Below are 55404 nucleotides of genomic sequence, written 5' to 3'. Positions count from 1 at the left end.
AGCATTTCGAGAACAATATCCCAACTATAAAATTCTGCTCACGTTTTTCTCCCCTTCCGGTTATGAAGTACGAAAAAACTACGCTGGAGCCGATTACGTTCTGTATTTGCCAGCCGATACGCCGGCCAACGCTCGGGAGTTCGTCCGGTTGGTAAAGCCCGAAATGGTTTTTTTCATCAAGTACGAATTCTGGTACAATTACCTTCACGAACTGCGCAAACGTAACATTCCTATCATTTCGTTCTCTACTATCTTTCGGCCAAATCAGCTTTTTTTTCGGGAGCTAGGCCCGATTTCTCAATTCTACAAAAGCCTGCTGGGTTATTTCGATCACATTCTGGTGCAGAATCAGGAATCGGTCGATTTACTGGCTTCTATTGGCATGACCAACGTAACACTAGCTGGCGATACCCGCTTCGACCGGGTCGCGCACGTAGCGTCGACCAAAAAAGATATTCCGATTGCGCAGGCGTTCAAAAGTGAAACACCACTACTGGTCGTCGGCAGCGCATGGCAGGCCGACATGGCAATTTTACTGCCTTTCATCAATCAGTTCGATAAACCGCTAAAAGTTATCATCGCTCCCCACGAAATCCACGACGATGAAATTGAACGCTGGCGGTCGCAACTGACAAAAACATCGATTCGTTTTTCGCAGACCAACGTAGCAGACGCTCAAACCGCCGACGTACTATTTATTGATAATATTGGCATGCTTTCGTCGCTTTATCAGTACGGCGAATTTGCCCATATTGGCGGTGCTTTCGGCAAAGGGCTGCATAACATTCTGGAAGCCGCTACGTTCGGTATGCCGCTGTTTTTCGGCCCGAATTACACCAAATTTCAGGAAGCTGTGGATTTGATCAAGGAAGGAGCTGCGTTTCCAGTTCGTGATACGTCAGAATTCCAGACCGCTTTTGTAAAGCAGTACGAAAACCCGTCAGAAGCCACTCTTATCAGTCGACACTACGTCCTGCGGAACATTGGCGCGACGGAGAAGGTTATGGATGTGGTAAAAAAAATAATGAGCGAAAGAATGAAAGAGCGAAAGAGCGAATAAACCACGCACTAGCTATTTTTCTTCGCTCTTTCACTCTTTCATTCTTTCACTCTTTGGATTACACTGGTTTAGTTATACGCTCTACGGGTTCCTGGTACGATGTTCGTGACACGGACGGTCATGTGTATCAGGCTCGGTTGCCGGGCAAATTCAAAATGAAAGGTATGAAAGTTACCAACCCGATTGCTGTTGGGGATAAGGTGGCTTTCGAGGTCGAAGATGAAGCCGAAAATACAGCGGTCATCAACGATATTGCCCCGCGCGAGAATTACATTATTCGGCAGTCGGTGCATAAAACGGCGCACGGTCATATTCTGGCGGCTAACCTCGACCAGGCTGTGCTACTCGCTACGTTGACACTCCCCCGTACTTCCCTGGGTTTTATCGACCGGTTTCTGGTATCGGCAGAGTCATTCCGGATTCCAACGGCGGTTGTCTTCAATAAGACCGACATCCTGAACGAGGAAGGGCTGGCCTTTCAGCAGGAAATCATGGACATGTACGAACGTATCGGTTATACGTGCCTGGCTACGTCGGCTACCGAAGGTGAAGGCGTCGATACGTTCCGGCAACTGCTTGACCATAAAGTCACGTTGTTGTCGGGGCATTCGGGCGTAGGAAAATCGTCTTTGGTGAATGCAATCTCACCGAATCTTAACCTACGTACCAATGAGGTATCGACCTTCGCCAACAAAGGCGTTCATACCACTACGTTCGCCGAGATGTTTGAGTTAGCTCCCAATACGTTCATTATCGATACGCCAGGGATAAAAGAGTTGGGATTAATTGATACGGAGAGAGAAGAAATTAGTCATTACTTCCCCGAAATGCGCGACCGGCTGAACGAATGCCGTTTTCACAACTGCCTGCATATCAACGAGCCTGGCTGCGCCATTAAAGACGCCGTTGCCGAAGGTGACATTGCCGAAAGCCGGTATATGAGTTACCTGAGTATGATGGACGGCAGCGACAACCGTAGGTGAAGTATGATATAGGATGTATGATGTATTTGGGCACTACATACATTATACATCCCATATCATACTTCTAAATCGCTCCTTCTTCGATCAGGATGTTTGCTACGTTCAACGTTACATTGTCGAGCACAGGAACGGTAGCATCCCAGTTTAAAGTAAGCCAGTCTTCGCCTTTTGTAGCGACAATTACTTTTCGGGATTGGGTAGTGATCCAGATGACGCGCTCCATGCCGAAATCGAGCATGGCCTGCGTTTTCTGATGGATGTAATCCTGCTCCCAGGCAGGGAATGCTTCAAGGTCTATTTTAATATCAACCTCCGCAACGACCTTTGGCGCTACGTCGAAGAATTTCCCTTAACTGTTACGTCCTCTTTTGCATAGCTGGCGATATCATTTGATAAATTACCGCCTAATTGTAGGTGTAAAGATGGTTCGTTGGTTACTACCCAATAAACTTTTCGGTTGATCTGATTATAGAGATAACCGTGTAATGCTGATACAATAATGGCCTGTAGGTCACTGCAACCCATGATTTCGCCGGGAGTTTTTCGTTTCGCTACTACCTCCTTATAGCCCTTTCTGTAGAGAGAGCATCCATTGAGCGTTTTGTAAATTAAGTAGGAAGGTATTTGCTGCGAGGCTGCAAGTTCCGGGGTTGCTGCTTCTGATTCCATAGCTTTATGGTTTCTGCAATACTACGAATTTCTATGATTTGTTTACTAAAAAAATATTTCTCAACTCGTCATAGCTGCCAGCAAATCAGCCTGAGTGATAATGTGTACCTGTTCTTTCTCGTCGCGGACGAGCAGGGCTTTGTTGTCGCGGTCGATGAGCGATGAGAGGGCGTCGATAGTATTATCCAAGCCAACAAACTTGAAGGGTTTATCCATTACGTCACTGACGGAATGTTCTTTTATGGTAGGGTCTTCAATCAGTTTATTTAGAATAGTTGAATCGGTCAGGCTGCCGACAATGTGCCCTCCTGCGTCGGTAACCGGAATCTGCGAAATGCCGTATCTATTCAGAATATGAATCGCCTGACTGACTGATACGTCAGAACCCACCGTTGTTAGCGATGAATGTCGACTATTGCCATTGCTGTCTTTATGATGAATGATGTCGCGAGCCGTTTTAAAGGCGCGATCTTCCAGAAAGCCGTGGTCTTTCATCCACGTATCGTTGTAGATTTTGGCGAGGTAACGCGTGCCGTGGTCGGGTAGTAAGATTACCATTACGTCGCTGTCTGTCAGGTGCTCACGTGCCCACTCCAGCGCACCATGAACCGCCGTACCACACGACCAACCCACAAATAAACCCTCCTCGCGCGACAACCGACGAGCCATAATGGCGGCATCTTTATCGGTCACTTTCACAAAGTGATCAATTAAACTGAAATCGACGTTCTGTGGCAGAATGTCTTCGCCGATGCCCTCGGTCATGTATGGGTAAATTTCGCCTTCATCGAAAATGCCCGTTTCCTTGTATTTCTTGAACACCGACCCATACGTATCGAGTCCGATTGACACTACGTTCGGATTCTGTTCTTTCAGGAATTTCGACGTACCGCAGATGGTTCCACCCGTACCTACCCCAGCCGCGAAGTGCGTGATTTTGCCGTCGGTATCGCGCCAGATTTCGGGACCGGTGGTCTCGTAGTGGGCGGCTGTATTGGACAGGTTATCGTACTGATTTGGATACAGCGAATTTGGAATATCGCGGTTGAGTTTTTTAGCGACAGAATAGTACGAACGAGGATCGTCGGGCGCTACGTTGGTTGGGCACACAACCACTTCAGCTCCAACTGCCCGCAGAATGTCAATCTTTTCTTTCGACTGCTTGTCGGCCATTGTGAAAATGCATTTATAGCCTTTCCCGACGGCTGCCAATGCCAGCCCCATTCCAGTATTCCCACTTGTGCCTTCGATAATTGTACCACCAGGTTTGATAATGCCCTTCGCTTCGGCGTCTTCAATCATCCGAATCGCGATTCGATCTTTCACAGAATTACCTGGGTTGAAGTATTCAACTTTTGCCAGAATCGTTCCGGGGACGCCCTTCGCTACTTTATTTAATTTAACAAGGGGGGTATTGCCTATTGTGTCGATGATGGAATTGTAGACATTCATAATTGCTACGTTGGTTAGGGTTCACCTATGGTTCTGTACCAGAATTAACGTCTGAATCAGTGGCTTCGTTTGATTCACTACTACGTTTCGCCCAAAAGAGAAAGGTTTTAGACAATACGTTAGCTAATAACCAGCTTACCAGTAGCCTTTTAGGCAAACAACAGCTGTTTTGGGGCAACGTAGCAATAGAGCCTAAAACACTTTAGTACCGAATTTACACCATTCATAAAGGTTTTCTGACAGTCTGTACCAATCTCAATTCACAACCGATTTTTACCGCCATACCTTTGACACGTTCAAACAAACAACTACCAACAACAAATACATAACACTCATGAAAACGTTTGCCCAATCCCTCATCGCTGCCTTACTGTTAAGCACTACTACGTTTGCCGCTCCGGCTAACCCAACCGTAAATCCGACCGCTACGACTAGTTCGTACAAAGCGGCCGTTTTTCCATCGGCAACTCCTTCCAAACTGAACGTATTTGTGGAGCGGGAACCCGGTAAAGCACTGGTTGTTCTGCTGAAAAGCAAAAGTGGCGATCTGCTGGCGAAACAATCGATCAGCAAAAAACAAGGCAACTTCCATTTCAAATTCGATATGGCTGAGCTGGAAGATGGTGCCTACCAAGTTGAAATCGTTTCAGGCAATGACGTATCGGTGCATCCAGTTACGTTATCGACCAAGCCGACCCAGATATCAGCCCGCACCATTACGTTGAACTAAACAATAGCGACTTTCAACGGGAAAAGCCACGGCTGTGAAGTCGTGGCTTTTGAATATTATGTGACCAGAAATTCTTTGATTTGATTGTGAAAGTGTTTGAAGCTTTGGAATTTTTTAGAGAGTTTTTCACAATCGCTTTTAGTATAGCTAACTAACAGGTCATTACAATCCATATTAGAGCTTTCCCAATAAGTTTCCTTAATGTTACAGTGAAACAAAAAAAACTGCAAGCGCCTAATTTTAAAGACACCTGCAGTTTGTATTGTACCAGGAGCGGGAATCGAACTTCTACTTTTCAAGTCCAATATAAACCGAAAAAGTACCCTCATCTATACTTAAATGGTCTTTTCTCTGGAATATAGAAGTAGTAGAAGGTAAATAAAAGTAAAAATTGTTACAGTAATGTTACAGTAAAAGGCTTCTCTTGACTATATTTAATGCAGACAAGAGAACGCCATGAGCCAGCCCAAACCTGATAACGCGCCTGCCAGTGGACGCGCTAAGACCAACACCATATCCTTTACTGTTGAGCTGGGCAACAAGCCTAAAAAAGATGGGCGATATGCCTTGTATCTGCGTATAACCGAGAACCGTCAACACCGCCGAGTTTACATCGGTTTTGATATCCCCCTGAAGGATTGGAACCCTAATAAGAAAGAAGTAAGACGTTCCTATGTACTGCACGAGGTAATCAATAAAAAGATAGATGCTATCAAATCGGACGCGATTCGCCTGAAAGCTGATACTAAAAATGTTACCTCACTGGTAATCGCCGAAAACCTTAAAGGTCGCTCCTCTGCCTACTTTTTTCAGTACGCATACGAGTATCTATCCAATAAGCCTTACAATACTCAGCGCAACGTCCGATCCGAAATTAATAAGCTTCTAGAATACGTCGACAACAAAGAACTTTTCTTCTCAGATATTACGGTTAAGCTGCTAACCGATTACGAGCAATGGTTGCGTACCAAAAAGGGGAACACAACCAATACTATAGGGACAGGCTTCTCTAAAATCAGGGCCGTATTCAATCAGGCCGTGAAAGAGGGATTAGTACCAATCCAGGACAATCCGTTTCTATTAATCAAATTAAAAGAGGGCAAGCCGGACCGAGTACGATTAACAGAGGGAGAACTAGAAACCTTTCGTAATGTATCCTTACCCGAGGGATCTTTGCTGTGGCATACCCGCAACTACTGGCTATGTGCATTCTATATGGCCGGAATGCGATTTAGTGATATATGCTGTTTGCAATGGAAAAACATTAACGACAATCGGCTCTCTTACGTCATGTGGAAAACAAAGGCCACCGTCACAAAGAGTCACTCTATACAGCTACCCAAGCAGGCCGAGGAAATCATAAGGCACTACCAACCAGAGAAGATCGACCCGGAGGGCTTTGTGTTCCCAATTATGAGCGCCAAACGGACTTATGACGCAGACGTTGATATACTAAAGGAAGTCAGCCGGAAAAATGCGCTCATCAATAGGTATCTCAAGAAAATATGTTTTTTGGCTGGTATCCCTAGAGAACTCTCTTTTCACTCAGCTAGGCACACCTTTGCCGATTTAGGCCGTAAAAAGATTAATGACGTTTACGCAATTTCTAAGCTCCTCAGGCACTCAAAAATTAACATCACCGAAAAGTATTTATCTGAGTTCGATACTGACACAACAGACAAAGCACTCGAATCAATCTTTGGGTAAATCTACTATTTGAGTATGGCGACTATCATCTTCCAAGCCGAGGATATTCATTATGAGGAAAATTACTACCCTCTTTTCATTGAAACTTATAATCCGGACAGAACTAATAAAGAAAGAGAAGCCGGTTGGGAGTTTGAGCTTGATGATTCTATCGTTAGGCAGATTGTTGACCTATGTCAGGATTACCATACGGATCGCTTTATGAGAGAGGCTTTCTGTATCGTCCGCCATATGCAAGAAGATATAGCAAAAAACAAAATTCGTATATCAAAAAGCGCATGGGAGTCGGGCTTGGGAGAATCTATAAATAATCTGGAAAGATGGCTAGAGTCAGCCCAATTTGAAAAAATATTTAGTGATAGCAATCTAGACTACTTTAAGGTCAAACAAAAAGACAGTCAGGTTCTCATAAAATATGAAGGTGTATTGCTGGACTTCATTCGGCAGGCGGTTCTAGAGAAAGCGGAGAGAGAAAAAGAATACTTAAATAAACTTCGGTTAGATACCCATAGGGTAGTATGGCAAGCAAAAGATCATCTCAAACCACAAGAGACTAAGCGAGGTGAAAAGCACTTTGCTTATTACATAGCTTGGTTTTTTCGGGATCAGCTCGATAACCAAAGGCTAAATAAAAAGTATGTTAATAAAGAACGAATCGATGAATTCGGGGCTGAACTCATGAAGATTGCTGGATTTGAATTTATCTGCGATACATCAGATATGTCCTCAGTTCTTCATGAACGCAAAATGACCTTTCGTTCGTGGAGAACCGAATACAAAAAGTTTTTAGAAAAACACAACCTAATACCTTGATAAACAATTAGTATAGGCTCGCCAAAAAAGTATCTTTTTTCTATACTACTCTTAAAACTCCCACCTACCCAACTTCGACTCAACAAACAAAGCACGTCGAAGAAAATGGAAGCAGTTTGCATTCTACCAGAGAGCGATTACCGCAACATTCAATCCTCAATTTCTAACATTGAATCTGCTCAAGCTAAGCTGACTGCAGATTCAAATCGGGAGTATCTCTACACCGACGAGGAGTTCTGTCAGATTATGAAAGTCAGCAAAAAGACCGCCCAAATCTGGCGGGCGAAGGGCGTTGTTGGCTACGTTCAGATCGGCTCAGTGTTGCGCTACCGCAAGGAACACATAGCGGCTTTGTGTGAAAAATTCGGCGTTAAGGCAACCCTTAACTAGCCTCTCCCTTATCCCACTTCACACAAAACAAAACCGCCCTCGGTCCCCAAAACCAAAGGCGGCTAAAGCACTGATACTATGACGACTGCGCAGGCTAAAGGTACATCTATTCCGCCAATTTCCAATATGACAGATAAGGAGTTGGCATCGTCGGGTGATTTCGTTTTTGACGAAACGGAGCATGGAGATGCTTCTATTATTTTCATCCGAAAGGATGAAGTAACTATTGATCTTTGGACGTTCGAGAAAGATTCAAAAACCCAGGAGTGGGTGCTTTCGGGACTTTACCGAACCGGTATACTGGAATATCTACAAGGGCTACTTTTCGCCAAACGGTACCGACCGGATAACTTCTCTACGTCTTTAATCCGGGGTGATTCAATTATTGAGCCGGTTATTGACACCAACATGCGGGACTGTCTCAAAGCCTATATTGAGTCAAAACCCTACCCGCTGAGCGTTGACTACATCACAGCAACCTATGAGGGCAGACTGGAGATATACAACCGCCAGCAACACCTAACCGTTAACCCCAAAAACCTGGAGGGGCTTCATACCCACGCCAGGCCGTTGCTTCGCGATACTGAGACAGCCTGCTACATTCCTTACAAAAATGGCATTATAGCAGTTAAGGCCGGAAGTGTCAAGATACTTCCTTATGACTTTCTGCAGGATCGTTGTGTTTGGAAATCGCAAGTCATTAACCGAGTATTCGACCCCAGTGCTAACGGAGAGGAGTGTCATTTTGCCCTCTTCCTGCTCAACATTACCAATAGAGAACCTGACCGATTGAGATCCTTTCGAACAGCCATCGGCTACCTCATTCACCACTACGGCAACCCAGCCGAAGGACAGGCGGTCATCTGCTATGATGAGGAAATAACCGATGCACGAAAGCCTGAAGGCGGTACGGGCAAAGGGTTGTTTGGTAATGCCATTCGGCAGATACGTCCGGTTGCTGTAATCGATGGAAAGAAATTCGATCAGAACGACCGCTTTTGCTTTCAGCAGGTCAATGAAGATACGGCTATTGTGTGGATTGATGATCCGGTAGTAAACCACCCTAAGGCCGAACGGAGATTTACCCTGGAACGCTTTTTTAGTCTACTAACTGAAGGCTGGAGCATCGAGCGCAAGCACGAAAAGGCTTTCCGGATTCCCGCGAAGGAGGGGCCGAAATTGCTCATTTCCTCAAACGTGGTGATGCCTAATGAGGGGTCGAGCAATATTCGTCGGCAATTCATTATTGAGTTTGGTAATCACTACAAACGCCAGATAAAACGAGGAAATGAGAAGCCCATTCAGGCTGAACACGGATGTATTTTCTTCTCGGATGATTGGGATGCTGAAGAATGGCAACGCTTCGACCAATACATGATTGGTTGCGTTGAGGAGTACCTGCGCGATGGGCTACAACCCTACACGCTTCGTAGCGCCGATCAGAACAGATTGCGGCAGGTTGCGGGTGAAGAGTTCTACGAATGGGTGACGACCTATCAGAATACAGGTTTGGTACCGGATCAGGAGTATAATCGAGATGAGTTGTTTCGGGAATATAAGGCGTTTGCTGGTTTGCCGGACAATCAGACTGTTACTCGGGCTTTTACCAATAACATCACCCAGTACGCCAAAGGGCTGGAAATACGAACGCGGAGCCAATACCCGCAATATCACCTTTACGCTGAAACCTCAATAATCGTGCATTTAGCATTTAACATTTCACCTGTTGGGGGGTGTATATGTGCGCGAGTACATACATACCCCTAAACAGTAGGAAGCTTAAATGCTAAATGCAGTAAACAACACTTTACCTGTATGGCACCCTCACTGCTTGACTTGCCTATCAGCTTCTTTGAGTTCGACCACAAACGCCACTCCTTCGGCAACGTACCAACCCAAAAGACCACTTTGCGCCGAATGGCAACCACCCGCTACTATCAGCCACAAGTTGAGGCAATATGTGCTGAGGTAGAGAAAGCAAAACAGGATGAGCTAAAAAAATACCTCTCTGCTTTTACGCCTGTAGCTCTGTTAAGAGACCGCAAAGCCAGCTCCACCATTGAGGAAAAGATTATTCACCAATGGTCGATGCTGATGGGAGATGTCGATATCAAAGACAACCCGGGCGTTGATATGGCTGAGTTAAAAAAACTCATTGCCAATTTACCCTATGTATTGCTTTGTGCCTATTCGGTACGTCGGGGACTTTGGTTCGTTGTCCGCCTGCCTGACCATCAAACACCCGAAACCCTGAAGGCTCATTTTCGCTATTTGCAGAAGCTATTCACTGAGCGATTTGGCATAACCCTTGACAGCACAAAGGGTTGTAATGCAACCGATTTACGCTTTGCTTCCTTCGACGAGGCACCTTACCTTAATGATGAGGCATCGGTGATGAAGGGTACCTATACGCCACCAGCACCTAAACGTGGACCAATTCACTACGGTGGGAGTTCAGACGACAACCAGCAAAACCTACTAAAACGGCTTATTCGGTTTGTTGATCGGGCGGGCGAGGGGCAGCGCCACGAAACATTGCTCAAAGCGGCAAAGCTGGCCGGGGGGTATATTGCTGCTGACCGAATGGACGAAGATACTGCTGTACTTGCTTTAGAGACAGCCGCCAGCGAATGGCCACAGTTTTCCAAATCTCAGAAAACCATCCGTGATGGTATCCGCTACGGTTTGACTTCGCCCGTGCATCCTGAAGTTAATCCAAACCCACCCCAGGCGTGGAAAAGGGAAGTTAGAAAAGGACGACCTCAGCCTGTTAGTGTATCCGCACAGCCCTTCAACGATGAGTCTGCTTCGGAGTGGAAACCATTTCAGTATACAACCAGACGTATAGAGGCTGAGGTTATCGCTGAGGAGCCGACTTTTCTTAGTGTGGTAAGAAAAGTCTCAGACAGCCCAGAGCCGCTGATTGTAAAAACCATTGCTGAGCAGCTAGACAATCCCGGTTCTATCCTTCGGCCGGATGAGTCGCAACTTGAGCGGGAGTTTCCTGTAGGTGCCGATATACCTTTCACCGAAGATTACCCGCCCGAAATAGACGAGCCCAGCCCACCCGGAGCGGTGCCCCAAATCAAAGAAATCAAACCTAAAAACGGTGATTATTCCGTCTGGCAGCGTAGCCCCGAAAGCCCGTTTTATAAACTCGGGCTTGCATCCTTACCAACCAAACAGCAATCATGAACACCCGCACATTACCCCGACTCACTCAGCAATTTGAGCATACCACACTCAACACGGCTCAGATCACCGCTTACCTGATTGGCATTCCCCGCTACCTGGAGGCAGGCGTCTATCAGGGCGTCAGTGAGAAAGCCTGTCACTATCTGGCTTATGCGGATGGCGTGGAGTTCTGGCTTCGGCGCTATCTGGCCGGTAAGCCTGCTACCCTGCACAACGTATTTCGGGAGATTCGCGCTTTTCTGGCCCATGACGAAACAGCCGCCCGCCACATGATTCTTTTTGTGCTCAATGCGGTAGCCGATACGATGCTACAAAATGAGTGGTATGAATTGATGAAGCCCTACAACATTGCCCGTAAACGCATACAGAAAACCTTTAACATCTAATCCAATGGTACGCACTCACTTCGATAGTCAGTACGAATACTTTGTTGATTTCTTCCAGGGCAAGCCCGTCAAGATGATGCGGGACAGAAAAACCGGAGAGCTTCTCTTTGATGCCGAAAGTGTAGCGCCTATTCTGGGCTTTGCCTCAGCCGAGGAGATGTTTAGTAATGACGCCGTATTAGACCTGCTCAATGAGCAGATTACAAAGGGGCAAGGTAGACCGATACGCCGGATGTAATCCCTCGCTTACCTCTTGGTGCGTTTACAATAGTTAACATTTCGGGGGTAGTTTCCGGAGTTTCGGACTCCACAACGCGCAAGCCCTCCAGATACCCCGCTTTTTCAAATCTACTGTGTATCTACTGTGATTTAGCAGCGAAAGGATAGTTGCACTAGAGAGAGTGAAAACCTTACAAAACCTTACATTTTATTGGCTTTTCTGTAGTAGCATCCGCGCTCGGTCGATGTACAGAGCCTGAGAAAACCTGAGTTTTTGGCAAGCCGAAGTGCTGCTTACCAATTGGTGACTTTACTATACTTTACCTTTCGAGGGCAAATGTTATGCTTTGTTATGGTTTCGAGGGGTAGAATGATGACATTTCAGGGGTAAAAACTTGTCAAAACTTGTCATTTTGCCCTCCTGGAACCTAACAAAACCTAACATTTCGAGGCTTTTATTCGCCGGTTTACATTGGTTTACTTTTGGGTTACTTTTATCCCTACTTTACCCTTACTTTTCGTAGCGGATCCCTGTAGTGGATTTATGCCCAAAAGCCTCAATACTGAGCCTGTAGGCACGTTTTTAGGCAGTAGTACCGGCACTACCTCAAAACAAAAGGTAAACCGCCCGTTTCGGAGCCTTGAAGTGTTTTTATTCCCGATCATGCGCGCCTGAGCAAAACCTCACAAAACCTCACATTTTTAAAAACGATTTTTCAGCGTTGAGGTCACTAAACACCTGACTATTAGGTTTTCCGGAGCTTTCGAAGTCCGCAATACGCGAGATGTAACGATTTATGTAAAGTTCAGGCACTTGCCCTTGCGATACTGACGTTACAATACGTTACATAAAACGCCACTCCCTGCCTCCTGAAGAGTTTTCTTACACGGTAAAACGCGCGCGAGGGTAGCGTTACTTTTGCGTTACTTTTCCACCGATCAGGCAAGAGTTTCCCCGCCCGATAAAAGAGCCATTGTCGCACGTAGAAGATTTTTTCACGATCACTTACGCGCACCCGAGCGAGGTTTCTTTACCACGATAAAAAGGCCATAGCTATGACTAGAAGATTTTTCGGCGGTCATTACACGTATAGAGATAGCTGAAGAGTTTTTGTACTCGGTAAAAAGGGCACCCTCAGTGAACAGAAGATTTTTTGACATCACAACGCACACAGGTAACGCTCATAAATACACCGAGGATACACCGACAGAATAGAGTTTTTGGAGTCCATAACACGCGCCCCTCCAGAGTAGCACAAATCCAAGTAGACCAAACCCAAGAGCAGAAATAGAGCAGTAATAAAACGCTCTTCTCAATGGGACAAAATCAAGTTGACCCCAGGCAATAACAGTGAGAAAACAGTGAGCGCTCCCCTCGCTGTATGGGACAAATCCAATATGCTCAGGCTCCTCAAAAAACAACATAAAAACGACATGGGTATGTCGATCTAACAACATGAAAACGACATAGCCGCTGCCAATCTAACGGCATAGAAACGGCATGAGTTAGCCAGTTTAACGGAATAAAAACGGAATAGAACCCCGCTGCTACCCTCCTCAAAAATTAAAGTACGAAAATGAAATAGTACTTTGAATTGCAAAGTAAAATCGGTATTTTAGGGACGAAATAAGAAGCCGATTTTATGCCAGAATTAAACAACTATCGGCTCAAGCCGATAGATTTAAAGTAGGGCTGAAGCCCGCTAAAGTCAGTCACTAATTTTGAAGTCATCATCCGATGGGGAGACGTCTTGCTTTTCGATATATTCCTTTACGACTTCATCTGTCACTGTACCAACGCTGGCCGCAAAGTAGCCTCGTGCCCACAAATGCTGACCCCAAAACGCCTTACGCAGCGCATCATATTCACCCAATAGCTTGCGGGAACTCTTCCCCTTTAGATACTGAACTAGTTTACTCACCGAGATCGTGGGCGGATAGCTCAACAACAAATGCACATGATCCGAGGAAATATGACCCTTTACGATCACCACCTCGTTGGCCTTGCAGATCTCTCGAATCAGTTCCCGTAGCCGAATGGACACGTCTCCTTTCAATATACGTTTACGATACTTGGTAATCCAGACCAAGTGAATTTTTAACTCATAGCGACTATGGGAGCCCGTACGATAATCCATCCCATAAAGCTACTAAAGTTGCCGCCTGAAGGCGTGGGATTTCACCCATCCCAATATGTGTAAATTAAGACCTACTAAGCACCCTAACCTCGAATCGGTATTTGAGGTAAGAACCTACTCAATAGATCTCTTTTGCGGCAACTGTAAAACAGCGGGCAAGATGGCCGTATCAGGCCCAACGGTAGCGGGTAAGACTCCGCACACCTGCACCCGTTGCGGTCGTACCGATGAGATTGCTGGCGATCCTTACCCCAGAACAGCTACCCGCAAGTTTCGGGCCGCCCCAATTGGTCAGGGTGTAAATGATATTCCGGGCATTTAAACAGATTGACAATGGAGAATCAACACATAGCTGAAACATTTGAGCAACTCGCTACTGCACTTGAAGGATTTCGGGAGCAGCAACAGCAATCCCTCCAAAGCCTTATTGCCTTCTCTGAAATCATATCGGAGCAAATCGGGCAAATCACTAAAATGGCTGAGGCAATTAAGATCAATCCCGATCGATCTATTGCCCTCGCAGATTAGCGGGCTGGCTTTAATCGCGGCTCAGCAACTCCTGCAAAAAGATCGAATTGTTAATATCGATATAGCCCAGACGATAACCGGCAAAGCGAAGTCAACCCTCTACAACCTGGCCAACTCGGGTAAAATCCCCTCTATCAAAAATGGCGGACAGGTGCTATTCCCTGAAAAGGCATTGCAGGCTTACGCTTTCCAGGTTCGGGGTATTAAAAACCTACGCGAATCGGGTCCGCACTTTGTGCAGCTACCCGAAGCTCTGAAGGTTAGCGAGGCTGGCTTGCTTGACCTGATAAAACAGAACCACCAAACAAACAGCACTACAACCAATGAATAAGCTATCAGGCTACAAAGAAATTACCCTAGAGAATGGTAAAACGTTAGAGTTCAAGTTCGCGAACGGTGCCCTTGAGCTATACTCTGAATTAACCGGCATTAAGACCTTCGCCGAAATCGACGAGTCACTAATGCCCGATCTGATTGATGGGGTAGACGAAAATAAGAACCCGATTAAGGTGCCCACCTTCACCCCCCGCTATTTGAAGGCATGGCGGCTGTGGGACTATTCGGCGGCTAAATACGCAGCACTTGCTCAGCGCAAGCCTATTGATTTCACCGAGTGGGACGCGGCTGAGTGGATTGAGCAGGCAGGTGCTGAGGTATTCCGGGCGGCTATGGATATACCGGAGCCGGACTCAACAAAAAAAAACGAAGCGCCGGAAGTAGCGACAGCGAACCCTTAACCGTAAAGGCGTTTCGGTTTCGCTCACTGGCAAAACTCAAGATTTCGCCCGATCAATATTTTGACCTGACGCAAGCCGAAACCTTTGCTATGTGGGAGGGTGAGAATGATAGGGAAACACTGTTGATGTGGCTTTGCCGACGAATAGCAACCCTAATCCGAAACGCCCACTTTAAAGACTCGGTTTCGGAATACGATTTTATGCCGCTACCCTGGGATGATGAGCAGCGAAGCCGACAACAGGGGATGGACGCACAAGCGGCATTTATGAGCCTAGCGGCCGCAATGGGTGCTGAGATAGTACGAGAGGAGTATTCAGAGAAATCGACACAGTAAAGCCATGTATCGCAATTTTAGTGTAGAAATAGGAGCCGATTTAACCAGGTTAGAGGCTGGTACCCGCCGCTCGGCTCAACTCTTTGGCGATATTGCCAACCAAGCCGTACAAGCAGGGGGGAGAATAGCCGGGGGCTTTGATCGGGCGGGCGCATCTGCAACCCGGTTTAGTGGGCAAGCGATTAGCCTTCGCGGGGAACTCCTCAAAATGGCCGCGCAAGCCTTCACGGTCGATAAGGTTCTGGAGTTCGGCAATGCCATTCTTACCACCAGCGGCAAGTTCGAGAAGTACAACGCGATACTTAAGAACGGGCTAGGCAGTCAGGCGGGAGCAAGAGCCAACTTAAACATGCTCACCAACTTTGCCGCTGAAACCCCTAACCAGCTAGACGAACTGACGGGCTCGTTTATTAAGTTCGTCAACCGGGGTCTTATCCCCTCAAAAGCACAGCTTACCAACTTTGGCGATCTGGCCGCTTCACAGGGCAAGGGATTCGATCAGCTAACCGAGGCCATTCTAGATGCACAAACGGGCGAATTTGAGCGACTAAAGGAGTTCGGTATTCGTGCCAGTAAGTCTGGCGATCAGGTGAGGCTAGCCTTCAAGGGGATGAATCAGACGGTTGATATAACAACCGAGGGCGTAACAAAAGCTATTGAGAAGTTCGGCCAAATGTCCGGTGTCGCCGGAAGTATGTCCGCTGTTGCTCAGACGCAGGAGGGTATGGTGAGTAACCTCAGCGATAGCTACGACCGTCTGCTGGTTGTGTTAGGTAATGCTGGCGTAGCGAGTGCGTTTAAAGTTGCCGTTGGTGCAGCATCGAGCTTCTTGAGTGTTGTAACGGATCTAATAGCCGCTTCACCTGCCGAGGAACTACGTAAAGAGCAAACCGAAATCAATGGACTTGTTGGCGCTATCGCCCTGGCTAATGATAATGAAACCGTTCGGCTCAACCTGATAACGCAGCTTAATCAGAAATACCCTGAGTTTCTAGGACAAATCAATGCTGAGTCGGTTGATTCTGATTTGTTAGCCCGACGTTTGGCTGCTGTCAACGATCAATACGAACGTAAGATACGGCTGGCAGTAAGTCAGGAGCGGCTAACCAGTAAGCAGGAGGAATATACCCAGACCATTCGCGCTCAGGCTCAAGTTTATGAGCAGTTGGCTAAAGCCGCCGGAATGTCCACCGCCGAACTCTCTAGGCTCACTGAAGCCCAAAAGATTGCGCTGGCTCGTGAACTAGGAGCAAAACAAGGGAAAGTTCACATAGGGCAGGGCGTATATGTAGACAATGGCATGACTGCCGCGGCTAATTTCCTTGAAACGAGTGGGGAGAAGTTGAAGAAACAGAAGGCGGAATTAGATGCACTTAATGATGAGGGGGCTGCTCAGCAAGCCGAACTTACCCGATTAACCGTTGAAGGCTATCAGAAAGAAATAGCTGCCATTCGTGAGAAGATCAAGGCGAAGGCGATGGATAAAACAGTAGGCGAAGCCGAGATTAAACGCCTACAGGATCAGATACGAATTGCCGAAGGCAAGCCCCTTAAAACAGAAAAGCCTCCCGTTACCGATACAAAGACCAAACCGAAACTTAAGGTTGATGATTCGGTAGAGGCTTTCTTGCGTCGCACCGAGGCTGAACTGGAAAAGAAGATTCAGGGGCTTTCTCAGAAAGAGGCAGCGGCTCAAATGCAGGGCCTGGAGAACAACGACGAAAACAGCCTGTATGTCAAACTCCGGGCGGTACGAGGGGAACTGGAAACACTACAGGGCATGACGAACGTTACCCCTCGGCTAAATATTACCGGCATTAAGGAAATTACCGGGAAGGGTACTCAGGAGGCTGTTGATAATATACTTCGCAACTTTCTTGAACTTGCTGATACGACACCGGAGTTATTCTCAAAAACGGGTATCAACAGCTTTATAACAGGCATTGAGCGAATCTCGCCGGGGTTAGATTATTACCGGGCCAAGATTGAAGAGATTAAGCTGACAATAGCCACGATGTCACTCGCGAAGCTTGCTTTGCCTCCTGGACTGCTGGCTGATCTGAAAAAGCTAAAAGAATTACTAGCCCAGGCAGAAGGTGCGGCTGGCGCGGCTGATGCTCAGACGAATCCGGGAGCCTCTGGAGAGGATGATGCTAAATGGATGGCAAAAGCTCAGCGACGTATCGACCAGATGAAAGCCCAGGGTAAGCAGGTCAAGCAGACCGCCGAAGAAATGGCGAGCGACATGAAGGCCGCTCATGATGCCTTGGCGGGTGAAGCTGCCCGAATGCTGGAGGGTATTGGTGAGGGATTGGGCAGAGGAGAGAACCCCTTAAAAATTGCCCTTCAGTCGGTTATGAACTTACTCGGAGACTTTATGATACGAATCGGTACGGCGATGATTGTCGGGGGTACACTCCTGACCGCAGCTATAGCCGCCTTCCCGTTTATGGCAGCCGTACTAAAACTTGATGGGCCTGCCGGTATTATTGCCGGTGGTGCGCTGATTGTTGGCGGTGGAGCCGTGAAGGGATTAGCCGGAAGTCTGGAAGGTGGCGGACTTGCTACAGGGCGGGCTATTGTTGAAGTGGGTGAGTCCCAAAAAGCCCTAAGCGGTGGTGGAGAGTTTATTGCGCCGGTGGGTTTGGGAGCCAGATTGATAGCGCAGGAAATGAATAAAATGGGGGCGTTTGGTTCGCTACGTGGCGCACAGCCATTGACTCAGTTAACGCCATTCAGTGGACCAAATGGCGGGATGTATATTGAGGTCGGTGGCAAAATGCGATTAGAGGGCAATGACCTGGTTGGCTCACTTCGTCGTACGCAAAACTCTAACCGGGTTTACGGCATAGGTGAATAGTTAGGGTTTATTGAGGTGGTTGTTCAGCAGGGTTAGTGCTTCATAGCCTAGCCTTGCTTTTTCAATTGCCTGAGCCTGTCCGGGTGTAATGGTGTATTTTTCTGGTTTGCGGTCAACTCGAACAAACTTACTGTTAATTAATCCGAGTATAGCCTGTTCCTCAACAGGCCCAACAATTTGACTATAGAAACTAGCAATACTAATGTTTTCAATCTTGCCGGAGCATGGCACCATTGTTTCTTCGCCTATCCAGAAGGCCCCAACAGGACCCTTTGCTTCTCTCTGAAAGGTAATGTTTAGGGTAAGTGCTGACGGTCCAGTTAATGAATCATAATTAAATCGCAGGCTAGGGCTAATCACTCTCTTTAATTCGGTGGTATCTACACCGACATACATAACCTTCCCTTCATATGGTATCACCGGGAGCAGGGGCCTAATTGAATCCCAAACAGCCCTCGCCCTGGCTTTACCTGACTCAGATAATTTGATAGTGGGCAATTGGTCCATGTAATACCCCAAAGGTCTATACTCTTCACCCTGCTTTTCGCTGTTACATGCAAAAACGACCATAGAGCCCACGATTAACAAAAGGTATGTTCTCATAAGGTTTGTATAGATCGTTCGTCTACGGACTTAAAAAGTGGCTTAAATGGCAAGTATACTCAAAACACTACGCAGGGATTTTGCAAAAGGAGGATAAACGGTTATATTTATATAATTATATAGTTCATTACTTATATTAATGGCAACGGACAAAGGGATATTACTGGACACCTCGCAGCTAAAAACGCGCAGGCGGTTATATAAAGCCATTCGCGCCCTGCCTGCTGGCCTGTGGTCAGTCGAAATAAGCCGCAAGCGAGCCACTACCTCAACGCTCCAGCGCGGGTACTATTGGGGTTATTTGCTGGTAGAGGTTGCAAGGCTACTCGGTGTTGATCGGGAGAAAGCAGACAAGGTGCTATGCAGTCTGTTCCTGAGTAGTTACGTGGAGGTGGCCGGCAAGCCACTGGCTGTAGTTGGTTCTACGGCCTCGCTCGATGGATTCGAACTTTTACGAGAAAGTGCGGGCCTGGGTGCAGCTAGAATACGGGATAAAGTTAGCCGAGCCTGACCCATTGAAACGAAGCGCCGGGAAGCCAAAAGCAGTAATAGAGTCGGTAGGAATAGCCCGGTAACAGTGATAAAACAGTGTGAAGTCCGGGCGTTGTACGTACATCGTACCTACAAGTAACGGGTTCATGAGGGCAAAGTGTCGCGTTTGAAACATGGCCCTTTCTTGTTAGCAACTGTAAAATATAAACAGGCAACCCCTTAAGTAAAGAGGACGAATTTTAAATTTGGCTGACCGGTTGATCAAAAGATTCATGTTAATCTAGCCCATTTATTAACTTGACTACCTGGTATTGAGTCAATTGGTCAAATGAATCCTTCTCCCCTTAAGCAAACCGTTTATGGCTAAGCACGTACTTCTCTTTATTCCGCTCCTGCTGCTTTCTGGTCTCCTGCTCGCCCAGAGCACTTATGTGGTGAACTCGCCCAACACCAACAACCCACCAGTCTATGGTAGCTTTAATACCATAGTAGGGCCAACGGCGGGCAGTAGTGGCAGTCTGTCCGGTATCCGCAATGCGCTAGTGGGCTATGGGGCAGGCCGCGCCCTGACCACAGGGAATGACAACAGTTTTTTCGGGGTGGATGCTGGTCAGCAGACTACCAGTGGCAGCGGCAATGTGTTTGCAGGCTATGAAGCGGGCCTGAACAATACATCGGGTGGCGGCAATGTGTTTGTGGGGAAGATGGCGGGTCGAGCCAACACCACTGGCTACAATAACAGCTTTGTGGGCCTTCAGGCGGGCGATGCCAATACCACGGGTAGAAATAACAGCTTTGTGGGCACTGGAGCGGGCCTCAAAAACACCACCGGCAACTACAACAGCTTTGTGGGTACTGCTGCGGGCCTCTTCAACACCACCGGCTCCGATAATGTGTTCTTGGGATATGATACGGGCTTCAGCAATACCACCGGCAATTACGACAGCTTTGTGGGCACTTATGCGGGCCTGAGCAACACTACCGGCTCCAATAACGTTTTTTCGGGTTATCAGGCAGGGTATAATAACACCACCGCCAGCAACAACGTGTTTGTCGGCTTCAAGACGGGCTACAGCAACACGACCGGCATCGCCAATTTATTCATGGGCTCCTTCGCGGGCGCCAGCAGCAACGGCTCCTACAACCTGTTCATCGGCAACTCCTCCGGTCAGCAAACGACCTCGGGGGCAGGCAACACCTTCATTGGCAATGGCTCGGGCTATGGCAATACCACAGGTCAGAATAATACCTATATCGGCAATGGGGCTGGCTTCACCGGCAATGGGGCGGGTCAGAGCAACACCTTCATTGGCCAGAATGCGGCAGTCTCACCAGGTGCCGTGGTCAATAACTCAACGGCTATTGGGGTGGCGGCTCAGGTGTCGGCCGACAATTCGATTGTGTTAGGGGCTCCCAATCCGCTCTGGAAAGTAGGCATTGGTAACACGGCGCCCAACAACAAATTGGAGATTACCCATGGGACTTCTGGCCAGTCGGGACTGCGGTTTACCAACCTAACCAGTAACTCCCCTGCCTCAATAACCAATCAGTACAAGTTTCTCACCGTCAATAGTAATGGTGATGTGATATTAGCCAGTAATAACGGGTCGACTCGGGAAGGGGTAGCAGAGTCATTCTGGCAGCGAAAAGGTTCGTTTTTGCAAAGTACACAGAATGATGCGGTCATTATCGGGGAGGGGGTGAGCAAAACGCCGTCAGACTACAACCTGTTTGTAAGTAAGGGGATTCTAACCGAGAAAGTTAAAGTAGCGGTAAAGAACACCAGCGATTGGAGTGATAAGGTATTTGATGAAGGGTATACACTGAAAGGGCTGGCGGAGGTAGAGCGTTACATCAAAACTAACAAACACTTGCCAGGTATACCCTCGGCAAAGGAGGTAGTTGAGAAGGGAGTTGACGTAGCTAGGATGGATGCCAAGCTGCTGGAAAAGATTGAGGAACTGACGCTGTATAGCATTCAACAGCAGAAAGAGAATCAGGCCTTGAAAGAGCGAGTGACGGAACTAGAGAAACAGCAGGCCAAAGTCACCCAACTGGAAGAAATGTTAAAACGGTTTATGGAGAAGAAGTAAGAAACCCGGTCTTCATGACATGAAAGCCTGCTCGTACCGAGTGGGCTTTTTGTTTTGTCTAGCAACCCACTGTCAAAGCGAAAGGCATCTAAAAAAACTGCGTTTTTGCGGCTCAATTCTTCAAAATGCGACATGAGTTACCACATTGGAGACATTTGAGCTCACTTCATACTGTCCCTCCTCTCCACCTTTGCGCAGGACTTTTCGCTTCTTCTACCCTATGTATGTGCGTACCCTGGATGGACTACTGGCTGACTCTGAACAGCAACTGGCCATCGACTACATCCGCCAATCCATCGGCCCCGCCCTGCGAAGGCAGGCAGGCTTTGTGTCTGCCTGCTTCTGGCATAACCCTGCCAGCGGACAGAGCCAGCTGGTGCTAATCTGGGACTCGGAGGCTGACCGACAGCGGGCCGAAGCGGATGGTTTTCTCCGAACCCTGCTGGCTCATTTGGCTCAGTACTACGCAGCCCCACCACGCTACCAGCACTATGAAATTCATGTTCAAATCAATTCGCTCCGTTAAACCAACAAACCCATGCAATTGACTTTACGTTTTCTGACAATTTGTCTACTCTTGATGAGCCGAAGTGTTTTAGCTCAAACTGTTTATGTTACCCCCACGGGAGCGGGTAACCAGAGTGGCACTTCCTGGAGCAACGCCCTCTCCGGCACCGCTCTACAGGGAGCGCTGGCTTCGGCTCCTAGTGGCACTACGTTCCTGATCGGAACGGGTATGTATAAGCCTACTACAGGCACTGATCGAAGCGTTAGTTTTTCAATTCCATCAGGGGTGCACGTCTATGGGGGTTATGCAGGGAGTGGCTCTGAGTCGAATACACGTACCGCTTTTCCGTCCAGCACTACCTTCTCAGGCGATATTGGCACCATGGGAAATAGCTCAGATAACACCTACAATGTGGTACGTTTCCGAAATGCCACCGCTGATACCCGCCTGGATGGACTGGTGATTACAGGTGGCAATGCGAATGAAGGTTCCCGACTTTTTGGAGGTGGGATCTATAATGATGGAGATGGCAGTGGTAATAGCAGCAAGCCTACTTTAGTCAATCTGTCGCTGATAAGTAATTCGTCCAGTTTTGCTGGTGGTGCGCTCTATAATACTGGGGTTATTGGTGAAGCCAGTCCCCGACTTATTAATGTTGAGTTTAACACAAACTCGGCATCCCAGCGTGGGGGAGCTATCATGAACAATGGGGGCAACGGTAACGCCAGTCCTGTGCTAATTAATGTCAGTTTTAATAATAACGTAGCGGGCCTTGGCGGAGCGATATATAGCGAAGGGCTTTCAGGGAATAGTCATCCCCAGTTAACCAATGTCAGTTTTAGTAGCAATTCAGCTATTAGTTCTGGTGGGGCTTTGTTTAGCTATAATGCTAGTGTTAGCGTGAATAATGGGGTTTTCTTTAATAGTGGTGGCGCCAATACGTTTGCGGGTTTGAATGGCAGTGTTACTCTTCACTCCTCCCTACTGGAGCCCACCGTGACGAATTATACGACTGATCCATCCAACCTGACCACCACTACGTTCCCCTTTGTCTCCACCACCGATCTACGACTCCGGCCCGGTGCCGAAGCCATCAACACCGGCGATAACACGGCTTACACGACCGCTGGAGGCCCACTAACTGACCTGGGTGGTAACCCGCGCCGGTTAGGAACTATCGATATGGGGGCTTATGAATACCTGGCTTTTCCGGCTAACTCGGTGGTGTATGTCACTCCCAGTGGAGCGGGTCAACTCGATGGCAGCAGTTGGGTCAATGCCTTACAGGGTCAGGCATTTCAACCGGTGCTGGCCAATGCCACATCCTCTACCTTTCTGGTGGGAGCAGGACTCTATAAACCTACTACTGGCACTGACCGATCCGTTTGCTTTTCAATACCATCAGGGGTACAGGTGTATGGCGGTTATGTGGGTAATGGACCTTCGCCGGATACCCGCACTACGTTCCCCATTAGCACCACCCTGTCGGCTGATATTGGCACGCTGAATGATAACTCCGATAACTCCTTTAATGTAGTGAGATTTCGGAATGCTAGCGAAACCACCCGCCTGGATGGTGTTGTGCTTACTGGCGGAAATGCCACCCTACGATTTGACAGTGTTTTATACGTAGCTAGAGGGGGGGGCATCTTTAATGATGGCAGTGGAGAAGGTAATCGGAGTAGCCCCACCCTAGTCAATTTATGGCTGATAAACAATACAGCTACTAATGGTGGCGGGCTATACAATTGGGCATCCACTGGTACCACAAGTCCAAAGTTGATCAATGTGGGTTTTGAGAATAACTCGGCTACAAGGGGTGGCGCTATATTTAATTTCAGTGGTCTAGGGGTTAATAAACCCGTATTGGTCAATGTAAGTTTTAGGAACAACTCAGCTACCATACTTGGTGGCGCAATGTTTAATAACAACGCCGATGTCAGGGTAGCTAATGGGATTTTCTTTGGTAATGGTGGAGCCAATACTTTTAATAACATAGTATCAAGCCTAACCATTACCTCATCACTATTGGAACCTAGCGTGACTAGCTATGCAAGTGATCCCTCAAATCTGACGACTACCACGTCGCCTTTTGCCAGCGAGACGAAACTGCAACTCAACGCCTGCTCACCGGCCATTAATACGGGTAGCAACAGTGCTTACACCACCTTTAGTGGGCCACCCATTGATCTGGCTGGGAATGCTCGCTTTTATCAGAATGGACCCATCGATATGGGTGCCTATGAATTTCAGGGAACCCCAAGCCAGCCCCTAGGTATCACCCAACAGCCACCTAGCGGTACTGCCGTCTGTGCAGGAGCTACCCTCACTGCCACTGTTTCCGTTACAGGCAGTAACCCCACCTACCAGTGGTACAAGGATGGAGTCTCTCTGAGCGCTCAGCAGAGTGCCACCTTAACGTTGCCCAACGTAACAACCGCTCAGACAGGAAGCTACTCGGTAGTAATCACCAATGCCTGCAACAGTGTCACCGCTACCGCATTCAGCTTAACCGTTAATGCGCTGCCTACCCCCACTCTGGTGAGTAGTGGCACCATTACCTGCGCCCAGACCAGCGTTACGTTGACGGCGACTGGAGGGAGTAGTTACACTTTTGCTGGCTCGGGCATTGTGAGCCAGAATGCTACGTCGGGTACGGCGATGGTCAATGCACCAGGCCCCTACTCGGTCAGTGTCACTACATCTAGTGGCTGCTCCAGCACCACCAGCCTGACGGTGGAGCAGAATACCACGCCTGCCTCGGTGAGCATCAGCCCCGCTTCGGCTACCATCACCTGTAGCAATCCAGTGGTAAGTCTGTCGGCAGTAGGAGTTGGCACCTATCGCTGGAGCACGGGAGAAATAACGCCTAGCATATCGGTGAGTGTGGCGAATACGTATTCCGTTACATTGACGGGGGCCAATGGCTGTTCCAGTACAGCGAGTGCCAGCGTAATCTACCAGAACTGTGCACCGACAGTAGCCAACCTCATCCCGCCGAAATCGGCCACGATTGGCGACGCCTTCAGCTATACCATTCCGGCTAGTACCTTCACGGATCCCGAAACGCCCAATGCGCTAACCCTGTCGATGAGTGGCTTGCCCGCCGGACTGAGTTTTGTGGCTCCCAACACCATTACCGGTGTACCCTCCACGACGATTGGCACCCCTTTCAGCGTGACGGTGACGGCTACCGATCCGGGTGGACTTACCGCCAGCACCAGCTTCTTATTGAATGTGCAATCGCGCGGTTTCGCCATCACGGGTGTAACCATGCTGGACTGCAATCACATCAGCTACTTCGAACGGCGCATCAACTTCACGGTTAGTTTTGAAGGGATCAATGGACAGCCCATCAGCCTCTCAGTGGTCAATGAGACTAAGACGATTACTATCAATGAGCCCTATCAGCTGAATCTGTTTACCGATAATCCGGTGATCGTCTTTAAAGCCCGTCAGCAGGGTACATCGAGTGAGGCTAGCTTTGCCTACAACTGGCTGGCATTCTGTGCCAACGGCAACCCCAGAGTGGAGAATTCGATCCCTGCTCAGTCAGCGACGGTGGGCCAGCCGTTTAGTTATACCATCCCAGCCAACACCTTCACCGATGCGGAAACACCAAACAGTCTTACCCTCTCGGTGGTGGGTCTACCAGCGGGCTTAAGTTTTGTAGTTCCGAACCGAATCACAGGCACCGCTTCGGCTTCAGCCAGTGCGTTCTACAGTGTGACGGTGACGGCCACTGATCCGGCGGGTGGGTCTGTCTCGACGATTCTTCCCTTTAGTGTAGTGAATCCTGGCGGCTGTGGGAGTATGTTCACCCTGAAAGCGGGCGACTGGAATGACCCTGCGGTTTGGTCCTGTGGGCGTATTCCGGTGCTAACTGACGCCGTAACGCTTAACCATGTAGTGAGTTTACCCCCTACTTATCAGGCACAGGCGTTGCGAGTGATCTATTCGCCAACAGGACGGTTAATCTTTGGCTCGACTAGTCGGTTAAGGCTGGTCGGGAATTAACTGCTGAACGAAGTATGGGTAGTCTCGCAAAGTGAACCATCGTCTTTTCAAGACTACCCTCCATTACCAGCCTATACTGGCTCATGAAACCTTAGTTAAATACCGATACCAGTGCCTGCTTTTGTTATGAAATCAACACCCCATTTAAAGTCCCAGCTCCCCGATAGTGTACCCCAGGTAAGCTGGCTGAAGGCCGAAGGCAACTATACCCATGTGTATTTTCACAATGGCAGTCGGTCTCTGTCGGCCATCACACTATGTAAAGTCTGCCAACGCTATCCCTACCTGGTGCGGCTGAGCCAGCAGGTGGCGGTTGATCCTGGTCTGATTGTGGGCTGGCACCGGCCTGGGGTTAAACAGCTGGTGGTGGAGTTAGGTGGCTGTGGTAGTCCAGAGCGGGTGGCGGTCCCTCGTCGGCGCATCAGGGAGGTGCGGCAGCTCTTACGCCAGCTTCAGGTCTGATGTCACAACGCTTTTGCCTTACTACTACCATGTATAAAGGATACACTTGATTAGCTCAAATAGGCTTTGTAAACGCGATTTAAGGCATGGTCTGCCGTGATCTATCAACTATTGATTTTAGCAGATCGTAGCACTATGGATCTGTAATATGCCAATGTGGTATGTTGTAAGATACACCGTAAAGACTCATGCATGTATAACCATCTGCTAGTAGTGGCCTTTCCTATTCTTCTTGTTCTGTGATGCCTGAATAAGTGCCCAGGCTTTACGCTTTAGCTCCTGGTGCAGTTCTTTGTCTTTGGGAACAAAGGTCGTGCTGCGATCACTGGAACAGAATTCCCAGTAGTTACTGTCAGATGTGTCGGGAATGGCCGTATAAGTTGGTTCGTTCATTAGCCAAAGGTACCCTTTAATTGCCGGATAGACTATTGAAGGCAAGTGCATAAATCAGGGGGCTTCTCACCCACTTTGCTGTTGCAGTTCGCCGGTAGGTGAAGGTTTCTAGGCTAACAAAAGAAATGGAATAGGAACACAATCAACTGGAAACAGTTAATGAGTGCTTGGCAGTTAAAAGCCATATACTCATCTAAATCAATGTTATGCAAAATTCTGACAGTACAGCACGAAGAGATTTCTTCAAAAAATCCGCATCCGGCACATTAGCGCTGGGGGTAGGCATGCCTTTAATGTCTTCTCTGTTAACCGCTTTGAGCGCCGAAGCAAGTCCCCTAGCCGATTCCACACAAGCTGCCACGGAAAAGGAATTTCGTCAGGGGGTTATTGGACCCGCACAACTTTCGCTGGTCACCAGCCAGATTGCCGTTAGTAAGGCAACTAATAAATATGCCAAAGAATTCGCGGGCTTTGAATTGGAAGAGGCAAAAGCAGTAACCAGTGTACTCAAGGACTTAGGCACGCCCGTACCAGCCATGAACGCCAAAGCCCAGGCTACACTAACCAAAATTAAAACCGCCACGGGCGCGGCTTTTGATAAAGCCTATATCCAGGCCCAGCTCGAAAATCACGAGTTTTTGCGGGATTTAGCTCAGAATTATCTCAAAAACTCGGTGGGTAAAACCAGTCCAGCCGAAAGCCATACGCGACACCTGGCGACCTTAGCGCTGGCCGTCTTTAAGGAACACGTTGCCCTGACGAAACAGATTTTGGATCAGCAGTTGGGTGGCGCAGCCTAATGAGGTTATTCGTACCTGTTGAAAAGCCATACCTCGCTAGGTGTGGCTTTTTCTATGCCGAAGGGAAAGGGGATTGTAATGTAAGACAAAGTATTATATTTGTAGTACACAACAATACATTGCAATGGCAAAGGCAACTACCTCGTTTCGCCTGTCGGATACAACAAAAGAGCTTTTAGATGCTCTTGCTGATTTATTTAAAGAGAGTCAGACCGAAATAATAGAAAGGGCTGTGAAGCTACTTTACGAAGACCGAGAGCGTATAGCAAAAGCCGATATGGAGCAAAGGCTAGCGAACACAAAACGCAACAAGGTAAATTAGGTTTTTTTGTTTTGACAATTCATCGGAGAGGTAGTTTATAAACTAAATGTAGTACGTTGCTTTGCATTGTTTTACATTTTGATTATATTTGTCATATAGAGTCACAAGTCGAAATTCAGAAAAGGCGATATCGTATGCTACTGATTTCTGTGTACAGTAAATCGGTAAGCTTATGTATATTAGCGTATTACAACGAAATAAGAAAAGTAGAAAATCCCTTCATTTTAAGCGAAGGGTCGTTGAAGTCTATCGAGCGGAAATCGCTCAGCCTGCCGACATCCAACAGTACCTACACGTCTCACTGACCCAATTACGGCAGTTGAACCGATGACGGTCCGCCGTTGCGGTATTTCAAGCACCGATTAGCCCCTTATTTATACCCCTATCGCTGTTATAAAGCTATGAAAAAGCACAACCAAGATGCCTACGTCAAAGTCCTCGAACGACGTCTGGCAGCCACTGAAGACGAAAATAAATTGCTTAAACTCAAAGCCGAAGCCTTTGAAACAGCCATCCAAATTGCCGAAAAACAGTTCCAAATTCCGATCTTAAAAAAGTCTGGCCGCATCGGCGGTCCGAACCAAACAATCAACCAACTGACTCGTCGCTATCCCCTGGTGGGCATGGATCAGTTATGTGGATTGTTTGCGGACGCCGCGCGGGCTTGACACGACAAGCTTGGTATGCGGCTACCCGGCGTCAGGAAAAATTGGGCTTTCAGGCCAGCATTGTCCTGGCTGAAGTCAGACGATTACGAAAACAGGTTGCGGGTCTAGGAACTACTAAACTGTATGAATTGATGCAGGATTTTTTGACATCTCATCAAATCAAGTTAGGGCGAGATAGATTACATAACCTCTTAAAAGGCAATGGTTTACTACTAACAAAAAAACGGTATCGAATCAAGACGACCGACTCTGATCATGACTTAGAGAAGCACCCTAACCAAGTTAAAGAGCTCAAACCAGATCGAGTTGGTCAACTCTGGGTGAGCGACCTGAGCTATATTCGGGTGGGGATCGGCTTTGCTTATTTGTCGGTGATTATGGATGCATATTCGCGTAAAATTGTGGGCTGGTCATTCCATAAAACGTTAGAAGCCAAAGGGCCCGTAGCGGCTCTAGAGATGGCGTTAAAAACGCGTAGGCAAACCGATCAACCGCTTATTCACCACTCGGATCGGGGTGTTCAATATTGTTCTGGAGTTTATGTGGATCGGCTGCACCAAGCCAAGATTACCATTAGTATGACCGAGTTAGGTGATCCAAATGAGAATGCGTTAGCGGAGCGAGTTTTTCGAACTTTAAAAGAAGAGTTTCATCTCTGGGGGTTCCCTACTTTTAGCATGGCTGAAACGGCTATCGAGCAGGCTATTGTTGCCTATAATTCGTTACGGCCGCATGCGTCTTTGGGCTATAAAACGCCTAATCAGGCTCATCAAGGAAAGGGCTATCAACCGTTAAAATGGTATCCTTATAAAAAAGTGCGGTTTGGAAATGTACAATATCAGACTGATAATCAGTTTTGTTCTTCTTTGTAAACCTATTCTAGTAGCATACGACCCCTAAAACTCAAATCAACGTTTACAACATCGTCAATGAAGGCAGTAACTATATTTATACAATAGAGGGCAAAATCGGCCCTGTAGACATCGAAGCTCTGATAAAGCAAACCAAAGATAGTACGGAGCTTCTAAATGCTCAGTTTGATCTAGAAAAAGCTAAAGCTCAATTAGAAGAAGTGCGCAACGGAAAGAAGTACAGTAAGCTGAAGTGACTAAACCACCATTCGCCACCTACTGCGAGCCTCTTTTATAATTGTTACAGTATGGTTACAGTCAAATCATAAAAAAGGGTTGCAAGTACCTGTAAATAAGATACTTGCAACCCAACAACAGTACCAGGAGCGGGAATCGAACCCGCACGGCCCGTAAGGACCACAGGATTTTAAGTCCGGCGCGTCTACCTGTTCCGCCATCCCGGCAATCCATGTCCAGCCAAGCTGGACATTTACAAAAAAAGCACCGGGGACGGTGCCTTTTCGTGGAGCGAAAGACGGGGTTCGAACCCGCGACCTCGACCTTGGCAAGGTCGCGCTCTACCAGCTGAGCTACTTTCGCGATACCAATTCTGCCTGCTTCAGCGAATTGTGGATGCAAATTTAGGGTGTTTTTATGGTTTGTCAAGCCTTACGACTAAAAAATTTATTGATGTGCACCCTTACCATACGTTGTTAGCTTATGAATGTGTCAGGAAAATCAGCAATATAAAATAACTGTTCAGGCAAATACCTGATAACCACATCATCGTCATAGTTGAACGATAGTTCGCCTGATCTGCATCCTGATAAACTTTCCAGAGCCAGTGTAGAAAATAAATAACAGCAGGCGACAGAAATAGCAGATAGAGGTAAAAGTATAAGCTTCCTTCAAAATAAAAATAGAAGGCAATTAATGATAGCAGATACGTAACTATGGCGCAGACGAAGGTTCCTCGTATACCCAATAATAAGCTGAATGTCTGATCGCCACGGCGAGCGTCTTCCTCGTGCTGGTAAACCTGTGTAACCGGATAAAGAGCCATCAGGTTTAACGTACCCAGCAAACCACCAAACAGTAAATTCGGCTGAGTGAATGCAGATAGTGATAAATCATTGATGGCGATATAGCTCATGATATACGTAGTGCCCCCCTGCAGGGCACTGATAAGCACCCAACTAAGAATCGGGTATTTTTTCAGGCGAATGCCGTCATAACTATATGCTTTCGTAGTGAAACCGTAAATAAGCAGATAAACTACAAAAGGCCAGCCAACAAATGCCCCTAGTATCAATGCCACAATATCGAACGCCCAGGAAACCCAGTACAGCGTTTTGGTAACGGGTGGCGGAGTCTCCAGTCCCCCAATACTCCCCTCATCTTTGTCGTAATAGCTGTTGTAGGCGTTACTGGCCGGATACAGTAATAAATGCACGATGAGCAATACCGCAATAGTACGTCCAATATCAGGCGAGGGCGACTGACTGACTGCGAACCAGAAAATGGGAAGCAGAAAAAAAGAGAAAGGCACCCGAAGATGCAACCAAACCGTGCGTGCAGTCATGACGTATATAGCTGAGTAGTGAGCAAATTACATAACTTTCGGAATACGCCGTTGTTATACATAGTTGCCGGTCTTCCGTATTCGGCAACAATAACCTTATTGCCTCGAAAACTTACGAAATGCATCATCCTTCGCGTAGTTTTATCAACAGTATCGGAACTGCCGTACCTGATTATGTCTGTACGCAAAGTCAGGCAGCCGAATTTATGGTCGACGTGCTTCAGCTAGATGAACAGGATAGCCGTCGGGTTCGGGCGCTTTACCGGCATACGCGAATTGATAAACGGCATACGGTATTGGCCGATTATACGCATCCTAAAGAAGAATTTACGTTTTATCCTAACACACCGGGTCTAGAGCCTTTTCCTACAGTTCGACAACGGATGGAGGTTTACCGACGAGAAGCCGTTCCATTGGCGCTACGTTCCATTCACGACTGCTTTAGCCGTTATCCTGATTTCGACCCGCAAACCATCACGCATCTCATTACAGTCAGTTGTACAGGCCTATACGCGCCAGGGCCGGATATTGAATTGATTGAAGCATTAAGATTACCTACTTCGACCCAGAGGTTGGCCATTAACTTCATGGGGTGCTACGGTGCCTTTAATGGATTAAAAACAGCCGATGCTATCGTTCGAGCCGATCCTGATGCCAAAGTACTGGTTGTCTGCATAGAACTGTGTAGCATCCATTTCCAGAAGAAAACCGATACCGATTACCTCCTCTCGAACGCTTTATTTGCCGATGGATCAGCTGCTGTGCTGGTTGAAAGTCGGCCGCGGCCTGACCAGTCGTTTTTGCTACGTTCGTTCTATTGTGATTTGTTGCCTGAAGGCAAAGACGCTATGGCCTGGCACGTGAGCGATTTTGGCTTTGAAATGACGCTGACAGCCCAAGTACCTATATTTATCCAGCAAGGCATCAAGCAGTTAATGAATCGGTTGCTGGCCCAGTGCTGTCTCACATCAGACGATGTTGGCTATTATGCCCTACATCCCGGTGGCCGACGTATTCTGGAAGTAATTGAGGAGCAGTTAGGCCTCAATTCGTATGATAACCGTTTCGCGTATGACGTGCTACGTCAGAACGGCAATATGTCGTCGGCTACGGTTCTTTTCGTCCTGAAAGAAATTTGGAATGAATTATCCTCCGGTCTAACCGATTTTAAATCTAATCAACCAAACATTCTGAGTTGTGCGTTTGGCCCCGGACTAACGCTCGAATCCATGATTCTGGAAGCGGTAATGGCAGAATCTGTTCAAGCCAAACCTATTTCAGAATATTCCAGTGCATCAGTCCAACTTTTGTGAGGAAATAAAAGAGCGAGGTACGTAGCACACCTAATCCATAAATCGAACTACGGCGGAAGTTTATAGAGGAAGCTTCTTCAAAGTATTTTGTAGGACAGGTTACTTCAGCAATTTCGAAGCGTTTAAAAAATATCTGAGCAATCATTTCATTATCGAAAATGAAATCATCGGAGTTGTGCGTGAAATCTAAACTACGTAACACTTCGCCCGAAAACGCCCGGTAGCCCGTGTGGTACTCTGAAAGTTTCTGATTCATCAGCAAATTCTGCGTTAAGGTCAGAAACCGGTTGGCAATGTACTTATACATTGGCATCCCTCCTTTCAGCGCCCCTTTACCTAATATTCGAGACGCAAATACGACCGGATATAATCCGTTTCCGATGATTGAAATCATAGCCGGCAATAGCAAAGGAGTGTACTGATAATCAGGATGAAGCATCACCACAATGTCGGCACCGAGTTCGAGGGCTTTTGCGTAGCATGTTTTCTGATTTCCACCATAGCCCCGATTTTTATCATGTCGGATAACGTGCCGGATACCTAATTGGCGCGCAATTTCAACGGTATTGTCAGGGCTGGCGTCATCGACCAAAATAACTTCATCCACCAGGTCGAGCGGAATTTCACGATACGTCCGCTCCAGGGTTAGGGCCGCCCGGTAAGCGGGCATCACTACAACGACTTTTTTGTTGTTAAACATAGTTCAAAAGTAAGGAGTCGATAGCATTGAGCCAATAATTTTAGCCCTTTGAGTCAGTTCCTTCCGACGATTGGACGTAGATTTGTCAGTTAACCAAACCAATGCCTGGTGAATCATTGTTTTCCAGGCAATTGTATCTGTACTTTATCAAACTTCAACTAACGTAATATCAGGTAAGCATTCATATCACTACGTTACTGATACGTATGCTCTTGCCCGTAGTTCGTATATACCATCATGCTGTCCAGCGAAACAGTTTTTTTTCTTGCATTTGCTACGTTTGTCCTCTTCATCATGGCGTTAGACCTTGGTGCTTTTTCGAGAAAGAACCAAAGTCACGTTGTTGAGTTTAAAGAAGCAGCCATATGGAGTGCCATTTGGGTAGCTCTGTCAGTTGCTTTTTATTTCTTCCTCAAGAATTTCGGTTACCTCGTTCACGGTATCGAAAACTTTGCTCACTTACAGGAAGTCCGTAATCAATACGCTGAACATGTCGAATTAATACCCGGCAATTTTGCGGCCAGTTTAGCTCGATTCCAGAATAATATGTCGCTGGAATACATTACCGGTTATCTGGTCGAATACTCGCTTTCTGCCGACAACATCTTCGTATTCATCCTGATTTTCAACTCGTTCGGTTTACAACAACGGTATTATAAGAAGGTATTAGTCTGGGGGATTTTGGGAGCTATTGTACTCAGATTTATTTTTATTTTCGTTGGTTCCGCTCTAATTCAGCGCTTCGAGTGGATTCTGTATTTATTCGGCGCATTCCTGATGTACACTGGCTTTCAGCTTTTTTTCCAGAAAGGAGAAGACGAAAAGATCGAACCAGCCAAGCATCCGGTAGTGCGGTTTGCCAGCAAATACCTCAATATTTACCGACGTAATGTAACCGATAATTTCTTTGTCCGACGGAAAACCGACAATAAGTTGTTCGTAACACCCCTGTTTATCATTGTGATTGTGGTGTCGTTCACAGACCTTGTTTTCGCGGTTGATTCCATACCGGCCATTTTTTCGATCACCAAAGATCCCTATATCGTCTTTTTCTCGAACGTATTTGCCATCATGGGACTTCGTTCAATGTTCTTCTTCCTGTCGAGCATAATGGGAAAATTCCGCTTCCTGAAAGTGGGTTTGGCGGTGTTACTGACGTTTATAGGTACGAAAATGCTGACCGAACATTGGCTGGCCGAATATGGCTTCAAACCTGTCTATTCGCTTTATATCATTGTCGGCATTCTGGGCATCAGCGTTTTAGCCTCCTTGCTCATTCCTGAAAAGAAAGAAGAAATGCAATAAACATCGAAAAGAGCAGTACCAACGTGGTGTGCTACGTTGATATCGAGCCTTTGAAAATGGATGCCTGATTCCAACTTATCAACGTATCATCAATACGTTCGTTATTGGTCGACGTATTGATGATACTTCCCTAACGTAGCAACTGCTACGTTGACAAGTAAGATTAGCTGGTGCGATTTCGTTTAGATAGGATAGAATCGTAGATTCCACCCATGTTATCTGCTAACGTATTACGCACGTTTCGCCGTCGATCAACCAATCTCAGTAGCCGAAATCGCTCACTGTTGCTCACTAGTTTACCCGCTGGTCAGTTTCTGGACCTGCACGAAACCGATTTTCTCCTTAACAAGCCATCATTCAGCCTCATTGCCGACCTGATTGCCCGTAAACCTTCGATGTCGCTTTGCGAAGTTATTGACCCTCGACAGGAACGTAGCAACGAAGTGAGTCGGAAACTTCGACGTATCGACCGAACGGCTCGATTCATTGAGGAAGAGCGCGGTACGGAAGATTTGTACGTTGGCTGGCCCTTTGTGAAAGGCAAATTTCTGGACGATACGGTAATTCACGGGCCTCTGTTATTTTTTCCGATACAGATTCAGCAGCAGGGTAAATTCTGGAAACTCACCCGCCGGGGAGACGAACTAGCGTTTTTGAATCCGACGCTGGCGCTGGCATACGGTCAATTTAATCAGGTAAAGTTGCCCGACGAGATTATTGAGAAAACGCTGGACGACTTCGACCGCGATCCACTGGCCTTCCGTACCCAACTCTATGAATGGCTGAAAACAACCCCGCTCGAAATCAATTTCAATCAGGACTTATTTATAGATAAACTCCTGTTTTTCAACAAACAAACCACCAAAGACCTCGCCCAACTCGAACGTACCGGCGAACTGAAACTATATCCAGAAGCCGTACTAGGCATTTTCCCCCAAGCAGGTTCGTTTCTCGTCCCGGACTATGACAAGTTAATTGCGGAGGGGGAAGAGCTTAGGATTGAAGAGGAAGATTTTTCTGATACCATCTCTCCACTAAGCCCTTCTCCCCATGCCTTCCCCCCCATGCCCTCTGCCCCTTTGCCTGAAAAATCCATCCACACGCCTTTGCTGATGGATGCGTCGCAGGAAGCGGCTGTGCGTGCGGTGAAGTCAGGGCAATCGCTGGTGGTGCAGGGGCCGCCGGGAACGGGAAAATCGCAATTGATCGCGAACCTCATGGCCGATGCGGCTGCGTCGGGAAAACGTGTGCTGCTGGTGTGCCAGAAACGGGCCGCCCTCGACGTAGTACAGGAGCGACTTCAGCAAGTTGGCATGGGTTCCTTTCTTGCGCTGATTCACGATTTTCAGGATGACCGGCGCGCTTTGTACGCTCAGATTGCAGGTCAGATTAACCAGATCGATACGTATCGTCAACAGAATAACAGTCTGAATGCAGTACTGCTCGAACGAGATTTCGACGTAGAGAGCCGACGAATTGACGAAACGGTCAGTGAATTACAAGCGTTTAAAGACGCCCTTTTTGATACAAGTATTTGCGGAGTTTCGGCGAAAGAGTTATACCTGACGATCGACTCAGTCATTGAGGTAATTCCATTAGAAGATAGTTATCCACAATTCCATTTAATCAATGTGGATAACTTTACTCGGCGACTTACCGATTATGCTGCTTACCAAAATCGATTAGGAGCTGACCATGTATGGTCAGAGCGAGTGAGTTTTGCGTCTTTTACGAACGCCGACTTACCCAAAGCAGAACAGGCAATCGTGCAGTGGCAACAGCTTCGCAACCGAACGAACGAAGAAACGAATAAACTGTTAGGACAGCCTTTATCACTTAACCAACTAGCTGATTGGCAGTCACATGACTGGGATTTAACAGCTCTACTTACGTTGCTCGAAGCAGCGGACACCCCTACCCTTTGGGCCGTCATACGGGTGTTACGTGACTCCCCAACGCATCCGGCTATGACAACGGATGAAGCTAAACTAGAACAACTCGCTGATGCCTGGGATGATACGTTAACTCCTCCCGGCACTGAGTCATCGTTATCCACAACTGATTTACGCAGCTTCCGAACATTGCTGGCCGATGCGTTAAAGGCTCGTTCATCGTGGATAACCTGGAATTGGTGGCAATTGACCAATCCAGGAAAATCGCAGTTACAAACCGTGGTTTCGGCGAATGGTTTGACACTATCACAGAGTGATTTACAAATACTAGAGCAACGTATTGACAAACGTATTCGTCTGGAGGCTATTCGCCATGAGACCACTACGTTGCTCACGGGCCTCTCAATCCCAGAAACGCCTGACAGCTTGCGTCTACTACGTCGTGCACAACACCTAACCGAGCGTTTAAGGGATATAACTCCTTTACGGCAGATTCCCGAATCGCGCTGGCAAACACATGAGCAATTTGTCGAATCTGTTCGGGCAATACTCGCGCTGGCAGCGAACGTAGCACAAATGCAAAGTGCCACACAGACGTATCTGACGCTTAACCAATTGAGTAAAATTTGGGTAGATGACGTATTTACGGGTGACTTTCGCCGAATTCTCCGGCGCGATTTTGATTTGATTGTCGAAGCAGACCACCTGCAGGAAGGCTTTTCGGACGTAGAGAAAACCGTTGTCGACCGACTAAAACAACAGGCATCTCCAGATTGGCTTGCCGCATTTCAAACGAGTCTTCGGCAGGCCTGGCTCGATCACATCGAGAATATTTACCCGATACTACGTAGCGTATCGTCGCTGAAAATGGGTCAATGGGAACAAGCCTTACAGGAAAGCGTTGGTCGTAAACAAACACTTAGTCGGGACATTCTTCTGGTAAAACTCCGCGAACAGACGTACCGAAACCTGACGTTCAATCGCCTGAACAACGTAGTAACGTACCGGGATTTGCTTCACCAAACTACCAAGAAACGTAATATCTGGCCGGTACGTAAGTTAATGGAGTCGTTCGCTGATGAGGTATTTAAACTAGTTCCGTGTTGGCTGGCTTCGCCCGAATCGGTATCGGCCATGTTTCCGTTACGTGATGATTTATTCGATTTGGTCATTTTTGATGAAGCGTCACAGTGTTTTGCCGAAAACGGTGTTCCAGCGATGGCTCGCGGGAAGCAGGTAGTCGTAACGGGGGATAATCAACAACTACGTCCGAGTGATCTATACCGAACCCGTCTGGATGATACCGATCAGGAAGAAGAGATTCCTGTCGCGCTTGAAGTTGAATCGCTTCTGGAATTAGCCGCCCAGCAATTGCCCCAGGTGTCGTTAACTGAACACTACCGCAGCCACTCGCTCGACCTCATTACGTTCTCAAACGAGCATTTTTACGAGAGTAAACTTTCTTTGCTCCCCCATTTCGACGACATCAATCGTCGCGAACCCTCAATTCGTTATATGAACGTAAAGGGAGTCTGGCAACAAAATACAAACCCCGTCGAAGCAGAAGCCGTTATCCAACTTCTCGACCAGCTGGCGACCGAAATGCCGGGCCGATCGGTAGGCATCGTTACGTTCAACTATCCGCAGCAGCAACTCATTCAGGATATGCTGGAAAGTAACGCAGAAACGCTGCCCACAGATAACATTGCGGATCAGGTACTGGAAAGCCGTATCTCCGCGTTACAGTTATTCGTCAAAAATATAGAAAACGTCCAGGGCGACGAGCGCGACGTTATCATTTTCTCTGTAGGGTACGCACCTGACGAGCGTGGTCGACTATCTGCACAATTTGGCAGCCTAAACGCACGTGGTGGCGAGAATCGATTGAACGTAGCAGTTACGCGCGCTCGCGAACGGGTCTACGTAGTAACGAGCCTATGGCCTGAACAATTGAACGTAGCAGAAACTGCTAATCCTGGCCCCAAACTGTTAAAATCGTATTTGAGTTATGCGCTTAACGTAGCACAGCAGCAGTTCCAGCCCTCGCCCAACTCCCAACAGGTTCTACCATCAGGCGCGTTGTTAAAAAACAAACTAGCAGCTCAACACTCGAATTGGCGTCCCGAATTACCCTTCGCTGATTTAACCGTCAAATCCAATGCTACGTATGAATCGCTCGTTCTGACGGATGACGATGCTTATTACCAGCAAACCCCAAAACAGGCCCACGCTTATTTGCCCATCGCCTTGCAATCGCGTCATTGGGCATTCCAACGGAAGTGGAGTCGGGAATTCTGGCGAGGAGTTGAGTAACACGGATTTCCGCCCACATTACTCAACAAAAAAGCCTGAGTTTCCCCAGGCTTTCTGTTATTCTTTCATCATTTGCACAAACTGATCGAACAGGTAGTGCGAATCGTGCGGGCCGGGCGACGATTCCGGGTGGTATTGCACCGAAAACGCGGGTTTATCTTTCCGTCGAATTCCCTCAATTGTCTTGTCGTTGAGGTTGATGTGAGTGAGTTCAACGTTGGGATGGTCCATTACCTCATCGGCTTTCACTGCAAAACCGTGATTTTGCGACGTTACTTCACAGTGGCCCGTAATCAGGTTTTTTACTGGATGATTCAACCCACGGTGGCCGTTGTGCATTTTATAGGTCGAAATACCGCTCGCCAGCGACAGAATCTGATGCCCGAGGCAAATACCGAATAAAGGCTTATCGGTATCCAGAGCCTGCGTAACGGTTTCGACAGCATAGGGCATAGCAGCCGGGTCACCAGGGCCATTTGCTATGAAATAACCGTTCGGTTTCCAGGCAGCTAATTCATCATGTGGCGTCCGTGCCGGGAACACTTTGCAGAAAACACCTCGCTGATTGAAGTTAGTCAGGATGCTACGTTTCACACCCAAGTCCAGAACAGCCACGCGCAAACTAGCTTCAGGGTCGCCCTGCTCATAAGATTCTTTGGTACAAACCTCCGACGAAAGCTCCAGACCCGCCATATCCGGCACTTTATTCAGTTCGGCAAGTAAGACGGCCGGGTCAAGAATTTCGGACGAAATAATGCAGTTCATTACACCTTTCGAACGAATATAACGTACCAACTGTCGCGTATCGACCCCGTGAATACCAACTATGTTTGCCTTCTCGAAATAATCCTGTAGCGAACCATCAGCGGTGTAGCGAGAGTGAATATTCGAGAAGAAATTGCAAACCATGGCCCGAATTTTAACGCCATTCGATTCCTGCTCACCATTATTCAGCACACCATAATTACCAATGTGCGAGGTCGTATTGATAATCACCTGACCGTAGTAAGACGGATCGGTATAAATTTCCTGATAGCCGGTCATACCGGTATTAAAGCAAATCTCTCCTCCGGCTGTACCAATTTTACCGAGCGCTAGCCCTTTGTAAACTGTTCCATCCTGTAAAACCAACAATGCTTCAGGTTGCTTCGTGTGTTTCATCTATTCGTTTTGGCTTGAAAGACTAAAAAAAAGGGCTAACCGGTGCGGTTAACCCATTTCTATATGACGTGTTCGTAGGTCACTATTCTTCGGCTTCTTTACCACCTTTTAAACGATCCTGCAATTCTGCAAGCTCATCCCATTTACCGTCACGTGCCAGAGCAGCCTGTTCATTCCAGGTTGTAGCATCGTGTACGTTGAAACGGGGGCCAGCTTCCGTCAAGACTTGCTGAACAGTTTCGTCCTGAGCATCGGCCAACTGTGCAAAGGTAGTAATACCTGCGTTGTTGAGCAACTCTGCGATCTTCGGACCAATACCTTCAATTTTAGTCAAGTCATCGCTAGAGGTCGTGCTAGCCGCTGGTGCTTCTTCAACTTCAGTAGCTTCTACGGCTGGAGCAGCCTCTTCAACAACTTCAGCAGATGGAACTTCAGTTGACGCAGCAGCCTGACGCGTTCCAGCACCAGCTCCGCGACGGCTCCGACGTGTTTTGGTTGCAGCAGCTGCTTTTTCAGCAACGGCAGCAACTAGCAATTCGTTGAAATCGACCAATTCAATCAGGCACGTATCGGCGTTGTCGCCAAGCCGATTACCTAATTTGATGATACGTGTATAACCACCTGGACGGCTGGCAATTTTATCAGCTACCGCACCGAATAATTCCTTGATGGTTTCTTTGTTATGCAGCGACTGGAATACAACCCGACGATTCTGGAACGTATCATCTTTCGCCTTTGTCAGAATAGGCTCTACGAACTTGCGGAGTTCCTTCGCTTTAGCCACCGTCGTCTCGATACGCTTGTGCATAATCAGCGACGTAGCCAGGTTCTGGAGCATCGCTTCGCGGTGCGAATGTGTCCGACCTAAGTGATTATCTTTTTTACCGTGTCTCATTGTTATTTTGGCATGGGGCTCGGGGCATGGGGCTCGGGGTTGTCTGTCCCTACGCCCTAATCCCTATGCCCATCGCAGCTTTTAGTCTTCGTCTAATCTGTACTTCGAGACGTCCATACCGAACGTCAGGTTTTTCTCTGCCACCAGTTGCTCTAATTCGGTTAATGATTTCTTTCCGAAGTTGCGGAATTTCATCATATCCGAAATTTCTAACCGAACCAGGTCACCCAATGTCCGAACATCAGCCGACTTAAGACAGTTGTAGGCACGTACTGAAAGGTCGAGGTCGGCCAACGACGTTTTCAGCAGTTTGCGCATATGCAGTACTTCTTCATCAACAACATTCTCTTCTTCCGGCTTGGTCGTTTCGAATGTCATCGTTTGATCAGAGAACAGCATGAAATGCTGAATCAGGATATAAGCAGCACCTTTCAGCGCATCTTCCGGGTGGATTGAACCATCCGTTTCAATATCCAGCAACAGCCGTTCAAAGTCCGTTTTCTGTTCAACCCGCGTATTTTCAACGCTATATTTCACGTTTTTAATCGGCGTGTAAATAGCATCGATCGGGATATGTCCAAACGGAAGTTCGTTGGCACGAGGCTCGTCGGCGGGAACGTAGCCGCGGCCTTTTTCCACAAAAATTTCCATCTCTAAATCCCGCGTATCGTCGATGTGACAGATTTCCAGTTCGGGGTTCAACACCTCAAACGAGGGCGAGAATTTAGATATATCACCAGCTTTTAAAACTGATTGCTTTTTGATGTTGACGGTAATCTTGTTGTCAACCATGTCCGAAATTTTCTTGAACCGGATCATTTTCAGGTTCAGAATAATTTCTGTCACATCTTCAACAACACCCTCGATGGAAGAGAATTCATGTAACACACCGGGAAATTTTACGCTTGTAATGGCGTAGCCTTCCAACGAGGAAAGCAAAATGCGACGTAGCGCATTCCCAATGGTTACACCGTATCCTTTTTCAAGGGGTTTAAATTCAAACACCCCGTGAAAGTCGTCAGCTTTCTCCACTACGACTTTGTCGGGCATCTGGAACGCTAATATTGACATACGTTTCGTATTTTTACAGCAGTTCTCTGCCTTGGCGTGAAGACTCTAAAACAAGTTTTCCGCTTACTGTTTACCGTTTTCTGTTAGGTATAGCGAGTATTAACACACAACTGCCAACAGAAAACGGTAATCAATAAACTATCTATTACTTCGAATACAATTCGACGATGGCCTGCTCGTTGAAGTTCTCCGGGATTTGATCGCGCTCAGGGTAGCTAATAAACTTACCCGTCAATTGTTGCGCATCCCACTCAACCCAGTTATACCGTTTCGTATTGCGAGCCGCTACGCTGGTTGTGATTGCTTCCAGCGATTTCGATTTCTCCCGAACGCTGATCAGTTGACCTGGTTTCAGAGAGTATGAAGGAATGTTAACTACCTCGCCATCAACAACAATGTGTTTGTGAGCTACTAACTGGCGAGCTGACCGACGCGATGAAGCGATACCTAGACGATAGACCGTATTATCTAAACGGGCTTCGCATAATTTAAGCAGGTTTTCACCCGTGATTCCCTCACGAACCTGAGCCCGGTGGAATAAGGCACGGAACTGACGTTCCAGAATACCGTAGGTGTATTTTACTTTCTGCTTTTCTGTTAATTGGAGCGCATATTCGGATTGTTTCCGTTTGCGGCCCCGACCGTGCATACCCGGTCCGTAATTTTTTTTCTGGAGCGCTTTGCTCGGTCCCATCACGGGTTCGCCGAACTTCCGCGAAATTTTGGCTTTTGGCCCTGTGTAACGTGCCATTCTTTAATGAATGAATAATTGTGAAACATTGGACAGACACAACCGAATGTCGCCTGCCCCTATTCATGCCATCCGTATTATACGCGACGACGTTTTGGCGGCCGGCATCCATTGTGCGGCAGCGGGGTAATATCACGGATAGTCGTTACTTCGATACCCGAATTCTGAATGGTGCGGATAGCTGATTCACGACCAGATCCTGGACCTTTCACAAACACCTCAGCTTTGCGCATACCCAGGTCATGAGCAACAGCAGCACAGTTCTGAGCAGCCGTTTGAGCAGCATACGGTGTATTTTTCTTCGAGCCACGGAAGCCCATTTTACCAGCTGAAGCCCAGGAAATTACTTGGCCATTCATGTTGGTAATTGAAATGATGATGTTGTTGAACGTAGCCCGGATATGTACCTGACCAACGGGTTCAACAATTACCACCCGCTTTTTCGCTTTGTCTTTGCGTTTTGCTTGAGCCATTGTTTTTAGGTAATCGTCAATGTGTCACCGGTTATCATTACTTGCCATTTACAGATAAAATGGCCCCAAATGCTCCGTATGACGATGAGCGACCGATTAATTATTTCGTTACTTTTTTCTTGTTAGCAACAGTCTTACGTTTCCCTTTCCGAGTACGTGAGTTATTTTTCGTATGCTGACCACGAACGGGTAACCCTTTCCGGTGACGCAGACCACGGTAGCAACCGATGTCCATCAGTCGTTTGATGCTCAACTGAACCTCAGAGCGTAACTGACCTTCGACTTTGTACTCGTTAGAAATTGCGTTACGAACAGCACTAGCTTCTTCGTCCGACCATTCGCTGGCTTTTTTGTCGACACTAATACCTGCGTCGGTCAGAATTTTTTTCGCCCGGCTCCGGCCAATGCCAAAGATGTAGGTCAGCGCAATTTCACCACGCTTTTTGTCTGGAATATCAACACCTGCAATACGTGCCATGCTTAGCCTTGTCTTTGTTTATAACGGGGATTCTTTTTGTTGATCACGTACAGCTTCCCTTTCCGCCGGATCACTTTGCAGTCTTCGCTGCGCTTCTTGATTGACGCTTTAACTTTCATGGTAAAAGTTTCCGTTTACTGTTTTCAATCTCCAGTTTACCTTTCAGTCGACTTAATCATGACTAGAAAGCAAATCGAAAACTGAAAACTTATTTATACCGATACACGATTCTTGCCTTACTTAAATCATAAGGCGACATTTCCAGCTTCACACGATCTCCCGGCAAAATCTTAATGTAATTCATGCGCATTTTGCCGGAGATGTGAGCAATTACCTCATGCTTGTTGGCCAGTTCGACCCGAAACATAGCATTCGATAATGCTTCCAAAATAATACCGTCTTGTTCTATAGAATTCTGCTTTGCCATATTCGCTTTAAGCCACCACCAGTTCCTGAGATTCAACCATCAGGCTCGTATTTGCGGTAACTGCTTCAATGTATTCGAAGGTTGTTAGAATCTCGGGCTTCCCTTTCCGAACAGCCACCGTATGCTCAAAGTGAGCCGATGGTTTTCTATCGACAGTCCGAATTGTCCAGCCGTCACGTTCCTGTACTACTCCTTTCTTGCCGAAGTTAATCATAGGCTCAATCGCCAAAATCATTCCTTCCTGCAACTTCGGCCCTTGACCTCGCTTGCCGTAGTTTGGTACTTCAGGGGCTTCGTGTAAGTTCTGACCTACGCCATGACCTACTAATTCCCGCACAACCGAATAACCGAACTTCTCAGTGAATGTCTGAATGGCATAACCGATATCACCGACTCGATTTCCCTCAATAGCTTTTTCAACGCCAATGTAGAGAGACTCCTTCGTGCGGGCTAAGAGCCGACGTACTGCTGGTGCTACGTCGCCAATTGGATACGTATAAGCACTGTCGCTATGATACCCGTTCAGTTTAACACCGCAGTCAATCGAGACAATATCCCCGTCGCGAAGTTCATAGCGGCTAGGAATGCCATGTACTACCACATCATTGATGGAAATACAGAGTGAGGCAGGAAACTTATTATAGCCTAAGAAAGAAGGAGAGCCACCATTATCCTTAATAAACGTTTCAGCAACGGTATCTAGTTCCTTGGTGGTAACGCCTGGTCGAATAAGTTTAGCCACTTCAGCATGGGCCTTTCCAAGCACCTGCGCACTGGCTTTAATCAGAGCGATTTCTTCGTCGCTTCTGAAATAAATCATCTTATCCTTTTTGTCAGAACCACTCATTTCACTTAAGCTGCTACCGTTTCGTTGGTCCGCCCCTGTACTCTACCCGATTTCATCAACCCTTCGTAGCGACGCATTAACAGATAGCTTTCAACCTGTTGTAGCGTATCAAGTACAACACCGACCATGATCAGCAACGACGTACCGCCGAAGAACTGAGCAAATCCACTGGTCATACCTAATAGATTCGCAATGGCAGGCAGGATAGCAACGATAGCCAGCATAATAGCACCAGGCAACGTAATACGGTCAAGTACTGTACCGATGTATTCTGATGTCTGAATGCCAGGTTTTACGCCGGGAATGAATCCACCACTACGTTTCATATCATCTGCTATTTGTACTGGGTTAACAGAAATAGCAGTGTAGAAGAACGTAAAGATGATGATCAACAGGCCAAACAATACATTGTACTGCCAGGTCGTATAACTCTGGAAAGCGTTCTGAATACTAGCAGCAAAATCGCTTTTCTCAGAAAACAAACCTGCTACGTAGGTTGGAATAAACATCAGAGCCTGCGCAAAGATGATAGGCATTACGCCAGCCGCATTCAGTTTCAGAGGCAAATACTGCCGCTGACCGCCTACAACTTTGTTACCAATCACTTGCTTGGCGTACTGAATCGGAATCCGACGAACAGCTTGAGTCAGCACAACAGCTCCCATTACTACGAAGTACAGAGCCACTAATTCCAGCACAAAAAGCAGAATACCGCTTGAACCGCGTGACTGTTGCTCACCGATGATAGCACCTGGAAGCCGGGAAACGATACCAATCATGATGATCATGGAAATACCATTTCCGATTCCTTTATCCGTGATACGTTCGCCCAGCCACATACAGAAGATGGTACCCGACGTCAGGATAAATACAGAAGCTATTGTGAATAAACCACGGTCGATAAAGAGCGCTTCCGCAGGAATCGTCGTATTTACATACGTAATGGCTTGTACAGCCGTAACACCAATAGTTAGCACGCGCGTAATCTGGTTCAGTCGCTTACGTCCCGATTCACCTTCCTTCTGCATTTTCTGGAAGTAAGGCAACGCTAATGTAAGAAGCTGGATAGCAATCGATGCCGAGATATACGGCATGATACCCAACGCAAAGATTGACGCTTTACTGAACGCTCCCCCTAAAAAGGTATCGAGCAAGCCAAGTAATCCTCCTGTATTGATGTTCAACTTGCTTGGGTCAACGCCTGGCAATACAATTGCCGAACCTAACCGAAACGCAGTTATGAACAACAACGTGTTGAGGATTCGACTCCGCAACTCGTCAATTGCAAAAATATTCTTAAACGTGGTGATGAGTCGGTTCATAAAAATAGGTCGGCTACTGCCTTACTCACAACTTAGTTCGCTGCTTCCTCGTTCGCTTCTTTCGTTGGCACTACGGCCTTACCACCTGCTTTTTCAATAGCATCTTTCGCACTCGTCGAAAAAGCATGCGCATGAATTTCAATAGCAGACGTCAATTCGCCCCGGCTCAATACTTTCACCAGGTCTTTTTTACTTACCAAACCATGTTGACGGAGGAAATCCAGGTCAACAACGGTTGCTTTGGTTTCGTCAACCAGAGCCTGGATGCTATCCAGATTGAGAGGTTTATACTCGACGCGGTTAATATTTTTGAAGCCGAATTTTGGCACACGACGTTGAAGTGGCATCTGACCACCTTCGAAGTGTGTTTTACGACTGTACCCTGAACGCGATTGCGCTCCTTTGTGACCACGCGTGGACGTACCGCCCATGCCTGATCCTTGCCCGCGTCCGACTCGCTTGCGCTCACTGACGGAACCTTTTGCCGGTCTAAGGTTGCTTAAATTCATTGGTCTATTTGTAAAAAGTGATTCTTTTGGCTCCTCCTGGCGGCTTTAACGTAGCGTCAAAACGACCCGAAAACCAAAAGAATCGCAAAGGTACTTAAATTTCTTCAACTTTCACCAGGTGCTGCACCTTATTGATTGCACCTTTCAGCGCGTCGTTGTATTCGAGCTCAACGCTGCGGTTAATTTTGCCCAAGCCTAACGACTTGATAGCGTTTTTTTGCGATAACGGCCGCTTGATGGTGCTGCGGACTTGCGTGATACGTACTCGTGCCATGTCAGTTGCTCCTTTTTATTAACCGTTAAATACTTTAGCCAAGCTTACCTGACGCTGGAAAGCCACCTGATGCGGCAAGCGCATTTTGAGCAGAGCGTCTAACGTAGCTTTTACTACGTTGTGTGGGTTCGACGAACCTTTCGATTTAGCCAGGATGTCATGTATACCAGCCGATTCAAGAACGGCCCGCATAGCACCACCAGCAATTACACCCGTACCGGGAGCAGCTGGTTTCAGCAGTACAAAACCACCACTGAATTTACCTTCCATTTCGTGAGGAACCGTGCGTTTCAGGAGGGGAACTTGTACCAGATTTTTCTTAGCATCTTCCACACCTTTTGCAATGGCGTCGGTTACTTCATTGGCTTTACCCAATCCGTACCCAACTACGCCGTTACCATCGCCGACGACCACGATCGCCGAAAAACTGAACCGGCGACCACCTTTTACCACCTTCGCTACGCGATTGATGGCTACCACCTTTTCTTTCAGGTCGGCTTCGTTGAATTTTGTCGGTCTTGCTGAATTAATATTCATCGCTTAGAACTTAAGGCCTCCCTCGCGGGCTGCATCGGCCAGTGCTTTTACTTTACCGTGATATAAGTAGCCGTTACGGTCGAACACAGCTGCGCTGATGTTCTGAGCAACTGCTTTCTCGGCCAGGCGCTGGCCCACTTTTTTCGCCGTGTCCAGGGTATTCCCTTCAGCTTCGCTTTTCAACTCAACCGATGAAGCAGCTGCCAGCGTGCGGCCTGCTACGTCGTCGATAAGTTGTGCGTAGATTGCTTTGTTCGAACGGAAAACCGACAGGCGCGGACGCTCGGCCGTACCCGAAACTTTAGCTCGGATACCGAACTTAATCCGCTGTCTTCTTTCTTGTTTATTCGTTGCCATCTTATTTGATTCCGACCAAATAGGCGTTTATTATGTCAGGTTTCGGGTTCAACATTTCACGTAGTGCTACGTTGAACCTGAAACAAATTATTTCTTAGACGAAGTCTTACCAGCTTTCCGGCGAACTTGCTCACCAACGAAGCGGATACCTTTGCCTTTGTAAGGCTCAACTTTACGCAACGAACGGATTTTAGCCGCTACGTCGCCAAGAAGTTGTTTATCGATACCTTCCAGATATACTTTAGGGTTCTGTCCTTTCTCGGTAACAGCCGTTACTTTGATCTCTTGAGGAACTGCTACGTACACATTGTGCGAGTAGCCTAATTGTAACTCAAGAACGTTATTGTTAACAGCTGCTTTGTAACCAACCCCAATAATTTCAAGGTTTAGTTTGTAGCCTTCGCTAACACCGGTTACCATGTTGTTCACCAATGAACGGTACAGACCGTGCATTGCTTTGTGACGCTTCTGGTCGGTGGGGCGTGCTACCTGAATGTGTCCTTCCTCGATTGCAACCGAAATGTCCGGGTCAACCGATTGGGTTAGGGTGCCTTTAGGCCCTTTTACCGTCACGACATTTTGATTGTCGACAGACAACGTTACGTTGCTGGGCAGGGCGATGGGTTTCTTACCTATACGTGACATCGTTCAATTCGGATTAATAGACGTAACACAATACCTCTCCGCCCACGTTCAGCGTCTTCGCTTCCTTATCGGTCATCACACCTTTCGAAGTCGAAAGGATAGCAACGCCTAATCCGTTCAGGATACGTGGCAGGTTGTCAGCACCCCGATACTGTCGCAGACCTGGGCGGCTGATGCGTTGCAGATCAACGATAGCCGATTGCTTCGTTGTTGGGTTGTACTTCAGAGCAATTTTGATAGAGCCCTGTGGAGTACTATCGTCGAACTTGTAGTTCTGGATGTACCCTTTATCGTACAAAACCTTGGTAATTTCTTTCTTTATATTAGAAGCAGGGATTTCCACAACCCGGTGCCGAGCACGGATAGCGTTTCTGACACGAGTCAGGTAATCTGCTATTGGATCTGTATTCATTCTTAGCGTTGCGTTACTTGCAAATCCCTGTTTTTCAAAAGAGTTCGCAAAATTACGGAAACTGAATTACAAATAGAAATGGAATCTGGAATTACCAGCTTGCCTTGGTTACACCTGGGATTTTACCTGCCGATGCCATCTCACGGAATGTTACCCGCGAAATACCAAACTTGCGCATGTAGCCCCGGGGACGTCCTGTAAGTTTGCAACGATTGTGCAGACGTACTGGCGATGCATTTTTAGGCAGCTTGTCCAGACCGATATAGTCACCGGCTTCTTTTAAAGCCTTACGTTTCGCAGCGTATTTGGCAACTAGCGCTTCACGCTTCCGTTCCCGTGCTTTGATTGATTCTTTTGCCATTGTCTTAGCCTTTGTGTCGGTTATTATTTACCACTTTTAGCAAACGGCATTCCCATTGCTTTCAGCAACTCGTAGCTTTCGTTGTCGGTATTCGCGGTCGTTACGAACGTAATGTCCATACCTGAAATGCGAGCTACTTTGTCGATGCTGATTTCTGGGAAGATAATCTGCTCCTGCACGCCGAACGTATAGTTACCACGGCCATCGAATCCTTTATCGCTGATGCCTTTAAAGTCACGAACCCGTGGAAGCGATACCGATGTCAGACGATCCAGGAATTCATACATACGTACGCCACGTAGTGTCACCTTCGCACCGATGGGCATTTTCTCCCGCAGTTTGAAGTTCGAAACAGCCTTCTTCGACAAGGTCGGAACGGCTTTCTGGCCCGTGATCATCGTCAGTTCTTCGACGCCTACGTCAACCAGTTTCTTGTCAGCGACAGCAGCTCCGATCCCTTTGTTAATGACAATTTTGCTCAGACGCGGCACTTGCATGACCGACTTATACTGAAACTTGTCTTTCAGTTGAGGAACTACCTCGCTCAAATATTTTTCTTTCAGTCTTGGCGTTGCCATTTTCTTAGACCTTTATTATTTACGGACGTCAGGGATGAAATTGCCGGTCTTTTTCGAGAACCGTTGTAGTTTACCCTTATCATTCAACTTACGACCCGTGCGGGTTGGTTCGCCGGTAGCTGGATCAACCAGTTTCAGATTACTGATATGGACTGAACCTTCCGTTTTTTCCAGGCTCCCCTGCGGACTAGAGGCCGTTGGTTTGAGGTGTTTCGTAATCATTGCAACACCTTCTACACGAGCGCGGTCTTTTTCAACGATTATTTCTTTTACCACGCCACGCTGGCCTTTCGAGTTACCGCCAATCACCAGAACAGTATCACCCGTTTTGATGTGGAATTTATGTTTCGGTAGCGTTATTTTCTTTTCCATTGCTTAAAGCACCTCCGGGGCTAACGATACAATTTTCATGAATTGCTTTTCGCGCAATTCGCGGGCTACAGGCCCAAAAATCCGGGTACCACGTGGCTCATCGTTATTATTGAGCAACACGGCGGCATTGTCTTCAAAGCGAATGTACGACCCATCTTTCCGACGTACCTCTTTCTTTGTCCGAACAACAACGGCTTTCGATACCGTTCCTTTCTTCATGCTGCTGGACGACAACGCCTGTTTCACCGTTACGACGATTTTATCACCGACCGATGCATACCGCTTGCCTGTACCGCCCAGAACGCGGATAACGAGTACTTCTTTAGCACCACTGTTATCTGCTACACCTAATCTTGATTCTTGCTGTACCATGGCTTACTTCGCTTTTTCGATGATTTCGACTAACCGCCAACGCTTATTTTTGCTTAATGGGCGGGTTTCCATCACGCGAACCGTGTCGCCGATACCACACTCATTATTTTCATCATGAACCGTCAGTTTCTTCGTTTTCGTCTGAAACTTGTGGTACAACGGGTGTTTCACTTTACGATCGATAGATACCGTAATAGTTTTCTGCATTTTATTGCTGGTTACCCGTCCGATACGCTCTTTCCGAGCGTTACGTTCCGACGCCGATTTGGCTTCGCTCGTTGCGGGAGCGGTTGCCTTCGGCTCTTCCTTTGCTGCGGCCACGGGAGCTTGTACTTCTTCCTGTGGAGTCGTTTCTGCTGCTGCCGCCGGAGTTGTTTCCTCCTGCGGTGCTGGTGCTTGTTGCTCTTCCATCGTCGTTCTAATTAGGCTTGCCGCGATTTCGCTGTCAGTTCTGTGTGTAAGCGAGCAATCCGTTTACGGCTCTCGCGGATGCGCATCGGGTTCTCGATTGGAGACACAGCATGCGCAAAATTCAGTTTCTGCAGTCGGTCCTGCTCAGCACCAATTTCAGTACGTAGTTGGTCGGCCGACAATCCTTTTAAATCTTCTTTTTTCATCTTGTTCGTCGCTTAGGGTATTATTCCTCGACTTGCTCCTGATAATCACGTCGAACCACAAATTTGGTCCGAACAGGTAGTTTTTGAGCAGCCAGACGGAGTGCTTCCATGCCGGTGGCTAAATCAACACCCGTTGCTTCGAACATAATCGTGCCGGGTTTCACTACGGCAACCCAATATTCGGGAGCACCTTTACCTTTACCCATCCGTACTTCGGCTGGCTTTTTCGTAATCGGCTTGTCAGGGAAAATACGAATCCAAACCTGACCTTCCCGTTTCATGGCACGGGTTACGGAAATACGAGCGGCTTCAATCTGACGGGCAGTGATACGTCCTGGCTCCAGCGATTTGATACCGAACGTACCGAAAGCGATTTCATGGCCGCGCGACGCGATACCTGGAATCCTTCCTTTATGTTGTTTGCGGAATCTTGTTCTTTTTGGCTGTAACATAGCTCTAAAAGTTGTAGTCGATAGTGGTTAGTCGATAGTCGATAGAATTGCTAAAGACCGGTAACTGACGACTGTTGACTAAATTTATCGTCTTGGTCCTCCACCGCGATTACCACCCTGGCCACCGCCACCTCCACGATTGCCACCTTGGCCACCGCCACCGCGATTACCACCTTGACCACCGCCACCACGGTTATTACCACCACGGTCGTTACGATCACCACGGCCACGACCACCACGGTCGTTACCTTCACGATCACCACGAGGTCCACGACGGTCACCACGGTCATTTGAAGAAGCGCTACGTTCGCCGGCTTGTGCCTGGCTCATCATGGCTGCCGGAGACAGATCACGTTTGCCGTACACTTCACCTTTGAAAATCCACACCTTGATGCCGATTTTACCATATACGGTTTGTGCTTCCGAGATAGCGTAATCGATGTCGGCACGTAGCGTATGCAGAGGTACACGGCCTTCTTTATATTGCTCCGAACGGGCAATTTCAGCACCACCTAAACGACCCGATACTTTCACTTTGATACCTTGAGCACCAACGCGAAGCGCCGACTGAATGGCTTGCTTCATAGCCCGACGAAACGAAATCCGCGCCTGCAACTGCTGAGCGATAGCTTCGCCAACCAGTTTAGCGTCAACTTCAGGCCGTTTGATTTCGAAGATATTGATCTGAACGTCTTTGCCCGTTACTTTTTTCAACTCTTCTTTAATCTTATCGACTTCGCCACCGCCTTTACCGATAACAATACCGGGGCGAGCTGTGTGAATCGTCAACGTAACGCGTTTCAGCGTCCGTTCAATAACTACCCGAGCGATGGCTCCTTTCGGAATACGGGCTGCTACGTATTTGCGGATTTTCTCGTCTTCAACAAGCTTATCTGCAAATTCTTTACCGCCGTACCAGCTCGACTCCCAGCCCCGAACAATACCAAGTCGCAGGCCAATTGGATTTATTTTTTGTCCCATTTCCTTTTATTGTTCGTTTTCAGGGGTTTCTGATTCTGCCGCATCCAGTACAGGTTGTGCTGCACTGTCGACCACGATGGTAATGTGGTTCGAGCGCTTCCGAATCCGGTGACCACGTCCCTGAGGAGCAGGGCGCAGGCGTTTCAGCATCGGACCGCCATCGACAAAAATCGTTTTTACGTAGAGGTCAGCGTCTTCAATACGCTCATCCTCATTTTTCTGCTGCCAGTTAGCAACTGCCGAGAGCAGAACTTTCTGCAATATGTCGGCACCTGCCTGTGGCTGGTATTTCAACAGACCCAACGCCCGGCTAACGCGCTGACCACGAATCAGGTCGGCGATTAACCGCATCTTACGGGGCGACGTGGGCACATCTCTAAGTCTTGCTACTGCTTCCATTTGGAATTTGAGTTGTAAGGTTATATAGTTATTAGGTTGTAGGGTTTGCAGTTCATAAACTTTATAACTTTATAACTTTTCAACCTTACAACTATACAACTTTCGTTTATCGTTTGCCCTTGTCTTTCTTTGCGGTGTGCCCACGGAAGTTGCGCGTTGGTGAGAACTCACCAAGCTTATGACCTACCATGTTCTCCGTTACGTATACTGGGATGAACTTGTTTCCGTTGTGAACGGCGAAGGTGTGGCCTACGAAATCCGGCGAAATCATCGAACGACGCGACCAGGTTTTGATGACCGATTTCTTGCCCGAGTCATTTTGCAACTGAACTTTGTTGTCCAGACGAAAATCGATATATGGGCCTTTTTTAAGTGAACGTGCCATTTTTATCTGTTACTTTTTGCGTCGGCTAATAATCATTTTTTCAGATGGCTTATTCCGGTTACGGGTCTTCTGACCTTTCGCGTACTGACCATTGCGCGAACGTGGGTGACCACCCGACGCCCGGCCTTCACCACCACCCATCGGGTGATCGACTGGGTTCATCACAACACCACGAACGCGTGGGCGAATACCCAGCCAGCGGCTCCGACCAGCCTTACCAATTACTACGTTCATATGGTCGGGGTTCGATACCGAACCAACCGTTGCCATACCAGCACTCAATACACGACGGGTTTCGCCGGAAGGCAGACGCAGGATTGCGTATTTGTCTTCACGACCAACCAACTGTGCATACGTACCAGCCGAACGGGCCATCGAGCCACCTTTACCAGGCGTCAGCTCAATGTTGTGAACGATAGTACCAATCGGCATATCTGCCAGTGGTAGCGCGTTACCTACGTCAGGAGTAGAGCCGGTGCCCGACTGAATCTTCTGACCAATTACGATACCTTGTGGGGCAATGATGTAGCGTTTTTCACCATCAGCGTATTGCACCAACGCGATGCGGGCTGAACGGTTTGGATCGTATTCTACAGTCAAAACTTCGGCAGGTTGGCCGACTTTGTCGCGCTTAAAGTCAATAATACGGTAGTGCCGCTTATGACCTCCTCCAATGTAGCGCATAGTGCGGTGGCCTTCGTTGTTACGGCCACCGGTTCTCTTAATGGGCTCCAGCAGGCTTTTTTCCGGCTTGGAGGCTGTCAGTTCCGCGAAATCGGGTGCCACGCGAAAACGTGTACTCGGCGTTACTGGTCTTAGTTTTTTAACTCCCATGACTGATTATTGTAGAGCAATGCTCGGTTTACAGGTCTGCGTAAATATCAATTACCTCGCCCTCTGCCACCGTTACGATTGCTTTTTTCGTGGTTGGGGTCTTGCCCGATACAACACGTCCGTTAATGTTTTTGCTACGTTTCTTTCCGTATACCCGGAACGTATTCACAGCTTCTACGTTAACGCCGTACATTTTCTCGACGGCTTTGCCGATTTCGAGTTTGTTCGCCTTTAATTCAACCTCAAAAGCATACTTCCCTTGCTTGTTAAGGCCCGTCATTTTTTCGGTGACGATTGGTCGTTTCAGTACGCTCATGATTATTGTTGAAACAATGTTTGAATGGTTGACAGTGCTTCCTCGCTGATGAGCAGTTGGTCAGCATTCATCAGATCGTAGGTATTAACCTGCGCAGCTGTCGTTACTTTCGCTTTCTGTACGTTCCGGCTCGACAATACTACGTTCGTATTTACGTCGGGCAGAATCAGCAGCGTTTTGCGACCCGTTACGTTCAGATCATTCAGAAACTGAATGTAATCTTTTGTACGGGGAGCTTCCAGCGCGATGCTGTCAATAACCGAAATGCTGTTCGACTGCGCTTTTACGGCATAAGCCGATTGGCGAGCCAGCGATTTCACTTTTTTGTTCAGCTTGAAACTATAGTCGCGGGGGCGAGGTCCGAAGATGGTACCACCACCAACAAATACGGGCGACTTAGCACTACCAGCACGAGCACCGCCTGTACCTTTTTGTTTCTTCAGTTTGCGAGTCGAGTGAGCATTTTCAGCACGCTCTTTCGCTTTGTGGGTTCCTTGCCGTTGGTTGGCTAAGTACTGTTTCACGTCGAGGTAAATCGCGTGCTGGTTTGGCGTGATGCCGAAAACCTCATCCGAAAGGGAGACCTTTTTGCCTGTGTCTTCGCCCTTGCTGTTATATACGATTACTTCCATGACCTACTTCTCGATAATAACGTATGAATTTTTGGCACCCGGAACTGAACCGCTAACAACGAGCAGGTTTTGCTCGGGCAGAATACGTAGCACACGAAGGTTTTGAACCTTTACGCGATTGCCACCCATCCGACCGGCCATACGAAGACCTTTGAACACGCGTGAGGGGAACGAACACGCGCCGATCGAACCTGGGTGACGACCCCGGTTATGCTGACCGTGCGTTTGACCGCCTACACCACCGAATCCGTGACGTTTCACAACGCCTTGGAAACCACGACCTTTTGCTGTTCCAACTACGTCAACGAAGTCAGCTTCAACAAATATGTCGGCTACCGTGAGGGTTTCGCCCAGATTCAGCTCTTGCTCGAATTCTTTGAATTCAACCAGTTTGCGTTTAGGCGTAGTACCGGCCTTTTTGAAGTGGCCC

66 protein-coding genes and 2 tRNA genes (1 of these 68 only partly in view) are annotated in these 55404 nt (G+C 47.6%); 28 read left to right on the top strand and 40 right to left on the bottom strand.

What is annotated here, in order from left to right:
- A protein-coding gene (locus IC229_RS18540) for a 3-deoxy-D-manno-octulosonic acid transferase (RefSeq protein WP_190888500.1) crosses the window boundary here: on the top strand, positions 1 to 1060 show its 3' portion. The gene continues 212 nt to the left of window position 1, outside the view; only the last 1060 of its 1272 coding nucleotides appear in the window; its start codon lies off the left edge, out of view; it ends in the stop codon at positions 1058 to 1060.
- 53 nt (positions 1061 to 1113) lie between these two features.
- Positions 1114 to 2043 carry a ribosome small subunit-dependent GTPase A gene (gene rsgA, locus IC229_RS18535; protein ID WP_190888499.1) on the top strand — a complete coding sequence of 310 codons (930 nt, stop codon included), beginning with the start codon at positions 1114 to 1116 and terminating at the stop codon, positions 2041 to 2043.
- Between the two features lie 64 nt (positions 2044 to 2107).
- On the opposite strand, the gene IC229_RS35345 is transcribed toward rsgA, so the two are convergent.
- The 3 genes from IC229_RS35345 to IC229_RS18525 form a co-directional block, all read right to left on the bottom strand.
- Entirely contained in the window at positions 2108 to 2281 is a 174-nt protein-coding gene (locus IC229_RS35345; RefSeq protein ID WP_223834068.1) for a hypothetical protein, read from the bottom strand.
- A 92-nt stretch (positions 2282 to 2373) separates the two neighbouring features.
- Positions 2374 to 2712, bottom strand: a complete 339-nt coding sequence (locus tag IC229_RS35340; RefSeq protein WP_223834067.1) for a hypothetical protein — start codon at positions 2710 to 2712, stop codon at positions 2374 to 2376.
- Between the two features lie 60 nt (positions 2713 to 2772).
- A complete protein-coding gene (locus IC229_RS18525) occupies positions 2773 to 4164 on the bottom strand; it encodes a cystathionine beta-synthase (RefSeq protein ID WP_190888498.1) in 1392 nt (463 codons plus the stop codon).
- Between the two features lie 334 nt (positions 4165 to 4498).
- On the opposite strand from IC229_RS18525, the gene IC229_RS18520 reads away from it, so the two are divergent.
- The 8 genes from IC229_RS18520 to IC229_RS18485 all read left to right on the top strand — a co-directional run bounded on the left by IC229_RS18520 (position 4499) and on the right by IC229_RS18485 (position 11623).
- On the top strand, positions 4499 to 4894 hold the full coding sequence (locus IC229_RS18520) for a hypothetical protein (RefSeq protein ID WP_190888497.1): 396 nt from the start codon (positions 4499 to 4501) through the stop codon (positions 4892 to 4894).
- 456 nt (positions 4895 to 5350) lie between these two features.
- The gene (locus IC229_RS18515; protein ID WP_190888496.1) at positions 5351 to 6601 is read left to right on the top strand and encodes a site-specific integrase; all 1251 of its coding nucleotides are present in this window, start codon (positions 5351 to 5353) and stop codon (positions 6599 to 6601) included.
- Between the two features lie 15 nt (positions 6602 to 6616).
- Positions 6617 to 7414 (top strand): hypothetical protein, encoded by a 798-nt coding sequence (locus IC229_RS18510; RefSeq protein ID WP_190888495.1) that lies wholly within the window; start codon positions 6617 to 6619, stop codon positions 7412 to 7414.
- Between the two features lie 105 nt (positions 7415 to 7519).
- A complete protein-coding gene (locus tag IC229_RS18505; RefSeq protein WP_190888494.1) occupies positions 7520 to 7804 on the top strand; it encodes a helix-turn-helix domain-containing protein in 285 nt (94 codons plus the stop codon).
- A gap of 78 nt (positions 7805 to 7882) precedes the next feature.
- On the top strand, positions 7883 to 9571 hold the full coding sequence (locus tag IC229_RS18500) for a primase-helicase family protein (protein WP_190888493.1): 1689 nt from the start codon (positions 7883 to 7885) through the stop codon (positions 9569 to 9571).
- Positions 9572 to 9619: 48 nt separating this feature from the next.
- Complete coding sequence (locus tag IC229_RS18495) at positions 9620 to 10999, top strand: hypothetical protein (RefSeq protein ID WP_190888492.1); 1380 nt, start codon at positions 9620 to 9622, stop codon at positions 10997 to 10999.
- Complete coding sequence (locus IC229_RS18490) at positions 10996 to 11385, top strand: hypothetical protein (RefSeq protein WP_190888491.1); 390 nt, start codon at positions 10996 to 10998, stop codon at positions 11383 to 11385. Before IC229_RS18495 ends, IC229_RS18490 begins: the two co-directional genes overlap by 4 nt.
- Positions 11386 to 11389: 4 nt before the next feature.
- Positions 11390 to 11623, top strand: a complete 234-nt coding sequence (locus tag IC229_RS18485) for a hypothetical protein (protein WP_190888490.1) — start codon at positions 11390 to 11392, stop codon at positions 11621 to 11623.
- Between the two features lie 1690 nt (positions 11624 to 13313).
- On the opposite strand, the gene tnpA is transcribed toward IC229_RS18485, so the two are convergent.
- Positions 13314 to 13742, bottom strand: coding sequence for an IS200/IS605 family transposase (gene tnpA / locus IC229_RS18480; RefSeq protein WP_190888489.1), 429 nt, complete (start codon positions 13740 to 13742; stop codon positions 13314 to 13316).
- Positions 13743 to 13797: 55 nt separating this feature from the next.
- Here tnpA and IC229_RS18475 point away from each other — a divergent pair, with 55 nt between their 5' ends.
- The 6 genes from IC229_RS18475 to IC229_RS18450 all read left to right on the top strand — a co-directional run bounded on the left by IC229_RS18475 (position 13798) and on the right by IC229_RS18450 (position 18202).
- Positions 13798 to 14064, top strand: coding sequence for a hypothetical protein (locus tag IC229_RS18475; protein ID WP_190888488.1), 267 nt, complete (start codon positions 13798 to 13800; stop codon positions 14062 to 14064).
- An 11-nt stretch (positions 14065 to 14075) separates the two neighbouring features.
- Entirely contained in the window at positions 14076 to 14270 is a 195-nt protein-coding gene (locus IC229_RS18470) for a hypothetical protein (protein ID WP_190888487.1), read from the top strand.
- Positions 14254 to 14601, top strand: coding sequence for a helix-turn-helix domain-containing protein (locus IC229_RS18465; protein WP_190888486.1), 348 nt, complete (start codon positions 14254 to 14256; stop codon positions 14599 to 14601). Before IC229_RS18470 ends, IC229_RS18465 begins: the two co-directional genes overlap by 17 nt.
- The gene (locus IC229_RS18460; RefSeq protein ID WP_190888485.1) at positions 14594 to 15007 is read left to right on the top strand and encodes a hypothetical protein; all 414 of its coding nucleotides are present in this window, start codon (positions 14594 to 14596) and stop codon (positions 15005 to 15007) included. The genes IC229_RS18465 and IC229_RS18460 overlap by 8 nt, the downstream gene beginning before the upstream one ends.
- Before the next feature lie 89 nt (positions 15008 to 15096).
- Positions 15097 to 15342 carry a hypothetical protein gene (locus tag IC229_RS18455; protein WP_190888484.1) on the top strand — a complete coding sequence of 82 codons (246 nt, stop codon included), beginning with the start codon at positions 15097 to 15099 and terminating at the stop codon, positions 15340 to 15342.
- Between the two features lie 4 nt (positions 15343 to 15346).
- Positions 15347 to 18202, top strand: coding sequence for a hypothetical protein (locus IC229_RS18450; RefSeq protein ID WP_190888483.1), 2856 nt, complete (start codon positions 15347 to 15349; stop codon positions 18200 to 18202).
- Here IC229_RS18450 and IC229_RS18445 read toward each other — a convergent pair whose 3' ends face one another.
- Entirely contained in the window at positions 18203 to 18805 is a 603-nt protein-coding gene (locus tag IC229_RS18445; protein ID WP_190888482.1) for a hypothetical protein, read from the bottom strand. It lies immediately after the preceding gene.
- 139 nt (positions 18806 to 18944) lie between these two features.
- On the opposite strand from IC229_RS18445, the gene IC229_RS18440 reads away from it, so the two are divergent.
- The 5 genes from IC229_RS18440 to IC229_RS18420 all read left to right on the top strand — a co-directional run bounded on the left by IC229_RS18440 (position 18945) and on the right by IC229_RS18420 (position 26377).
- Positions 18945 to 19316 (top strand): hypothetical protein, encoded by a 372-nt coding sequence (locus IC229_RS18440; RefSeq protein ID WP_190888481.1) that lies wholly within the window; start codon positions 18945 to 18947, stop codon positions 19314 to 19316.
- A 340-nt stretch (positions 19317 to 19656) separates the two neighbouring features.
- A complete protein-coding gene (locus IC229_RS18435) occupies positions 19657 to 21390 on the top strand; it encodes a hypothetical protein (protein ID WP_190888480.1) in 1734 nt (577 codons plus the stop codon).
- A gap of 220 nt (positions 21391 to 21610) precedes the next feature.
- Positions 21611 to 21916 carry an antibiotic biosynthesis monooxygenase family protein gene (locus tag IC229_RS18430; protein WP_190888479.1) on the top strand — a complete coding sequence of 102 codons (306 nt, stop codon included), beginning with the start codon at positions 21611 to 21613 and terminating at the stop codon, positions 21914 to 21916.
- Positions 21917 to 21928: 12 nt separating this feature from the next.
- Entirely contained in the window at positions 21929 to 25915 is a 3987-nt protein-coding gene (locus IC229_RS18425) for a putative Ig domain-containing protein (protein ID WP_190888478.1), read from the top strand.
- 126 nt (positions 25916 to 26041) lie between these two features.
- Positions 26042 to 26377 carry a LytTR family transcriptional regulator DNA-binding domain-containing protein gene (locus tag IC229_RS18420; protein ID WP_190888477.1) on the top strand — a complete coding sequence of 112 codons (336 nt, stop codon included), beginning with the start codon at positions 26042 to 26044 and terminating at the stop codon, positions 26375 to 26377.
- Between the two features lie 207 nt (positions 26378 to 26584).
- Here the strand turns inward: IC229_RS18420 and IC229_RS18415 are convergent, their stop codons facing one another.
- A complete protein-coding gene (locus IC229_RS18415; RefSeq protein ID WP_190888476.1) occupies positions 26585 to 26770 on the bottom strand; it encodes a hypothetical protein in 186 nt (61 codons plus the stop codon).
- A gap of 206 nt (positions 26771 to 26976) precedes the next feature.
- On the opposite strand from IC229_RS18415, the gene IC229_RS18410 reads away from it, so the two are divergent.
- From IC229_RS18410 to IC229_RS18395, 4 genes are all read left to right on the top strand, one after another.
- Positions 26977 to 27570: a DUF4142 domain-containing protein gene (locus IC229_RS18410; RefSeq protein WP_190888475.1), complete on the top strand. Its 594-nt coding sequence runs from the start codon at positions 26977 to 26979 to the stop codon at positions 27568 to 27570.
- A 124-nt stretch (positions 27571 to 27694) separates the two neighbouring features.
- Complete coding sequence (locus tag IC229_RS18405; protein ID WP_190888474.1) at positions 27695 to 27892, top strand: ribbon-helix-helix protein, CopG family; 198 nt, start codon at positions 27695 to 27697, stop codon at positions 27890 to 27892.
- 401 nt (positions 27893 to 28293) lie between these two features.
- Positions 28294 to 28560 carry a hypothetical protein gene (locus IC229_RS18400; RefSeq protein WP_190888473.1) on the top strand — a complete coding sequence of 89 codons (267 nt, stop codon included), beginning with the start codon at positions 28294 to 28296 and terminating at the stop codon, positions 28558 to 28560.
- On the top strand, positions 28557 to 29432 hold the full coding sequence (locus tag IC229_RS18395; RefSeq protein ID WP_262893397.1) for an IS3 family transposase: 876 nt from the start codon (positions 28557 to 28559) through the stop codon (positions 29430 to 29432). Before IC229_RS18400 ends, IC229_RS18395 begins: the two co-directional genes overlap by 4 nt.
- A 357-nt stretch (positions 29433 to 29789) precedes the next feature.
- Here the strand turns inward: IC229_RS18395 and IC229_RS18390 are convergent.
- The 3 genes from IC229_RS18390 to IC229_RS18380 all read right to left on the bottom strand — a co-directional run bounded on the left by IC229_RS18390 (position 29790) and on the right by IC229_RS18380 (position 30993).
- Positions 29790 to 29875: transfer RNA gene (locus tag IC229_RS18390), tRNA-Leu, on the bottom strand.
- Positions 29876 to 29935: 60 nt separating this feature from the next.
- Positions 29936 to 30011: transfer RNA gene (locus IC229_RS18385), tRNA-Gly, on the bottom strand.
- 118 nt (positions 30012 to 30129) lie between these two features.
- Entirely contained in the window at positions 30130 to 30993 is an 864-nt protein-coding gene (locus tag IC229_RS18380) for a UbiA family prenyltransferase (protein WP_190888471.1), read from the bottom strand.
- Between the two features lie 119 nt (positions 30994 to 31112).
- Here IC229_RS18380 and IC229_RS18375 point away from each other — a divergent pair, with 119 nt between their 5' ends.
- Complete coding sequence (locus tag IC229_RS18375; protein WP_190888470.1) at positions 31113 to 32306, top strand: type III polyketide synthase; 1194 nt, start codon at positions 31113 to 31115, stop codon at positions 32304 to 32306.
- On the opposite strand, the gene IC229_RS18370 is transcribed toward IC229_RS18375, so the two are convergent.
- Positions 32266 to 33006, bottom strand: a complete 741-nt coding sequence (locus IC229_RS18370; RefSeq protein ID WP_190888469.1) for a glycosyltransferase family 2 protein — start codon at positions 33004 to 33006, stop codon at positions 32266 to 32268. The two genes, IC229_RS18375 and IC229_RS18370, sit on opposite strands and share 41 nt — an antisense overlap.
- A gap of 237 nt (positions 33007 to 33243) precedes the next feature.
- Between IC229_RS18370 and IC229_RS18365 the strand changes: the two genes are divergently transcribed.
- Both IC229_RS18365 and IC229_RS18360 read left to right on the top strand, forming a co-directional pair.
- On the top strand, positions 33244 to 34311 hold the full coding sequence (locus IC229_RS18365; RefSeq protein ID WP_190888468.1) for a TerC/Alx family metal homeostasis membrane protein: 1068 nt from the start codon (positions 33244 to 33246) through the stop codon (positions 34309 to 34311).
- 212 nt (positions 34312 to 34523) lie between these two features.
- A complete protein-coding gene (locus IC229_RS18360) occupies positions 34524 to 38516 on the top strand; it encodes an AAA domain-containing protein (protein ID WP_190888467.1) in 3993 nt (1330 codons plus the stop codon).
- Between the two features lie 57 nt (positions 38517 to 38573).
- Here IC229_RS18360 and carA read toward each other — a convergent pair whose 3' ends face one another.
- The 30 genes from carA to rplC all read right to left on the bottom strand — a co-directional run.
- Entirely contained in the window at positions 38574 to 39677 is a 1104-nt protein-coding gene (carA, locus tag IC229_RS18355; protein WP_190888466.1) for a glutamine-hydrolyzing carbamoyl-phosphate synthase small subunit, read from the bottom strand.
- Positions 39678 to 39759: 82 nt separating this feature from the next.
- Positions 39760 to 40572 (bottom strand): 50S ribosomal protein L17, encoded by an 813-nt coding sequence (rplQ, locus tag IC229_RS18350; RefSeq protein WP_190888465.1) that lies wholly within the window; start codon positions 40570 to 40572, stop codon positions 39760 to 39762.
- An 81-nt stretch (positions 40573 to 40653) separates the two neighbouring features.
- Positions 40654 to 41643, bottom strand: a complete 990-nt coding sequence (locus IC229_RS18345) for a DNA-directed RNA polymerase subunit alpha (RefSeq protein WP_190888464.1) — start codon at positions 41641 to 41643, stop codon at positions 40654 to 40656.
- A gap of 145 nt (positions 41644 to 41788) precedes the next feature.
- Positions 41789 to 42394, bottom strand: a complete 606-nt coding sequence (gene rpsD / locus IC229_RS18340) for a 30S ribosomal protein S4 (RefSeq protein ID WP_190888463.1) — start codon at positions 42392 to 42394, stop codon at positions 41789 to 41791.
- Positions 42395 to 42471: 77 nt separating this feature from the next.
- A complete protein-coding gene (rpsK, locus tag IC229_RS18335; protein ID WP_077919278.1) occupies positions 42472 to 42867 on the bottom strand; it encodes a 30S ribosomal protein S11 in 396 nt (131 codons plus the stop codon).
- A gap of 100 nt (positions 42868 to 42967) precedes the next feature.
- Positions 42968 to 43345, bottom strand: a complete 378-nt coding sequence (rpsM, locus tag IC229_RS18330) for a 30S ribosomal protein S13 (protein ID WP_012930220.1) — start codon at positions 43343 to 43345, stop codon at positions 42968 to 42970.
- Positions 43346 to 43347: 2 nt separating this feature from the next.
- Positions 43348 to 43464: a type B 50S ribosomal protein L36 gene (gene ykgO, locus IC229_RS18325; RefSeq protein WP_018618719.1), complete on the bottom strand. Its 117-nt coding sequence runs from the start codon at positions 43462 to 43464 to the stop codon at positions 43348 to 43350.
- A gap of 89 nt (positions 43465 to 43553) precedes the next feature.
- Positions 43554 to 43772 (bottom strand): translation initiation factor IF-1, encoded by a 219-nt coding sequence (gene infA / locus IC229_RS18320; RefSeq protein WP_018618718.1) that lies wholly within the window; start codon positions 43770 to 43772, stop codon positions 43554 to 43556.
- Positions 43773 to 43779: 7 nt separating this feature from the next.
- Positions 43780 to 44592, bottom strand: coding sequence for a type I methionyl aminopeptidase (gene map / locus IC229_RS18315; protein ID WP_190888462.1), 813 nt, complete (start codon positions 44590 to 44592; stop codon positions 43780 to 43782).
- A 32-nt stretch (positions 44593 to 44624) separates the two neighbouring features.
- Positions 44625 to 45941 (bottom strand): preprotein translocase subunit SecY, encoded by a 1317-nt coding sequence (secY, locus tag IC229_RS18310; protein ID WP_190888461.1) that lies wholly within the window; start codon positions 45939 to 45941, stop codon positions 44625 to 44627.
- A gap of 32 nt (positions 45942 to 45973) precedes the next feature.
- The gene (gene rplO / locus IC229_RS18305) at positions 45974 to 46450 is read right to left on the bottom strand and encodes a 50S ribosomal protein L15 (protein WP_190888460.1); all 477 of its coding nucleotides are present in this window, start codon (positions 46448 to 46450) and stop codon (positions 45974 to 45976) included.
- Between the two features lie 94 nt (positions 46451 to 46544).
- Positions 46545 to 46724: a 50S ribosomal protein L30 gene (gene rpmD, locus IC229_RS18300; RefSeq protein ID WP_190888459.1), complete on the bottom strand. Its 180-nt coding sequence runs from the start codon at positions 46722 to 46724 to the stop codon at positions 46545 to 46547.
- Positions 46725 to 46742: 18 nt separating this feature from the next.
- Positions 46743 to 47261, bottom strand: a complete 519-nt coding sequence (gene rpsE, locus IC229_RS18295; protein ID WP_190888458.1) for a 30S ribosomal protein S5 — start codon at positions 47259 to 47261, stop codon at positions 46743 to 46745.
- A gap of 3 nt (positions 47262 to 47264) precedes the next feature.
- Complete coding sequence (gene rplR, locus IC229_RS18290; RefSeq protein ID WP_223834066.1) at positions 47265 to 47618, bottom strand: 50S ribosomal protein L18; 354 nt, start codon at positions 47616 to 47618, stop codon at positions 47265 to 47267.
- 87 nt (positions 47619 to 47705) lie between these two features.
- The gene (gene rplF, locus IC229_RS18285; RefSeq protein ID WP_190888457.1) at positions 47706 to 48263 is read right to left on the bottom strand and encodes a 50S ribosomal protein L6; all 558 of its coding nucleotides are present in this window, start codon (positions 48261 to 48263) and stop codon (positions 47706 to 47708) included.
- Between the two features lie 13 nt (positions 48264 to 48276).
- Positions 48277 to 48675 (bottom strand): 30S ribosomal protein S8, encoded by a 399-nt coding sequence (gene rpsH / locus IC229_RS18280; protein ID WP_190888456.1) that lies wholly within the window; start codon positions 48673 to 48675, stop codon positions 48277 to 48279.
- Positions 48676 to 48766: 91 nt separating this feature from the next.
- Entirely contained in the window at positions 48767 to 49036 is a 270-nt protein-coding gene (rpsN, locus tag IC229_RS18275; RefSeq protein ID WP_020600943.1) for a 30S ribosomal protein S14, read from the bottom strand.
- Positions 49037 to 49059: 23 nt separating this feature from the next.
- Positions 49060 to 49614: a 50S ribosomal protein L5 gene (gene rplE, locus IC229_RS18270; RefSeq protein WP_190888455.1), complete on the bottom strand. Its 555-nt coding sequence runs from the start codon at positions 49612 to 49614 to the stop codon at positions 49060 to 49062.
- Between the two features lie 15 nt (positions 49615 to 49629).
- Positions 49630 to 49986, bottom strand: a complete 357-nt coding sequence (gene rplX / locus IC229_RS18265) for a 50S ribosomal protein L24 (protein ID WP_190888454.1) — start codon at positions 49984 to 49986, stop codon at positions 49630 to 49632.
- 3 nt (positions 49987 to 49989) lie between these two features.
- A complete protein-coding gene (gene rplN / locus IC229_RS18260; RefSeq protein WP_018618706.1) occupies positions 49990 to 50358 on the bottom strand; it encodes a 50S ribosomal protein L14 in 369 nt (122 codons plus the stop codon).
- 3 nt (positions 50359 to 50361) lie between these two features.
- Complete coding sequence (rpsQ, locus tag IC229_RS35755; protein WP_394355961.1) at positions 50362 to 50589, bottom strand: 30S ribosomal protein S17; 228 nt, start codon at positions 50587 to 50589, stop codon at positions 50362 to 50364.
- Positions 50590 to 50780: 191 nt separating this feature from the next.
- Positions 50781 to 50975, bottom strand: a complete 195-nt coding sequence (gene rpmC, locus IC229_RS18250) for a 50S ribosomal protein L29 (RefSeq protein WP_190888452.1) — start codon at positions 50973 to 50975, stop codon at positions 50781 to 50783.
- Between the two features lie 20 nt (positions 50976 to 50995).
- Positions 50996 to 51427, bottom strand: coding sequence for a 50S ribosomal protein L16 (rplP, locus tag IC229_RS18245; RefSeq protein WP_190888451.1), 432 nt, complete (start codon positions 51425 to 51427; stop codon positions 50996 to 50998).
- Positions 51428 to 51511: 84 nt separating this feature from the next.
- Entirely contained in the window at positions 51512 to 52408 is an 897-nt protein-coding gene (gene rpsC, locus IC229_RS18240; RefSeq protein WP_190888450.1) for a 30S ribosomal protein S3, read from the bottom strand.
- A 6-nt stretch (positions 52409 to 52414) separates the two neighbouring features.
- Positions 52415 to 52807 carry a 50S ribosomal protein L22 gene (gene rplV, locus IC229_RS18235; RefSeq protein ID WP_190888449.1) on the bottom strand — a complete coding sequence of 131 codons (393 nt, stop codon included), beginning with the start codon at positions 52805 to 52807 and terminating at the stop codon, positions 52415 to 52417.
- 106 nt (positions 52808 to 52913) lie between these two features.
- A complete protein-coding gene (rpsS, locus tag IC229_RS18230; RefSeq protein ID WP_190888448.1) occupies positions 52914 to 53192 on the bottom strand; it encodes a 30S ribosomal protein S19 in 279 nt (92 codons plus the stop codon).
- A gap of 9 nt (positions 53193 to 53201) precedes the next feature.
- On the bottom strand, positions 53202 to 54026 hold the full coding sequence (gene rplB / locus IC229_RS18225; RefSeq protein ID WP_190888447.1) for a 50S ribosomal protein L2: 825 nt from the start codon (positions 54024 to 54026) through the stop codon (positions 53202 to 53204).
- Positions 54027 to 54054: 28 nt separating this feature from the next.
- Entirely contained in the window at positions 54055 to 54342 is a 288-nt protein-coding gene (gene rplW, locus IC229_RS18220; RefSeq protein WP_190888446.1) for a 50S ribosomal protein L23, read from the bottom strand.
- Between the two features lie 2 nt (positions 54343 to 54344).
- On the bottom strand, positions 54345 to 54974 hold the full coding sequence (gene rplD / locus IC229_RS18215) for a 50S ribosomal protein L4 (RefSeq protein ID WP_190888445.1): 630 nt from the start codon (positions 54972 to 54974) through the stop codon (positions 54345 to 54347).
- Positions 54975 to 54977: 3 nt separating this feature from the next.
- Positions 54978 to 55404 (bottom strand): 50S ribosomal protein L3 (gene rplC / locus IC229_RS18210; RefSeq protein ID WP_190888444.1); only part of this gene is annotated, 427 nt, incomplete at its 5' end.

This window comes from Spirosoma profusum, from assembly GCF_014699005.1.
In the GTDB taxonomy this organism is placed as follows: domain Bacteria; phylum Bacteroidota; class Bacteroidia; order Cytophagales; family Spirosomataceae; genus Spirosoma; species Spirosoma profusum.
This window is presented reverse-complemented; position numbering and strand designations above follow the sequence as displayed.

What these genes read in the sequence shown, in the direction of transcription:
- IC229_RS35345 (WP_223834068.1), bottom strand. Translation starts at nt 2,281, where the DNA reads ATGCTCGATTTCGGCATGGAGCGCGTCATCTGGATCACTACCCAATCC.
- IC229_RS35340 (WP_223834067.1), bottom strand. Translation starts at nt 2,712, where the DNA reads ATGGAATCAGAAGCAGCAACCCCGGAACTTGCAGCCTCGCAGCAAATA.
- IC229_RS18525 (WP_190888498.1), bottom strand. Translation starts at nt 4,164, where the DNA reads ATGAATGTCTACAATTCCATCATCGACACAATAGGCAATACCCCCCTT.
- IC229_RS18520 (WP_190888497.1), top strand. Translation starts at nt 4,499, where the DNA reads ATGAAAACGTTTGCCCAATCCCTCATCGCTGCCTTACTGTTAAGCACT.
- IC229_RS18515 (WP_190888496.1), top strand. Translation starts at nt 5,351, where the DNA reads ATGAGCCAGCCCAAACCTGATAACGCGCCTGCCAGTGGACGCGCTAAG.
- IC229_RS18510 (WP_190888495.1), top strand. Translation starts at nt 6,617, where the DNA reads ATGGCGACTATCATCTTCCAAGCCGAGGATATTCATTATGAGGAAAAT.
- IC229_RS18505 (WP_190888494.1), top strand. Translation starts at nt 7,520, where the DNA reads ATGGAAGCAGTTTGCATTCTACCAGAGAGCGATTACCGCAACATTCAA.
- IC229_RS18500 (WP_190888493.1), top strand. Translation starts at nt 7,883, where the DNA reads ATGACGACTGCGCAGGCTAAAGGTACATCTATTCCGCCAATTTCCAAT.
- IC229_RS18495 (WP_190888492.1), top strand. Translation starts at nt 9,620, where the DNA reads ATGGCACCCTCACTGCTTGACTTGCCTATCAGCTTCTTTGAGTTCGAC.
- IC229_RS18490 (WP_190888491.1), top strand. Translation starts at nt 10,996, where the DNA reads ATGAACACCCGCACATTACCCCGACTCACTCAGCAATTTGAGCATACC.
- IC229_RS18485 (WP_190888490.1), top strand. Translation starts at nt 11,390, where the DNA reads ATGGTACGCACTCACTTCGATAGTCAGTACGAATACTTTGTTGATTTC.
- tnpA (WP_190888489.1), bottom strand. Translation starts at nt 13,742, where the DNA reads ATGGATTATCGTACGGGCTCCCATAGTCGCTATGAGTTAAAAATTCAC.
- IC229_RS18475 (WP_190888488.1), top strand. Translation starts at nt 13,798, where the DNA reads ATGTGTAAATTAAGACCTACTAAGCACCCTAACCTCGAATCGGTATTT.
- IC229_RS18470 (WP_190888487.1), top strand. Translation starts at nt 14,076, where the DNA reads ATGGAGAATCAACACATAGCTGAAACATTTGAGCAACTCGCTACTGCA.
- IC229_RS18460 (WP_190888485.1), top strand. Translation starts at nt 14,594, where the DNA reads ATGAATAAGCTATCAGGCTACAAAGAAATTACCCTAGAGAATGGTAAA.
- IC229_RS18455 (WP_190888484.1), top strand. Translation starts at nt 15,097, where the DNA reads ATGTGGGAGGGTGAGAATGATAGGGAAACACTGTTGATGTGGCTTTGC.
- IC229_RS18450 (WP_190888483.1), top strand. Translation starts at nt 15,347, where the DNA reads ATGTATCGCAATTTTAGTGTAGAAATAGGAGCCGATTTAACCAGGTTA.
- IC229_RS18445 (WP_190888482.1), bottom strand. Translation starts at nt 18,805, where the DNA reads ATGAGAACATACCTTTTGTTAATCGTGGGCTCTATGGTCGTTTTTGCA.
- IC229_RS18440 (WP_190888481.1), top strand. Translation starts at nt 18,945, where the DNA reads ATGGCAACGGACAAAGGGATATTACTGGACACCTCGCAGCTAAAAACG.
- IC229_RS18435 (WP_190888480.1), top strand. Translation starts at nt 19,657, where the DNA reads ATGGCTAAGCACGTACTTCTCTTTATTCCGCTCCTGCTGCTTTCTGGT.
- IC229_RS18430 (WP_190888479.1), top strand. Translation starts at nt 21,611, where the DNA reads ATGTATGTGCGTACCCTGGATGGACTACTGGCTGACTCTGAACAGCAA.
- IC229_RS18425 (WP_190888478.1), top strand. Translation starts at nt 21,929, where the DNA reads ATGCAATTGACTTTACGTTTTCTGACAATTTGTCTACTCTTGATGAGC.
- IC229_RS18420 (WP_190888477.1), top strand. Translation starts at nt 26,042, where the DNA reads ATGAAATCAACACCCCATTTAAAGTCCCAGCTCCCCGATAGTGTACCC.
- IC229_RS18415 (WP_190888476.1), bottom strand. Translation starts at nt 26,770, where the DNA reads ATGAACGAACCAACTTATACGGCCATTCCCGACACATCTGACAGTAAC.
- IC229_RS18410 (WP_190888475.1), top strand. Translation starts at nt 26,977, where the DNA reads ATGCAAAATTCTGACAGTACAGCACGAAGAGATTTCTTCAAAAAATCC.
- IC229_RS18405 (WP_190888474.1), top strand. Translation starts at nt 27,695, where the DNA reads ATGGCAAAGGCAACTACCTCGTTTCGCCTGTCGGATACAACAAAAGAG.
- IC229_RS18400 (WP_190888473.1), top strand. Translation starts at nt 28,294, where the DNA reads ATGAAAAAGCACAACCAAGATGCCTACGTCAAAGTCCTCGAACGACGT.
- IC229_RS18380 (WP_190888471.1), bottom strand. Translation starts at nt 30,993, where the DNA reads ATGACTGCACGCACGGTTTGGTTGCATCTTCGGGTGCCTTTCTCTTTT.
- IC229_RS18375 (WP_190888470.1), top strand. Translation starts at nt 31,113, where the DNA reads ATGCATCATCCTTCGCGTAGTTTTATCAACAGTATCGGAACTGCCGTA.
- IC229_RS18370 (WP_190888469.1), bottom strand. Translation starts at nt 33,006, where the DNA reads ATGTTTAACAACAAAAAAGTCGTTGTAGTGATGCCCGCTTACCGGGCG.
- IC229_RS18365 (WP_190888468.1), top strand. Translation starts at nt 33,244, where the DNA reads ATGCTGTCCAGCGAAACAGTTTTTTTTCTTGCATTTGCTACGTTTGTC.
- IC229_RS18360 (WP_190888467.1), top strand. Translation starts at nt 34,524, where the DNA reads ATGTTATCTGCTAACGTATTACGCACGTTTCGCCGTCGATCAACCAAT.
- carA (WP_190888466.1), bottom strand. Translation starts at nt 39,677, where the DNA reads ATGAAACACACGAAGCAACCTGAAGCATTGTTGGTTTTACAGGATGGA.
- rplQ (WP_190888465.1), bottom strand. Translation starts at nt 40,572, where the DNA reads ATGAGACACGGTAAAAAAGATAATCACTTAGGTCGGACACATTCGCAC.
- IC229_RS18345 (WP_190888464.1), bottom strand. Translation starts at nt 41,643, where the DNA reads ATGTCAATATTAGCGTTCCAGATGCCCGACAAAGTCGTAGTGGAGAAA.
- rpsD (WP_190888463.1), bottom strand. Translation starts at nt 42,394, where the DNA reads ATGGCACGTTACACAGGGCCAAAAGCCAAAATTTCGCGGAAGTTCGGC.
- rpsK (WP_077919278.1), bottom strand. Translation starts at nt 42,867, where the DNA reads ATGGCTCAAGCAAAACGCAAAGACAAAGCGAAAAAGCGGGTGGTAATT.
- rpsM (WP_012930220.1), bottom strand. Translation starts at nt 43,345, where the DNA reads ATGGCACGTATTGCAGGTGTTGATATTCCAGACAAAAAGCGTGGTGAA.
- ykgO (WP_018618719.1), bottom strand. Translation starts at nt 43,464, where the DNA reads ATGAAAGTTAAAGCGTCAATCAAGAAGCGCAGCGAAGACTGCAAAGTG.
- infA (WP_018618718.1), bottom strand. Translation starts at nt 43,772, where the DNA reads ATGGCAAAGCAGAATTCTATAGAACAAGACGGTATTATTTTGGAAGCA.
- map (WP_190888462.1), bottom strand. Translation starts at nt 44,592, where the DNA reads ATGATTTATTTCAGAAGCGACGAAGAAATCGCTCTGATTAAAGCCAGT.
- secY (WP_190888461.1), bottom strand. Translation starts at nt 45,941, where the DNA reads ATGAACCGACTCATCACCACGTTTAAGAATATTTTTGCAATTGACGAG.
- rplO (WP_190888460.1), bottom strand. Translation starts at nt 46,450, where the DNA reads ATGAATTTAAGCAACCTTAGACCGGCAAAAGGTTCCGTCAGTGAGCGC.
- rpmD (WP_190888459.1), bottom strand. Translation starts at nt 46,724, where the DNA reads ATGGCACGAGTACGTATCACGCAAGTCCGCAGCACCATCAAGCGGCCG.
- rpsE (WP_190888458.1), bottom strand. Translation starts at nt 47,261, where the DNA reads ATGAATATTAATTCAGCAAGACCGACAAAATTCAACGAAGCCGACCTG.
- rplR (WP_223834066.1), bottom strand. Translation starts at nt 47,618, where the DNA reads ATGGCAACGAATAAACAAGAAAGAAGACAGCGGATTAAGTTCGGTATC.
- rplF (WP_190888457.1), bottom strand. Translation starts at nt 48,263, where the DNA reads ATGTCACGTATAGGTAAGAAACCCATCGCCCTGCCCAGCAACGTAACG.
- rpsH (WP_190888456.1), bottom strand. Translation starts at nt 48,675, where the DNA reads ATGAATACAGATCCAATAGCAGATTACCTGACTCGTGTCAGAAACGCT.
- rpsN (WP_020600943.1), bottom strand. Translation starts at nt 49,036, where the DNA reads ATGGCAAAAGAATCAATCAAAGCACGGGAACGGAAGCGTGAAGCGCTA.
- rplE (WP_190888455.1), bottom strand. Translation starts at nt 49,614, where the DNA reads ATGGCAACGCCAAGACTGAAAGAAAAATATTTGAGCGAGGTAGTTCCT.
- rplX (WP_190888454.1), bottom strand. Translation starts at nt 49,986, where the DNA reads ATGGAAAAGAAAATAACGCTACCGAAACATAAATTCCACATCAAAACG.
- rplN (WP_018618706.1), bottom strand. Translation starts at nt 50,358, where the DNA reads ATGGTACAGCAAGAATCAAGATTAGGTGTAGCAGATAACAGTGGTGCT.
- rpmC (WP_190888452.1), bottom strand. Translation starts at nt 50,975, where the DNA reads ATGAAAAAAGAAGATTTAAAAGGATTGTCGGCCGACCAACTACGTACT.
- rplP (WP_190888451.1), bottom strand. Translation starts at nt 51,427, where the DNA reads ATGTTACAGCCAAAAAGAACAAGATTCCGCAAACAACATAAAGGAAGG.
- rpsC (WP_190888450.1), bottom strand. Translation starts at nt 52,408, where the DNA reads ATGGGACAAAAAATAAATCCAATTGGCCTGCGACTTGGTATTGTTCGG.
- rplV (WP_190888449.1), bottom strand. Translation starts at nt 52,807, where the DNA reads ATGGAAGCAGTAGCAAGACTTAGAGATGTGCCCACGTCGCCCCGTAAG.
- rpsS (WP_190888448.1), bottom strand. Translation starts at nt 53,192, where the DNA reads ATGGCACGTTCACTTAAAAAAGGCCCATATATCGATTTTCGTCTGGAC.
- rplB (WP_190888447.1), bottom strand. Translation starts at nt 54,026, where the DNA reads ATGGGAGTTAAAAAACTAAGACCAGTAACGCCGAGTACACGTTTTCGC.
- rplW (WP_190888446.1), bottom strand. Translation starts at nt 54,342, where the DNA reads ATGAGCGTACTGAAACGACCAATCGTCACCGAAAAAATGACGGGCCTT.
- rplD (WP_190888445.1), bottom strand. Translation starts at nt 54,974, where the DNA reads ATGGAAGTAATCGTATATAACAGCAAGGGCGAAGACACAGGCAAAAAG.